Here is a 54192-nt window from a genome sequence, read left to right as displayed (position 1 = left end):
GCTCCACAGCAGCTTGTCCATCTCCTGCTGCAGCTCGATCTGCTTGTCGGCGTCGAACTCCACGTTCAGCTGGGCGACGATGTCGTCGACGTCAGCGTTCGAGTAGAAGTTCAGGTTGTTGATCGCACCGGTCTGGAAGGTCGGCAGCGAGTTGGTCACACCGAGGCTGGTCGACTGCCACCCGAAGAGCGACGCGTCGTAGGCACCCGGGGTGCCCAGGAGGCCGCCCCACTTCTCGGAACCGCAGTCGGTGACGTTGAAGCCGGCCTGCGCAGCGGACTGCTGGATCAGGGCGAACTCGTTGACACGACGGGGGTTGTTCGACGCGTAGAGGATGCAGACCGAGGTGTCGGTGATGCCCGACTCGGCCAGCAGCGCCTTGGCGCCCTCGATGTCGACCTCGGCGTACGCGTCGGAGCCGTTGTTGGCGACCGACTCGTCGTAGCCCTCGGCGCCCGGGACGAACAGCTGCGAGCTGCGCAGCAGTGCGTCGTCGCCGGCGATCGGCTTGATCAGCGTGTCCAGGATCTCCTGGCGCGGGATGGTCTTGAGGAATGCCTCACGAGCCTTCGCGTTCGAGAAGATGTTCTGGGTGTTCTTGCCCTGGTCGAACTGCAGGTCGACGTGCTCGTACGTGCCCTCGACACCGGTCTTGACCGTGATGCCGTCGAGCGCGTCGAGTGCCGTCTTGATGTCGGCCGTGGCCTGGGGCGAGATGACGTCGACTTCACCGTTCTGCAGCGCCTGGACCGCGGCGAGCGGGTCCGGGATGAAGCGGATGGTGATCTCCTCGATGTTGGGCGCGTTCTCGCCCTTGTACTCGGGGTTCGCCTTCAGCGTGACGTACTGGTCAGCGACGAAGTCGGTGATCATGTACGGGCCGCTCGCGGTGACGAGGTCGGTGTCGTCGGGCATCTCGGTGAAGTTGAAGCCCGAGTTCCAGAACGACGAGATCGGCGCGAGGGAGGCCGCGTCGTTGTCCTGGATGGCGGAGACGACCGCGTCCTTGGCCTTCTTCGCGTCGTCGAGGTTGAGCGCCTTCTCACCGATGATGTGGGCCGGCAGCGGGCTCGGGAACGAGAGCTCCCAGTCCACGAACGGAGCGTCGTACACGAGGGTGATCGACTTGCCGTCCTTGCTGACCTCGGGGGTCTGCGAGACGAGGCCGAGGCCCGCGTCCGGCGTCGCGCCCGAGTCGAAGTAGACGACGTCCGTCGGGAGGTCGCCCGTGAACTCGCCGGTCTCGGCGTCCTGGTACTGCGTGGGGTCGAAGTCCGGCGTGTCGAGCGCGCGCGACAGTGCGGCCCAGTTCAGCAGGAGGTCGGAGGCGTCGACATCCACACCGTCGGACCACTTGACACCGTCGGCGATCGTGTACTTGATCGTCAGCGGGTCGTCCGAGAGCTTCTCGTACGTGCCGAACGACTTGTTCTCGATGAGCTTCGGGGTGTTGTCGTAGTAGTTGAAGCCGTCGAGGACGAGGTAGTTGATGTTGTTGTTCGCCGTGGCGTTGCCGAACGACGTGTTTCCGTTCATCGAGTAGAACGCCTGGTTCCATGCCGCCGTGATCGACGAGCCTTCGACGAGACCGGAGTCGTCGCCCGAGTCGGTACCGCCACCGTTGGCGGCGCAACCCGAGATCGCCAGTGCGCCGACCGCGGTGAGCGCCACCGCGGCCGAGATGCGCTTCATTCTCACTGTTCCTCCTGTGCAGGGTTGTGCGCGCGCGTCTGGGGGGACCGGACGGGCGCGCGGATGGGAAAACGATAAGCATCGCTGGTGAGATGGTCAAAACGATCGGCCAAAACGTTACAGAGCCTTAACTCAATCGACGCGAAGTGTGACAATCTGACAAGGTGGCACCCCCTACCCCGCCCCTCGACAGTGTGGTATCGAGTACCCTGTCCCCCCGCACCGGGTACCAGCGACGCCGGCTGACGTGGGAGATCTGGATCGTCCTGGCCGTCACGGTAGGCCAGTCCGCGCTGTACTCGGTGCTCTCGCTCGTGCGCAAGCTGCTGGCGCCCGTCCCGCTGGGCTCGCAGCAGACGCAGGTCAATCCCTCGCGCGACGCGCAGGCCGTGTGGGACGTCGTGTACCAGCTGCTCGCGGTGTTCTTCGCCCTCGCGCTGGTCGCCCTCGTCGTGTACCTGCTGTGGGAGCCGGGCAGCAACGCGCTGCGGCGCATCGGGCTCGACTTCACGCGGTTCGGCGGCGACCTCGGGCGAGGCGTGGTCCTCGCCGCGGTGATCGGCCTGCCGGGCCTCGCCCTCTACGCCGCGGGCCGTGCGCTGGGCATCACGGTCGCGGTGGTGGCCTCGCCGCTGGATGCCGCGTGGTGGACGATCCCGCTGCTCGTGCTGTCGGCGCTGCGGGCGGGGCTCACCGAAGAGGTCATCTTCATCGGCTACCTGTTCGACCGGCTGCGCCGACTCGGCTGGAACGACTGGAGCATCATCCTGACGGCCGCCGCCCTCCGCGGCGCCTACCACGCGTACCAGGGCTTCGGCGCGATCATCGGCAATGTCGTGATGGGCGTCGTGTTCGGGTGGTGCTACCGGCGCTGGGGGCGCGTGATGCCGCTCGTCATCGCCCACACGCTCCTGGACGTCGTCGCGTTCGTCGGCTATCCGCTGGCAGCGGCGCTGTGGCCAGGCGTGTTCGCGCCGGTGCCCTCGCCCACCCCCACGCCGACCCCGACCCCCTGACGGAGACGGGATGCCGGGGGCACCGGCATCCCGTCTCTCACAGTGTCAGGCGAAGGCCTCGATCGGCGGGCAGGCGCACACGAGGTTGCGGTCGCCGTACGCCTGGTCGATGCGACGCACCGGCGGCCAGTACTTCGTGCGCACGAGGGCGTGGACCGGGTACACGGCGGTCTCGCGCGAGTACGGGTGGGTCCACTCGCCGGCGACGACGGACTCGGCCGTGTGCGGGGCGTTGACGAGCGGGTTGTCGTCGGCGGGCCACTCCCCGGCGGCGACCCGGTCGGCCTCGGCCCGGATCGCGATCATCGCCTCGATGAAGCGCTCGATCTCGCCGAGATCCTCGGACTCGGTCGGCTCGACCATGAGGGTGCCCGCGACCGGGAACGACATCGTCGGGGCGTGGAAGCCGTAGTCGATGAGGCGTTTGGCCACGTCGTCGACGCTCACCCCGGTCGCCTCCTTGAGAGGACGCAGGTCGAGGATGCACTCGTGCGCGACGAGACCCGCCTCGCCCGCGTACAGCACGGGGTAGTGGTCGCGCAGGCGGAACGCGATGTAGTTCGCGGCCAGCACCGCCGCCGCCGTGGCGGCCCGGAGGCCTTCGGCGCCCATCATGCGCACGTACGCCCACGAGATCGGCAGGATGCTCGCCGAGCCGTGGGGCGCCGCCGAGATCGGGCCGCCGTCGAAGACGCCGCCCGGGTGGTCCCGCCGCTGCGACAGCGGGTGGCTCGGCAGGTACGGCGCGAGGTGCGCCTTGGCCGCCACCGGGCCGACGCCCGGCCCGCCGCCGCCGTGCGGGATCGCGAACGTCTTGTGCAGGTTGAGGTGGGACACGTCGCCCCCCAGATCGCCGAAGCGCGCGTAGCCGAGGAGCGCGTTGAGGTTCGCGCCGTCGACGTACACCTGCCCGCCGGCGTCGTGCACGGCCTGCGTGATGTCGAGCACATCGTGCTCGTACACGCCGTGGGTGGACGGGTATGTGATCATGAGCGCCGCGAGCTCGCCCGCATGCGTTGCGATCTTGGCGCGCAGGTCGTCGAGGTCGACGTTGCCCGCGTCGTCGCAGGCGACCACGACCACGCGCATGCCCGCGAGCACGGCGGAGGCCGCGTTCGTGCCGTGGGCCGACGACGGGATGAGGCACACGGTGCGCTCCAGATCGCCGTTGGCGCGGTGGTAGCCGCGGATCGCCATGAGGCCCGCGAGCTCGCCCTGCGAGCCCGCGTTCGGCTGCAGCGACACCGCGTCGTACCCGGTGACCTCCGCGAGCCACACCTCGAGCTGCTCGATCATCGCGAGGTAGCCGTGCACGTCCTCCTCGGGCGCGAACGGGTGCACGCGTGAGAACTCCGGCCACGACACCGCGGCCATCTCTGTTGCGGCGTTGAGCTTCATCGTGCACGAGCCCAGCGGGATCATGCCGCGGTCGAGCGCGTAGTCGCGGTCCGACAGCTGCTTGAGGTAGCGCATCATCGCCGTCTCGGAGCGGTGCGAGTTGAACACTGGGTGCGTGAGGAACTCCTCGACGCGGTGCAGCTCGGCCGGCACCGCGGCAAGCGGTGCGGCATCCACGAAGGAGAGCGCGCGCTCCCCCTGCTCGCCCGCACCGGCGAACTCGCCCTCGGGCAGCCCGAAGGACCACGCCACGGCCGCGAGGTCGTCGGCGGTCGTGGTCTCGTCCACCGAGACGCCGACGGTCGCGTCGTCGACCCACGCAAGCTGGTAGCCGCGAGTGCGGGCGCGCTCGATCACGCGGCGCGACGGCCCCGGGGTCGCCACGCGGATCGTGTCGAAGAACGCGTCCGATCGCAGCGAGAGGCCGTACTCGCGCAGACGTCCGGCGAGCGCCTCGGCCTTCTTCGCGACGTCCGTGGCGATCGCGCGGAGCCCGTCCGGGCCGTGGTAGACGGCGTACATCGACGCCATGACGGCCAGCAGCACCTGCGACGTGCAGATGTTGGACGTGGCCTTCTCGCGGCGGATGTGCTGCTCGCGCGTCTGCAGCGCGAGGCGGTACGCCGGGTGCCCGGCGGCGTCCTGCGAGACGCCGACGAGACGGCCGGGCAGCTGGCGCTCCAGACCCTGGCGCACGGCCATGTAGCCCGCGTGCGGCCCGCCGAAGCCCAGCGGCACGCCGAAGCGCTGCGTGGTGCCCACGGCGACGTCGGCGCCGAGCGAGCCCGGCGATCGCAGGAGCGTGAGCGCCAGGATGTCGGCGGCCACGACGACCAGCGCGCCGGCGACGTGCGCGGCATCCACGACTCCCGACGGGTCCCACACGCGGCCCGAGGCGCCGGGGTACTGCACCAGCACGCCGAAGTGCTCGTCGGGCAGGGTCGCGCCGTTCGCGAGGTCGAGCACGACGAGCTCGATGCCGACGGCGGCGGCGCGGTGCGCGAGCAGCGCGCGCGTCTGGGGCAGCGCGTCCGCGTCGACCACGAACACGTTCGACGCGGACTTCGAGCCGCGGCGGGCGACCAGCATGCCCTCGACGACGGCCGTCGACTCGTCGAGCATCGAGGCGTTCGCCGTCGCGAGCCCGGTGAGGTCGGTCACCATCGTCTGGAAGTTGATGAGCGCCTCCAGGCGCCCCTGCGAGATCTCGGGCTGGTACGGCGTGTACGCGGTGTACCAGGACGGGTTCTCCAGCACGTTGCGCGCGATCACCGACGGCGTGAAGGTGTCGGCGTAGCCGAGGCCGATCATCGGGCGCGCGGTGCGGTTCTGCGACGCCAGCGCCCGCAGCTCCGCGAGAGCCTCGGCCTCGGTGGCCGCCGGCGGGATGTCGCTCGTCGTGCGGGGCTTCGCGTGGATGGATGCCGGCACCGCCGCCTCGACGAGGGCGTCGACGCTGTCGTAGCCGAGCGCGTCGAGCATGGTCCGCTGCGCTGCGGCATCCGTCCCGATGTGACGGTCGGCGAACAGACCCGTCATTCGGCGCCGCCCGTGAGCGAGATGTACGCGTCGCGGTCGAGCAGCTCGGCGACGGCGGCCGGGTCGACCGTGATCTTCACGAGCCAGCCGGCGCCGAACGGGTCGGCGTTCACCAGCGACGGGTCGTCGACGACGGCGTCGTTCACCGCGACGACCTCGCCCGTGAGCGGCGCGTAGAGCTCGCCGACCGACTTGGTGGACTCGATCTCGCCGACGACGGTCGCGGCCGTCACCGTGCTGCCCACGGCGGGCAGCTCCACGAAGACGACGTCGCCGAGCTTGTCGGCGGCGTACTCGGTGATGCCGACGGTCGCGGTGTCGCCGTCCAGGGCGACCCACTCGTGCTCGGCGGTGTACTTGAGGGCGGTGAGGTCGGTCATGGGTTCCTCCGTAGGCGGGTCGGTGGCTCAGCGGGCGCGCTGATAGAACGGGAGAGCGGTCACGGTCGCGGGGATGCGGGTCCCGCGCACGTCGATGGACAGGGGCGTGCCGACGGCGGCGGACGCGGGTGACACGAACGCCATGGCGATGGGATGCCCCAGCGTCGGGCTCAGCGCGCCGCTGGTGATCTCGCCGACGGTCTCGCCGGCGTCGTCCAGCACGGCGTACCCGGCACGGCCGGCGCGCTTGCCGTCGGCGACGAGGCCGACGAGCACGGGGGCGTCCGGGGCGACGACGGCCGCGAGCGCCGTCTTGCCGACGAAGCCGGGCTTGTCGGCGGCGACGACGCGGCCGAGGCCCGCCTGGGCGGGCACGATGTCGAGGGACAGCTCGTGGCCGTACAGCGGCATGCCTGCCTCGAGGCGCAGCGTGTCGCGTGCCGCCAGTCCCGCGGGCACGAGGCCGAGGGGTGCGCCGGCGGCGAGCAGGGCGTCCCACAGGGCGGGGGCGGACTCGTTGGGCACGAGCAGCTCGAAGCCGTCCTCGCCGGTGTAGCCGGTGCGGGCGACGAACAGCGGGGCGCCGTCGAAGGCTCCGTCCGACCACGCGTAGTAGCCGAGATCGGCGAACGCGGGCTGCACGCCGGCGATGCCGGCGGTCGCCTCGACGACCGAGCGCGCGATGGGGCCCTGCACGGCGATCAGCGCGTACGCGTCGGTGCTGTCGACGACCTCGGTCTCGAAACCGGCCACACGGTCGGTGAACGCCGAGGCGACGGCATCCCGGTTCCCCGCGTTCGCGATCACCAGGAAGCGGTCTTCGGCGAGCCGGTAGACGATGACGTCGTCGACGATGCCGCCGGACTCGGCGAGGACCAGGGAGTACTTCGCCTTGCCCGCGCGCATCGGCGAGATCGCGCCGGCGAGGGCGTAGTCGAGGAAGGCGCCGGAGCCGGGCCCGGTGACCTGGAACTCGGCCATGTGCGAGATGTCGAACAGGCCCGCGGCTGTGCGCACCGCATGGTGCTCGGCGAGGTCGGACGTGTAGCGCACCGGCATGAGCCAGCCGCCGAAGTCGGTGAACGAGGCACCGAGCGCCTCATGGCGGTCGTGCAGGGCTGTGGTGCGAAGGTCGGTCATCGAGTTCTCCCGGTCGTGGGCGGGCAGACGTCTGGCGACGTCTGTGAACTCCCCCTCTGTCATAGGCCTGAGAGCTTCGCCCGACCCCGTGGGGTGCGGACTTTCACCGTCGGCGGATCCTCGCGCAGCGGGGATCGCTTTCCAGAGTCGGCCTGCCCGAACGGTACGCGTACCTGAGAGATTGGCGGGGAGGCTTGCTCCTTCGGTGCTCGGCGATCGCGCTGCCGAGGCTCTCCCGCCCGGGTTGTGGGCCGTGTGTTGACTTGCGGAGCCAGCATACCGGGCGCGGCGCCGGATCGACGCAGCGGCCGCACCGACGTCAGTCGACGCAGTGACCCGACGACACGCGGTCGGTCAGCGACGGCGCCTGGGCCGCCACCGGGGTGAGCTCCGACATCGTCATGGCGTAGCCGAGCTCGGGATCGTTCTCGGCGCGCGCGAACACCACGCCCGCCACGGCGCCCTCCGCGGTGAGGAGCGGACCGCCCGAGTTGCCCGGGCGCACTTCCGCATCGAGTGCGTAGATCTCGCGCGGGGTCCACGACGAGTCGTACACGTCGGGCACGGTCGCCGTGCCCACCGAGCGCACGCCCGCGGACACCATCGTGAACGGGCCGCCGTACGGGTACCCCTGCACGACCGCCGCGGCGCCCGGCTGCAGCGTCGACGAGAACGGGAGCGGGCGCGCGCCGAGGTCGTCGACCGCGATCACCGCGAGGTCGTCGGTCGGGTCGAAGTACACGACCCGTCCCTCGCGCGCGGGGACGCCCGGCAGTTCGACGACCGGGGTGTCGACGCCCGCGACCACGTGCGCGTTCGTGACGACACGATCGGCCGCGATCACGAAGCCTGTGCCGCTGGAGCCCCGACCGCACGCGTATGCGTTGCCCGACACGCGGGCGACCGACGCCGCGGCTGTCTGCAGCGCGGGGTCGTCCAGCGCGACCGGTGGTGCGGGGTCCACCGTCCCCGGCCCGAGAAGCGTGCCGAGCCCCGGCAGTCCGTCGTCGAGGACGGCGCCGCGCAACTCCGCGAGGGCGGCGGCCACCGGGTCGGGCGTTGCCGCCTCGATGCCGCGCAGCACCACCGACGATGCGACGGCGGACGACACGACCGGGATGCCCGCGACCGCGATGGCCGGCGCCACCAGCGCGAGCGCGAGCGCCGCCGCCACCACCGAGGCGATGCCGCCCAGCGCGCGCTCGACACCGCCGAGCTTCAGGCGGTCGGCCCCTGAGCGCAGCACCGCGCCGAGCGCGGCGCCGACGGCGGCACCGAGCGCGACGAGGCCGATCGCCGTCACGAGCACGGCGGCTCCGCGCCACATCGGCTGGGGCACCCAGGTGCTCACCAGCGGCGTGAGCCAGAAGGCCGCGACCGCACCCGCCGCGAGGCCTGCCAGCGTGCCGATGCTGGCGAAGAAGCCGCGATGGATGCCGGCGGCCAGCGCCCCGATCAGGATCAGGATGACCAGCACGTCGACGACGATCATGCCCATCCTCTCCGCGCGCCCGAATCGTCCCGCCAGGCTACGCATCCAGCCTGGGAGACGACCGCGACGCGCGGCGGTGAGGCGGGCTCAGGGACGTCCGGCCGAGAGCTCCCTGCGCACCTCGTCGCGCAGCATCCCCTGGTTCTCGGGGTCGGGTGCGGCGCCGAGGAGGGTGCGGGTGTAGTCGTGCTGCGGGTCGAGGATGACGGTGTCCGCGGGCCCGCGTTCGACGATGTCGCCGCGGTACATCACGAGGATCTCGTCCGAGAAGTGGCGGGCGGTGGCCAGGTCGTGCGTGATGTACAGCACGCCCAGGTGGTCCTCGCGCTGCAGCTGCGCGAGCAGGTTCAGCACGCCGAGCCGGATCGACACGTCGAGCATCGACACCGGCTCGTCGGCGACGATGAACTGCGCCCCGGGCGCCAGTGCCCGGGCGATCGCGACGCGCTGCCGCTGCCCACCCGACAGCTCGTGGGGACGACGGTCGGCCATCCGGTCGCTGGGGCTGAGCCGCACCCGATCCAGCAACTCCAGGGTGCGCCTGCGCAGCTCGGCGCGGCCGATGCCGGGGTTGTGGATCTTCAGCGGCCGCTCCAGGTGGTGCGCGATGGAGTGGAACGGGTTCAGCGACGCGAACGGGTCCTGGAACACCATCTGCACATCGCCCCGGTACGCGGCCGCGTCCCGCCCGCCCCGGCTCGCGGGCTTGCCGTCCAGCAGGATCTGCCCGCTGGTGGGCGTCTCCAGACGCGCCAGCATCTTCGCGATCGTCGACTTGCCCGACCCGGACTCCCCCACCAGCGCGATCGTGCGCCCTGCCTCGAGGGTGAACGAGACATCCTTCACCGCATGCAGAGTCGAGAACTTCAGGCCGCTGCGCAACCGGAAGTCCTTCACCAGGTTGCGCGCCTCAAGCGTACGCGGCGTGGACGGGGCGGACGCGGCGGTCATGCCGCACCTCCTTCGACAGTGGCCGCCGGGCCGAGCGTCGCCGAGACCGACTGCGCGCCGGTGCGCACGAAGTCGCCCCGTTCGCCACGCAGACTCGGGAAGCTGGACAGCAGCCTCTTGGTGTACTCGTGCTGCGGACGCCGGTAGATCTCCGTCGCCGTCCCGAGCTCGACGATCTGCCCCTGCAGCATCACCGCGATCCGGTCACTGATCTCGATCAGCATCGGCAAGTCGTGCGTGATGAAGATCACCGCGAACCCCAGCTTCTCCCGCAGCCGCATGATCTCCCGGATGATGCCCCGCTGCACCACCACATCCAACGCGGTCGTCGGCTCGTCCATGATCATCACCTGCGGATCCAACGCCAGCGCCATCGCGATCATGACGCGCTGACGCATCCCGCCCGACAGCTCGTGCGGGAAGCTCGACAACCGCTTCGGATCGACACCCACCAGCTCCAGCAGCTCCTCGCTGCGCTGCTGCTTCTGCCGCTTGGACATGTCGGGCCGGTGCGTGGTGAACACGTCGAACAGCTGCGCCCGGATGTTGATCACCGGGTTCAGCGAGTTCATCGCACCCTGGAACACCATCGACACCTTGTCCCACCGGAACCGGCGCAACTCCTCATCGGCCAGCGCGACGACGTCGATGTCCTCCCCGGTGCGATCGTGGAACACGACCTCACCCGCGGTCATCAACGCCGGCGGCTTGAGCAGCCGATTCATGCCATATGCGAGCGTCGTCTTGCCGCATCCCGACTCCCCCGCCAGCCCAAGGATCTCGCCACGGTTCAGCGTCAGCGACACGTTGCGCACCGCCTTCACCGGCGGATCGACCTCGTACTCGATCGAGACATTGGTCGCCGTCAGCACCGCGTCGCCGGTCATGCCTCTGCTCCGTTCGTGGTGTGCGCGGCCTCGACGCCGCGCCCGGCGCGTTTGGCCTGACGTACGCGGCGGGCGTTCTGGGGGGCGAGCCGCAGCTTCGGGTTGATGATCTCGTCGATCGAGAAGTTGATGAGCGACAGGCCCGCGCCCAGCAGCGCGATCATGAGGCCCGGCGGCACGAACCACCACCACGCGCCCTGGCCGAGCGCCTGACCGCTCTGCGCCTCGTTGAGCATCGTGCCCCAGGTGATCGATCCGGTCGGACCGAGACCCAGATAGGAGAGGCCGGCCTCGCCGAGGATGGCGAAGATGATCGCGAAGAGGAACTGCGCCGTCAGCAGCGGGAGGAGGTTGGGCAGGATCTCGACGAAGATGATGCGGCCCGACTTCTCGCCCGCGACGCGGCTCGCCGCGACGTAGTCGCGAGCGCGTACCGATCTCGACAGCGCACGCAGCACGACCGCGGATCCCGCCCAGCCGGTGATGCCCAGCACGACCGCGACGAGCAGCCAGCTGCGCACCGGGATGTAGCTCGAGATGACCATCACGAGCGGGAGTCCGGGGATCACCAGCATGATGTTCGTGAAGAGCGACAGGATCTCGTCCCACCAGCCGCCCTTGTAGCCCGCGACGATGCCGAAGAACAGCGACAGCACGAGGGCGATGAGGCCCGCGATGATGCCGACCATGAGCGATCCGCGCGCGCCGGTGGCGAGCTGTGCGAACACGTCGTAGCCGAGCTTCGTCGTGCCGAGGAGGTGCTCGGGGCTCGGCGGCTGCAGCGCCGGGTTGTCCGAGTCGTACGGGTCCTGCGCGAAGATCGGCGCGATGATCGCGAACAGCACGATGCCGACCACGATGATGAGGCCGATCGCGAGCTTCAGCGACATGCGGGGCATGAGCTGGCGGAAGCCGCGGCGCGCATCGCGCGCCTCCTCACGGGCGGTCACGATGTCGACGGTCACCGGCGGCGTCATGATGGCCGCCGGCGCGATGATCGCCGGGTCGATGGTGCGGTCGGACAGCGTCTGCGGCTCGTCGACGGCGGGCGCGGAGCGCGGATCGGTCACTTCGGTTTCCTCAGACATTGTGGCGCGCCCTCGGGTCGATGAATCCGTACACGAGGTCCATGATGAAGTTCGCCGCGAGCACCGCGATCGTGATCACGAGGAACACGCCCTGCATGAGCGCGTAGTCGCTGTTCTGGACGGACTGGATCATGAGCTTGCCGACGCCCGGGTAGGTGAACACCTGCTCCATGACGATGGATCCCGCGACGACGAATCCGAGCGAGATGCTGAAGCCCGCGATCGAGGGGATGGCCGCATTGCGGGTGGCATACGTCCGCAGGATGCGCATCGGCTTCAGACCCTTGGCCTCGGCCGTGACGATGTAGTCCTCCGAGACGGTGGACACCATCATGTTGCGCATGCCGAGCAGCCAGCCGCCGACGGAGCTGAGCACGATCGTCAGCGCCGGCAGGAAGCCGTGGTAGATCGCGTTGGAGATGAACGCCCAGCTCCACTCGGGCCCGTCGGGGAACTCGAAGACGTCGTAGCCGCCGATGATCGGGAACCACCCGAGCGCCACCGAGAAGACGGCGATGAGCACGAGCGCGAGCCAGAAGTAGGGGATGGACTGGAGCACCGTCGTGAACGGCACCAGGTGGTCGACCCATGTCCCGCGTCGCCATCCGACCCACGCGCCGACGCCGACGCCGAGGATGAACGAGATCAGGGTGGCGAGGCCGACCAGGATCACCGTCCACGGCAGTGCCGCGGCGATGAGGTCGACCACCGGAGTCGGGTACTTCGTGATGGAGATGCCGAGATCCCCCTGAAGCAGCCGACTCCAGTAGTTGACGTACTGCTCCCACATCGACTGATCAGTGCCTCCGAGGAGGGCCTTGATGTTGCGGATCTGGGTCTCGCTGATCTCCCCGCCGGCACGCTGCATCTTGGCGATCATGATGTCGGCGGGGTCGCCGGGCAGAAGCCTCGGCAGGAGGAAGTTGAGGGAGATCGTCGCCCACAGTGTCACCACATAGAACGCGATCCGCCGCGCATAGAACTTCATTGCGGCCTGCTCCTCCTTGCCGCGGCTTCTGCCCGGTTCTGCATTACTTCACCGGCTCCAGGTGCTGGAGGATGTAGCCGGCCGCCACCGAACCCCATGCGGGCGGGAAGGCGTACAGGTCGTCCTCGGTCGGCCAGCCCGTGAAGTCCTTCGAGTTGTAGAACGTCTGGGTGGCGTTGATGACCAGCGGGATGTAGGGCAGGTCGCGCACGATCTCGGTCTGGACCTTGGCGTACGCCTCCTTCTTGACGGCCTCGTCGTTGGTGGCGGCGGCAGCGGCCACGGCCTCGTTCACGACGGGGTTGTCGTAGCGGCTGAAGTTCCAGCGGCCCGTCGGGACCTCCTGGCCGACCTGCGAGGTCGACTCACCGGTGAACCAGTCCTTGTAGATCTGGAACGGGTCGGCGACCGAGGTGCCGATCACGCCACCCATGATCAGCTGGTACTGGCCGGTCTGACGGGCGTCCGAGAACTCCTGCCACTGCACCGTCGACGCGGTGACCTTGATGCCGGCCTCAGCAGCCTCCTCGGCGATGAGCTTCGCGGCGTCGTTGTAGTCGGTCCAGCCGTCCACCGAGATGAGGCTCAGCTCGATCGGCGTGCCGTCCTTGCCGTAGAAGCCGTCCCCGCCCTTGGTGTAGCCGGCGGCCTCGAGGATCTCTCCCGCGGCGGCGGCGTCGGGCGACTGCGGGCTGGTCTCGTTGGCCGGGTCGGCGAGCCACTTGGCGTCGCGCGGCATCAGCGTGAAGGCGGGCGAGATGTCGCCGGTGAGGCCGACGAACGCCTTCTCCTTGATCGTGCCGCGGTCGATCGCGACGTTGAGCGCCTGGCGGACGGCGACGTCGGTCTGCGGACCGGTGCAGCCGAGGTCGGCGTTCGAGCACGTGTACAGGACCGTCGGGTCCTGCGGCGTGTTGATCATGCTGATGACGCCCTTGTCGGTGACCGAGTCGGGGTTGGGCACGAACATGCCGGTCCAGTCGAGCTTGCCGGCCGTCAGCAGGTCCTGCGCCGACTGGTTCGCGTCGATGCCGATGTACTGCACCTTCTTGATGGCGGGCACGCCCTCGTCGCGGAAGTTCTCGTTCGCGACGACGGTGTAGGACGCGTCCGTCACCTTGTCGACCACGTACGGGCCGGTGCCGACCGGGTCCTCGTCGGTGAACGTCGAGTAGTCGTCGACGTCCTTCCAGATGTGCTCCGGCAGGATCCACGTGGTGCCGAGGATCTGGAACTCGTTGGTGTACTGCGGGGTCGAGTACGTGAGGACGAGCGTGGTGTCGTCGGGCGCCTCGGCCGAGACGAGGCCGTCGCGGTGGTTGGGCTCGTAATTGAACGTGAACGCGGCGTCTGCGGCCGAGAAGTCCTCGCCGTCGCTCCACTTCACGCCGTCCTTGAGCTTGACGGTGATGACGGTGCCGTCCTCGTTGTACTCGAAGCTCTCGCCGAGCATCGGCGCGGGCGCGTCGTCGGCGGTCTTGTTGTAGAAGAAGAGCGGCTCGTAGATCGGGCCGAGCGCAGCGTGGAGCACGCTCGGCGAGAACGGGTTGAAGTTCGCCTCGATGGGGGTCTGGCTGCCCGCCCAGACCCGCAGGGTGCGTCCTTCCGAGGAGGAGGAGTCGTCGCCCCCGCCTCCACCGGCACAGCCCGACAGGCCGAGACCGAGGATCGCTGCCCCGGCGACGGCGAGAAGCGCGGCGCGGCGCTTCGCGTTTCGAATCATCATTGGTTCTTTCTCTCGTGCGGCATTGCAGGGAGGAGTGCAAGGGCACCCGGGACGTTCATTAGTTCTGTTCCCTAACAAACGTTTGAACGTAAACCTAACAAACATTCCCCCACGACGCATCCCGGAATCGTCACGTCTTCGCAACGGTTGACCTGCGGCGCCCTCGCCGGGGAATTGTGTCGACCCGGGTTTGGCTTCAGGTCACTCTGACACTATGATCGAGCCTAGTTAGAGTCATCATGACCAGAACAAACGCCGACATCACCCCCACGACCGTCGCACCGGCCTCCGCCGACGCGACGCGAGTCGCCGTGTCCACCGTGATCTTCGCGCTCCGCCGCATCGACGGCGGGGACGCCGCCCGGGTCGCACTCCCCCTCGTGCGTCGCACGCGCGATCCGCACGAAGGTCAGTGGGCGCTTCCCGGCGGCTGGCTCGACATCGCCGAGAGCCTCGACGCCGCGGCATCCCGCACCCTCGCCGAGACGACCGGGCTGGCACCGAGCTTTCTCGAGCAGCTGTACGCGTTCGGGGCCGTCGACAGGTCGCCGACGCGCGTGATCTCGATCGTCTACTGGGCGCTGATCCGCGCCGACGAGATCTCTGAGGATGCCGTCGAGCCGCTGTTCGCCACCGAGAACGTGCAGTGGTTCGATGCCACGGCGCTGCCTCGCCTGGCGTTCGACCACAACGAGATCGTCGACTACGCGCTGTGGCGCCTGCGCAACAAGGTGGGCTACAGCCGCATCGCTCATGGGCTGCTCGCCGACGAGTTCACGCTGGCCGACCTCCGCGAGGTGTACGAGGCCATCCTCGGCCGACGCCTCGACCCCGCGAACTTCCGACGTCAGGTCGAGAACTCCGGCACCCTCATCCCGACCGACCGCTTCCGCACGGGCAGCCATCGCCCCGCGCGGCTGTACCGCTACAACCAGGACGTCGAGCTCGCCGACCGCGGCCCGCTCGATCTCCGCCACTGACCCATCCCGAACGGAGCGCCCGACATGCCCGCCGTCAACATCACCCTCCAGCCCCGGCCCGAGCTCGACCCGTCGGTCGACCACGAGATCCAGGCCATCGTCGCGGGAGCGCTGCAGGGCGAGACCTGCAACACGGACCTCGCCGCCGGCCCGTGGGACTTCGACACGCGCCCCGGCTACGGACCGGGCTCCTCGATGGGCGACGTCATCCCGACCGGGTCGCCGCGCCAGGGCGAGCTGCCGCGGGAGTACCGCGAGGCGTCCGAGGCCGAGCTCGCCGAGCGCGTCCGCGCCGCGAAGGCGACCCTCGGCGAGCGCGTCGTCGTCCTCGGGCACTTCTACCAGCGCGAAGAGGTCGTGGTCCACGCCGACTACGTCGGCGACTCGTTCCAGCTCGCGAACGCAGCCCTCGAGCACCCCGACGCCGAGGCGATCGTCTTCTGCGGCGTCCATTTCATGGCCGAGACCGCCGATCTGCTCTCGCGTCCCGAGCAGGCCGTGATCCTCCCCAACCTCGCCGCCGGCTGCTCGATGGCCGACATGGCCGACATCGACCAGGTCGAAGAGGCGTGGGAGCAGCTCGCCGAGATCTACGGAGACATGGACGCGAAGGATGCCGACGGCCTCGTGCCCGTCGTGCCGGTGACGTACATGAACTCCAGCGCCGCCATCAAGGGCTTCGTCGGCCGCCACGGCGGCATCGTCTGCACGTCGTCCAACGCCCGGACGGTGCTCGAGTGGGCGTTCGAGCGCGGTCGCCGCGTGCTCTTCTTCCCCGACCAGCACCTCGGCCGCAACACCGCGAAGGCGATGGGCGTGCCGCTGGAGCAGATGCCGATGTGGAACCCGCGCAAGCCGTACGGCGGCTCGGACGCGCAGACCCTCGCCGACGCCCGCGTGATCCTGTGGCACGGCTTCTGCTCGGTCCACCGCCGCTTCTCGGTCGACCAGATCGAGAAGGCCCGCGCCGAGCACCCGGGCGTGCGGGTCATCGTGCACCCGGAGTGCCCGATGGAGGTCGTCGACGCGGCCGACGAGTCCGGCTCCACCGACTACATCCGCAAGGCGATCGAGGCCGCGACCGAGCCGACGACGTTCGCCATCGGCACTGAGGTGAACCTCGTGCAGCGCCTCGCCGCCGAGCACCCGCAGCACACGATCTTCTGCCTCGACCCGGTGGTGTGCCCCTGCTCGACGATGTACCGCATCCACCCCGGCTACCTCGCCTGGGTGCTCGAGGGGCTCGTCGACGGCGAGGTGCGCAACCGCATCACTGTCCCTCAGGACGTCGCCGAGCCGGCGCGCCTCGCGCTGGAGCGGATGCTGGCGGCCAAGCCGCCGGCGGCCCCCGCAGCCGACTGGGAGAACGCCTCATGACCGAGACCGCAGCGCCGCGCGCGATCGTCGTCGGCTCCGGCATCGCCGGCCTGCTGACGGCGCTGCACGCGGCCGAGCACGGCTGCCGCGTGACGCTCGCCACGAAGGACGTGCTCGAACACGCCAACACGCGCTTCGCGCAGGGCGGCATCGCCGGGGTCATGTTCGACGACGACCGCGCCGAGGACCACGTGCACGACACGCTCGTCGCCGGCGCCGGACTCAGCGACGAGGCCGCCGTGCGCGTGCTCGTCGACGAGGGGCCGGACCGCATCCGGGAGCTCATCGCGCTGGGCGTCGCGTTCGACCGCGACGATCGCGGCGGCTTCGTGAAGGGCCTGGAGGCCGCGCACTCCTACCCCCGCATCCTCCACGCCGGCGGCGACGCCACCGGCACGGCGATCGAGAAGGCGCTCGTCGCCCGCCTCCGCGCGAGCGAGGTCGCCGTCGTCGAGCACGCGTTCCTCGTCGACCTCGTCGTCACGGACGGCCGGGTCGCGGGGGTCGAGCTCATCGTCGGCGAGTCCGACGCGGTCCCCGGGCGGCGCGAGACGCTCACCGCGGACGCCGTCGTGCTCGCGACGGGCGGCGCCGGCGAGCTGTACGCCCACTCGACCAACCCCGAGGTGGCCACGGCCGACGGGATCGCCGCGGCGATCCGCGCCGGAGCCGAGGTGCGCGACCTGGAGTTCGTCCAGTTCCACCCCACGGTCCTCGCGGTCGGCGACTCGTTCCTCGTGTCGGAGGCCGTGCGCGGCGAGGGCGCGACCCTCGTCGACGAGCACGGCCGCCGCTTCGCGTTCGACGCGCACCCCGACGGCGAACTGGCGCCGCGCGACGTCGTCGCACGCGCCATCGCCCATCAGATGGAGGTGCAGGACGGGCGTCCGGTGTTCCTCGACGCCACCCGGCTGCATGCGGACGACCCCGCCGAGCGCGCCGAGTTCCTCGCGCGCCGATTCCCCACGATCGACGCCGCCGTGCACGAGCGCGGTCTCGACTGGGCGCGCGAGCCGATCCCGGTCACGCCGGCGGCGCACTACCTCATGGGCGGCGTCGCGACCGATCTGTTCGGCCGCACCAGCCTGCCCGGTCTCTATGCCGTCGGCGAGGCCGCCCGCACCGGCGTGCACGGCGCCAACCGCCTCGCGTCGAACTCGCTGCTGGAGGGTGCCGTGTTCGGCGCCCGCGCGGGCGACGCGATCGCGGCGGACACGGCATCCGGCGTCTGGCCGGCCGCCGGCGTTGCCGACCTCGCGCGAACCTCGGCCGCACCGCCGGCGACGGACGTCCCGGCCTTCTCGCGTGCCGCCCTGCAGGAGTTGATGTGGGAGGACGCGGGACTCGTGCGCGACGAGGCGGGTCTCGGGCACGCGGCATCCCTCATCGCGTCCTGGCGCGCGCAGTCGCGCGCGCCGCGCACCGAGCACGACTTCGAGGACGAGAACCTGCTCCTGGTCGCCGAGCGGGCCGTCGCCGCCGCACGCGCCCGCCGCGGCTCGGTCGGCGCCCACTACCGTTCCGACGACTCCGCCGAGGTCGTCCGCGAGTCCGAGAAGGAGGCCGTCGCATGCTGACGCGAGCCGTGATCGACCGTGCGGTGGGCGCCGCGCTCGAAGAGGACGCGCCGTGGGGCGATCTCACGAGCGAGGCGCTCATCCCCGAGACCGCCGTCGCCCGTGCCGATCTCGTCGCACGGGAGCGCGGCGTGTTCTCGGGCGGCGAGGTGTTCGAGGCGGCGTTCCGGCTGACGGATCCGCGCATCGACGTGCAGCTGATCGTCGAGGACGGCGAGTGGTTCGAGCCCGGCGCGGTGCTCGCCGTCGTCACGGGGCCCGCGCGAGGCGTGCTGACCGCCGAGCGCATCGGCCTCAACTTCGTGCAGCGCATGTCGGGAATCGCGACGCTCACCGGCGCGTACGTCGCCGAGGTCGCCCACGCCGGCACGCGCATCGCCGACACCCGCAAGACCACGCCCGGGCTGCGCGCGTTCGAGCGCAAGGCCGTGCGAGACGGCGGCGGGCGCAACCACCGCCATTCGCTGTCGGATGCCGTCATGGCCAAGGACAACCATCTCGCCGTGCTGGCGCAGAAGGGGGTCTCGGCCACCGACGCGCTCCTTGCGGCGAAGGACTTCCTCCCCCACACGACCCATATCGAGGTCGAGGTGGACCAGCTGGACCAGATCGAGCCGGTGCTCGCGGCCGGCATCGGCACGATCATGCTCGACAACTTCTCGCTCGACGACCTGCGCACGGGCGTCGCCCAGGTCGCGGGGCGCGCGACCGTGGAGGCGTCGGGCGGTGTCTCGCTCGAGACGGTGCGGGCGATCGCCGAGACGGGCGTCGACGTCATCTCGGTGGGCGCGCTCACGCACTCGGCGCGCGCCCTCGACCTCGGCCTCGACGTCCGGATCGACGCGGCCTGAAGCGCCGGTCAGCCTTGGGAACCCGATGAGCCTGCTCTACCTCGACAACGCCGCGACCACACCGGTGCGCCCCGAGGTGCTCGAGGCGATGATGCCGTACCTCACCCGCTGGTACGGCAACCCGTCGAGCCACCACACCGTGGGCGAGGCGGCGGCCGATGCGCTGGCCGACGCGCGCTCGCGCGTCGCACGGGTGCTGGGCCTCCGCGCCGGCGACATCGTCTTCACGAGCGGCGGCACCGAGGCCAACAACCTCGGGATCAAGGGCATCGCGATCGCCGCGGCATTGCGCCGCGACGATCGTCGCGCCCACATCGTGACGACGCCCATCGAGCACGAGTCCGTACTCGAGTCGATCGACTATCTCGAGCGCGTCCACGGCTTCGCGGCGACGCGGGTGCCGGTCGACGCGGACGGCCGGGTGCCGGTGGATGCCGTCGCCGCGGCGCTCCGCGATGACACCGCGCTCGTCGTCGTCGGCTACGCGAACAACGAGATCGGAACGATCCAGGACGCCGCGGCCCTCGCCGAGGCCGTGCACGCGCACGGCGCGCCGCTGCACCTGGACGCCGTGCAGGCCGCCGGGTGGCTTCCGCTGTCGGCGACCGGGCTGGGGTACGACGCGATCTCACTGGCCGGTCACAAGCTCGGGGCGCCCAAGGGCACCGGGGTCCTCGGCGTGCGCGGCCGCATCCCGCTGGAGCCGCTGCTGCACGGCGGCGGGCAGGAGCGCGGCCGCCGCAGTGGCACCGAGGACGTCGCGGGCGCCGTCGGGTTCGCGACCGCCCTGGAGCTGGCCGAGCAGGAACGGGTCGAGGCATCCCTCCGCGTCACCGCCATCCGCGACCGGTTCATCGCCCGCGTGCTCGAGCGGGTCCCGTCGGCGCGGCTCACCGGCGACCCCGAGCACCGTCTCCCCGGCACCGCGAGCTTCACGTTCGCGGGGACGAGCGGCGAGGCCGTGCTGCTGGAGCTGGAGCGCCGCGGCGTCGTCTCGTCGAGCGGATCGGCGTGCGCCGCCGGGAGCGACGAGCCCTCGCATGTGCTCGTTGCGATGGGGGTCGCGCCCGAGGTGGCGCAGACAGCGGTGCGCTTCACGTTCCCGCGCTGGCTGAACGCGCCGCTGGACGCCGTCGCCGACGCAGTCGAGGCATCGGTCGCGGCCGTCGCGGGATGACGCGATCGGGCCGGCGCCCCCGCCGCGCACCATAGGATCGGGGACGTGCAGAGCCCCGTCGTGACCGTCATCGTCCCCGGCTACGACGTCGGACTCTACGCGGCCGAAGCGCTCGACTCGCTGCGTACGCAGACCCGCGGCGACTGGGTCGCGGTCCTCGTCGACGACGCGTCGAACGACGAGACCGGGGCGCTCTTCGACGCCGCCGCGGCCGCCGACGACCGGTTCCAGGTGGTGCACCACCGCGAGCGCAGCGGCCTGAGCGCCGCACGCAATACCGGGCTCGACCTGGTGCGCACACCGTTCGTCGGCTTCCTCGACGCCGACGACCGCTACACGCCACGAGCGCTCGAGCGCCTGGTCGGCACCGTCGTCGGCAGCGGCAGCGACATCGCCCTGGGCGCCTACGTGCGGCTGCGCCCCGAGGGGGACGGTCACTACGTGCCCGGCTCCGTCCAGCCGTGGGTGGCCGCCGCCACCGACCCGGCGCGCACCGGCACGACCCTCGACGCCCACCCCGAGGCATCCGGCAACATCGTCGCCTGGTCCAAGGTGAGCCGCACCGAGCTGTGGCAGCGCACCGGCCTGCGCTTCCCCGTCGGCAAGGCGTACGAGGACCAGATCGTCGCGCAGCAGCTGTACACCCGCGCCCGCGCGTTCGACGTCATCCCCGACGTCGTCGTCGAGTGGCGGGAGCGCGCCGACGGCTCCTCGATCACGCAGCACAAGGGCGAGCTGCCCGTGATGCGCGACTACCTCGAGGCACTCGCCGGCGGGATCGAGGTGCTGGATGCCGCCGGCCAGACCCGCGCGGCGGCCGCCCGGGTCCGGCTCATCCTCGCGATGGACCTGCCGCCGCTCGTCGACCTCGCCCGCGACCACACCGATCCGGCGTATCGCCGGGAGCTCGGCGCGTTCACGCGCACGCTCTGGGCGCGCGCCGGCGGCGTCGAGCCGGCCGAGCCCGCGGCCACCGCGATCGCCGCCGCCCGGCTCTGGTGACCAGCGCGCAGCGGCGGGTGATCGCGCCGCGTCAGTCCTCGGCCTCGAGCGCCTGCTCGGCCTCGAGGATGCGCGACGACGCGAGCTGCTGCGCGGCGAGCTCGGCGTAGAGGCCTCCCGCGGCGATCAGCTCCGCATGGGTGCCGGACTCCACGATGCGGCCGCCCTCGACGACGTGGATGACGTCTGCACCGATGACCGTCGACAGGCGGTGCGCGATCGTGAGCGTGGTGCGGCCGCGGGATGCGGCATCCAAGGCCTCCTGCACGACCCGCTCCGACACGGTGTCGAGGGCCGACGTCGCCTCGTCGAGCAGGAGCACCGGCGGGTCCTTGAGCAGCACGCGCGCGATCGCGATGCGCTGCTTCTCGCCACCCGAGAGGCGGTAGCCGCGTTCGCCGACGATCGTGTCGTATCCGCGCTCGAACCCGGCGATCACGTGGTGGATGTTCGCCGACCGGCACGCGGCCTCCAGCTCGGCGTCCGTCGCGTCGGGCTTGGCGTACCGCAGGTTCTCGCGGATCGTCGCGTGGAAGAGATACGTCTCCTGCGACACGATGCCGACGCTGTCGACGATGGACTCCTGCCGGAGGTGGCGCACCTCCTCGCCCGCGAAGAGCACGGAGCCCTCGGAGGCCTCGTACAGCCGCGGCGTGAGGTAGAGCACGGTCGTCTTGCCGGCGCCGGACGGTCCGACGAACGCGACGTGCTGGCCGGGCTCGGCCACGAACGACACGCCGCGCAGCGTCGGGTGCGCGTCGGGCGCGGCATCCGGATACCGGAACACGACGTCCCGGAACTCGATCCGGCCGAGCGGGCCCGGCGCGTCGGCGACGTCGATCGCGGCGGGGGCGTCGCTGATCGCCGGCACGAGGTCGAGGTACTCGAAGATGCGGGCGAACAGCGCCGACGAGGTCTGCAGATCGAGCGAGACGCGCATCAGGCCCATGAGCGGCATGAGCAGGCGCGCCTGCACCGTCGTGAAGGCGACGATCGTGCCGGCCGTGATCGCGTCGGCGCCGTCCGAGATGAAGTACCCCGAGACCAGGTAGATGACGGCGGGGACGCTCGCCATGAGCACCTGGACGACCGCGAAGAAGCCCTGGCCGCTCATCGCGCGGCGCACCTGCAGACGCACCTGGTTGGTGTTCTCGTCGGCGTACCGGGCGGACTCGGTGCGCTGGCGGTTGAACGACTTCGACAGCAGGATCCCCGAGACGCTCAGGGTCTCCTGCGTGATCGAGGTCAGCTCCGACAGCGACTCCTGCGTCTCGCCGGCGATGCGCGCGCGCACCTGGCCGACGCGACGCTGCACGATGACGAGGAACGGCATGAGCACGACCGCGATGATCGTGAGGCGCCAGTCGATGATGATCATCGCGACGAGGGACGCCACCACCGTCACCGCGTTGCCGAGGATGCTGGTGACGGTGTTGGTGAGCACGCCGGACACCCCGCCGACGTCGTTCTGCAGCCGGGACTGGATGACGCCGGTCTTCGTGCGCGTGAAGAACGCGAGCTCCATAGCCTGCAGGTGATCGAACAGCTTGGTGCGCAGGTCGCCGGTGACGCGGTTGCCGACCGTCGAGGTGAGCCACGTCTGCAGCACGCCGACCCCGGCGCCGAGCAGGAACAGCGCGATCATCGCGAGCACGAGCTGCCACAGCAGCGTGAGGTCGGGCGCCGAGCCGTCGACCGGGAACAGCGCGTCGTCGAACACGCGCTGCACCAGCAGGGGCGGGATGACGGCGAGGCCCGCGCCGACGACGACCAGTACGCCGGTGAAGACGATCGACCACAGATACGGCCGGAAGAGTCCTACGACACGCGCGCCCAGGTTCGGGATGCGGGGCGCCGACGCATTCGCGCGGCGCTGCGCCTCGGTGTCGACGGGCCGGAACCCGGGATGCCCTCCCCCGCCACCGCCACGCATGCTCACCCCGCCAAGCCTAGTGAGCGTGTCGACATCGGAGGCCGGCGCTAGGCTCGCGGTATGACCTCGACTCCCGACGCCCCCGAACACGACGGCAGCGACCTCGCGGAGCTCCGCGCAGAGATCGACGAGCTCCAGGCGATCCCGCACGAGGAGGTCGTGAACCCGCTGCCCCACAGCCTCGAGGAGCGCGAGCCCGAGGCCGGGCCGACCGACGCGATCGGCTCGGAGGACTGGGACGCCCCCGAAGAGGGACCCGCCGACAGCTGACCCGCGGCAGCCATTCGCCGAGATCGCGTTCCCGGATCGGGAATGCGATGTCGGACCCCGCGGTTACCTTGGAGGCTTGCCATCCTCGGGTGGCACATTGCTGTCCGTCCGAGCCGCGAGGAGACCACCCATGGCCGCCATCGAAACGACCCCCGGAACCGGCAGCATCCCCGCTGCCACGGGGCCCGGCGCCGCTCCGGCGCTGCGTCCCGAAGAGAGCCGCGTCGTGTGGCTGCTGCTCGCAGCGGCCTTCGTCGCCATCCTCAACGAGACCACGATGGGTGTGGCGATCCCGCACCTCATCACCGACCTCGGCATCACCGCGCTGGCCGCGCAGTGGCTGACGACCGCGTTCATGCTGACGATGGCGGTGGTCATCCCGATCACCGGCTTCCTGCTGCGCCGCTTCACCACCCGCACGATGTACGTCGCGGCGATGGGACTGTTCTCGCTCGGCACGCTGATCGCCTTCCTGTCGCCCGGCTTCACGATGCTGCTCGTCGCACGCGTCGTGCAGGCGTCCGGCACGGCGATCATGATGCCGCTGCTCATGACCACGCTCATGACGGTCGTGCCGCCCGCGATCCGCGGCCGCATGATGGGCCGCGTCAGCATCGTGATGTCGCTCGCCCCCGCGATCGGCCCGACCCTGGCCGGCGCGCTGCTGAACAACTTCGAGTGGCGCTGGATCTTCGGCGTCGTGCTGCCGATCGCCGTCGTGGCGCTCGTGGTCGGCGCGCGGTGGATCCACAACCTCGGCGAGACCACGCATGCGCCCATCGACGTGCTGTCCGTCATCCTGTCGGCCCTCGGCTTCGGTGGCCTGGTGTTCGGGCTCAGCCAGCTCGGCGCGGGCGGACACGGCAGCGGGGCGGATGCCGCGGCCGCGAGCGCCGCGTCGACCACGACCCTCGTCGTGGCCCTCACCGTCGGCATCGTGTCGCTCGGACTGTTCGGGTGGCGCCAGGTCGTGCTGCAGCGCAAGGACGACGCGCTGCTCGACCTGCGGGTGTTCCGCAGCGCGAACTTCTCGCTGTCGATCGCGCAGATGGCGATCATGTCGATGGCGTTCTTCGGCGCGATCACGGTGGTGCCCCTGTACGTGCAGGACGTCCTGGGCGTCGACCCGCTCACGACGGGCCTCGTCGTGCTGCCGGGCGCGCTCGCGATGGGCCTCGCCGGCCCGCTGATCGGCCGTGTCTACGACCGCTGGGGCACGCGCATCCTGCTCGTGCCGGGCGCCGTGATCACCAGCGCGATGCTGTGGTACTACACGACCTTCACCGAGACCACTCCGGTGTGGGTGCTGGCCATCGCGCAGACCGTGCTGTCGATCGGCCTCGCGCTGTCGTTCACGCCGCTGTTCACCGCGTCGCTCGGCTCGCTGCAGCCGAAGTTCTACTCGTACGGGTCCGCCGTCGTCGGCACGGTCCAGCAGGTGGCCGGTGCCGCGGGCATCGCGCTCATGTTCGGCGTGATGGCCGCCGCCAGCTCCACCGCGACCGAGGCGGGTGCGGATGCTGTGACCGCGGGAGCCGCGGGCACACACGCCGCCTTCCTCACCGCCGCGATCCTGTCGCTGCCGCTGCTGGTCGGGGCCTTCCTCATCCGCAAGCCGGCCGATCAGCCGGAGGGGATGCCCGCCGGGCACTGATCCCGCCGCGTCGCGTATCTCACCGATGCCCCGCTCCCTCGACAGGGGGCGGGGCATCGGTGATTCTTGATGCACCCGAGATACCTGCTGGGAGGCATCCATGATCGTCACCACACCCGAGCTGGACTCCGCGACCGGTCACGTCGCCGACATGTACGCCGGCGATCTGCGCGAGGACGGGATCGTCTACGCTCACACGCGGGCGATGGCGGTGAACCCCGAAGCGCATCAGGCGTTCGAGGCGCTCGTCCGGGCGATCGTCCCCTCGATCGGCCTGCGCAACTACGAACTGGCGACGCTCGGCGCGGCGCGCGCCGTCGGGTCGCAGCACTGCCTGCTGGCGCACGGGCGAAGGAGCCTGCGCGCGGGGCTGTTCGACGAGGATCAGCTCGCGGCGCTGGTACGGGACGCCCCCGGCAGCGGGCTCGATGACGCCGATCGGGCGGTCCTCGAGTATGCCGAGAAGGTGTCGACGGATGCCGCGGCCATGACCGACGCCGACACCCGGCGCCTGCGCGATGTCGGGTTCACGGACCGGCAGATCGTCGATCTGACGCTCGCGGCAGCGGTGCGCAACTTCTTCAGTCGTGCCTTGCTGGCCCTGGCCGTGCCCGTGGATGAGGTGCCCGGCCTCAGCCCGGCGCTTTCGGGGGCGCTGCGTGACGCGCGGCCGCGCGACGCGTCGACGCACGACGTCAGTGGTGGATGAGCGCCTTCAACGCGATCAGCACGACACCGAAGCCGGCCGTGATCAGAGCGCTCAGCAGCCGCGGCCAGAACTTCGGCGTCCAGCGGGCGACCGCGATCCAGCCCAGTACGCCGAGCAGCACGGCATTCACGACGAGGGCGGTCCAGATGGCCAGCTTGTCGTCGATGAGGTCCGTCGTGCCCAGGAGGAGGATCACCAGCGGCGCGACCGACGCCATGATCATCCCGAGGGAGTGACGGGCGGCTTCGCGGATGCTCGTGCCCAGCGCCGCGCCGCCGTCCGTCGCCGCGAGGCGGCCGAGGGTCCCCGCGTACACGTGGGCGAGGTAGAACACGAACACCGTGATCGCCACGGTCGCCAGGGCATTGCCGGACGTTCCCACCAGTGTCCCGCTGACCACGATCATTCCCGAGACGAGGATCAGGCCGTACACGGCCTCCTCCGACATCAGGATGCGGGCGACGCGGGGAGAGATATGCAGTTGCTCGTCGGTCATCGTGATTCCGACCGGCGATTCGCCGGGGCGATCAGCCGATGCTGCAGCTGCCGCCACCGCAGCACGAGTCGCCGGCGTCGACGACCGCGAGGAGGTTCTTGTCATCCGGCACGGGTGCGAGGGTGATGGTGGCCGGCTGCTGCGGGGTGCTCATACTCCCATGCTACCCATGGGCCGCACGATGGAGCCGATCAGAGCAGGGCTCCCCCGGTCTGACACGTCGGGCAGTATTGCGCCGTGGTGCTCGCGAACGCGAAATCGCGGACGGTGTCGCCGCACACCGGGCAGGACTCGCCGGCGCGGCCGTGCACCCGCATGGACGCCACCTTGGCTGCCTTCAGCCGATCGATCGGGATGCCCCGCTGTGCCTCGATCGCTCCGTTCACCGTCGACACCGTGGCGTCGAACAGCCGCTCCGTCGCGTCGTCGTCGAGCGCCGCGGCGTGCACGACCGGCGACACCCGCGCAACGTGGAGGATCTCGTCGGAGTACGCGTTGCCGATGCCCGCGAGCGACTCCTGCTCCTGCAAGATCGCCTTCACCTGCTTGCGACGGCCGCCGAGGGCGGTGTCGAAGTCGCCGCGGGTGAAGGCGGGGTCGGCCGGATCGGGCCCCAGCTTGGCGATCGCCGGCACGTCGCGCGGGTCGGCGACGACGTACAGCCCGAGCGACACCCAGGTGCCGGCATCCGTCGCCTGCAGGGTCGCGCCACCCGACAGCTCGAACGCGGCGAGCGCGGGCGGCTGGTCGGCGTCGGGTTCTGGAGCACCGTCGTCGAGCCACCTCATCCAGCCGTGACGGCCGAGCGACACGACGAGTCTCGTGTCGTCGAGCAGGAGCTCCACATGCTTGCCGTGGCGGGCGGCGCCGGTGATCGTCCGCCCGACGAGGCTCGCCGGCGGCGCGGCGCGCGTCTTCACCGTGCGGAACTCGAGCACGTCGGCGCCGAGGATGTCGCGCCCCGACCCCGCGTCCGCAAGGAACCGCGTGAGGGCCTCGACCTCCGGTGACTCAGGCATGGGCCCATCCTGCCACCCGGTGCCGACATCCTTCAGGCGTGCGCGGGCGGGCGGTGCGGGATCGGAGAGGGTGCGAAGGGTCCGAGGCTGACCGACTGCTCCAGCAGCCGCAGCGTTGCGCGCAACAGCGACTCCAGCGTCGTGAACCGGGCCGAGCCGATGCCGGCCGACACCCACACCGCCTCGTAGACGCCGTCGTCGAGCAGCTCCACGTAAGCGACGACGCTCGCCGCGTCCCTCCGCGAGACGCTGCGATCGCACAGCCGCCAGGCGCGATCGGCGAGCGGCGTGAGCTCGAGCCGCTGGATGTCGTCTTGTCGCATGGCGCGACCCTGCGCCGACGCAGCCGCCGCAGGGAGGGGCTTGACTCCGAGCGCTGCGCGTGCGTGCCGCCCGTGGCGCCCGCGTCGCACGCCACCGGCATCGCGCTCGTCGCTCCGCTCAGCGCTCGGTGATCGAGGAGTCCGCCCACAGCAGGCGCGCGTTGGGCGCGAAGCCGTGCCGCGCGTACATGCGGACGGAGTCCGCGGATGTGTGGACCGTCACGTGCTCCGCACCACGCGCCCGCGCGGTAGCGAGCACCGCCTCGACGAGCCGTCCGCCGATCCCGGCATCCCGGCGCCCCGGAAGCACATAACAGGACTGCAGGTCGCCCGACCAGCGATCGAGGCTGTGTGTACTGGCGACACGCGGAGTGAGTGCGAGCCATGCCATGCCGACGATGCTGCCATCGGGGTCGACGGCCACATGGGGGACGTGTGTCTCCCGGTGCGCCCGCGCCCACGCCGCGGCACCCTCGACGAAGCTCCGCTCGTCGGCTCCGGCGGCGCCGCCGCGCTCGGTCGTCCACAGCCAGCGGAGCCGCACGACGCGCTCCAGCTCGTCGTCCCTCGCGATCCGGATCTCGACGTCTTCGGGCATGCCGGTTCCTCCTGCCGTCTGCGCGGTCACCCGAGGCGGTCTGCGACCGCACGCGGCTCGGGTGCGGGCGCAGCCCGCCGCAACTCCCAGCGCACCCCCGCGATCGCCACCGCACCCACGACGGCCGCCGTACCCGCGATCGAGAGGGCGATCGTCCAACCCCACAGCACCGTCACCTCGACGCGGTCGTACAAGAGGTCGTCGGTGACCTGGACGATCACCACCCACAGCATGAACGCGAGCACGAACACGAAGCCGGCCGCTGCGAGCAGCGAGATCAGGAACGGGTTGCGCATCGGCGATTCCTCTCGGTCACGGGCGATGGGCGGCGCGCTCGTTGCCGCGCTTGTACTGTCCCGTCACGCGCGCCATCACCTGCTGGGGGTCGGCGCGCTCGACGTCGATGAGAAACCCGTGCGCGGCAGCCCCGCGCAGGGTCGCGGCCCGGCGCCCACGATGACGCACCTCCACGTGCTCGCCGTGTACGACGAATTCGAACCCGCTCGGCACACCGGGCATCTCAGCCCGCCATTCCGGGCATCGGCTCGGTCGACACGTCGATCGTCCCGAACGGGAAGGGGCTGAACACCGTCCACGAACCCGACATCAGGTCGTCGAGGGGCACGAGCTGGAACCACACGTGCGACACGATGATCGCGACCGCGGCCAGGACTCCGATTCCTGCGACCGCCCGGTCGAGCGTGCGCAGTGCTGCGCGCTCGTCGACGGCCTTGAGCACGCGTCCGATCGCGAACAGCACGATCAGCCCGATCGCGATGACCACGAGCGGGGTAGGGCGCAGCGTGAGCTGCACGCAGGTGGGCGGCAGGTCGGTGGATCGACCGGCCGAGTCGACGAAGCCGCCACTCCCGTCGGAGCCGCCTGCGCAGCCGCCTGCGCTGGCGACGGTGACGGCGGTGTATGCGAAGCCGGCGACGAGCGCCACGACCAGCACGCGCCGGATCCGGGCGATCACGGCGCGGCCCGGGAGCGATCCGGCCTCAGTGGCGGTGTGGGGTGCAACGGGGAGTGTCACGCATCCTCTTCCTCGATCGGCGTGATTGAAGGATGCCGCACCGGGTGCTGCCTCCGCCACCTCGCTGTGCCGCTCAGTGTCGGGTCGCGTCGTCGTGCTCGCGCCGCAGATACTGCGGCGCCTGCACTCGCCAGGCCTCGGTCACCAGCTCGGCGAAGTGGTCGGGCGCGATGCCCGCCATGCGGAACGCGATCTTCGGCTCACCCCAGCGCGTGGTCGCGGGCAGGAAGACCGTCGGCTCCATCTCTCGCAGCGCGAGCGCATCCTCCGCGTCGGCGATCTTCACGCCGACGACGAGCTCGGTCGCCACGATGGCCCGCACGTCCTCGGGGATGCTCGGCCACGGGTGGCACTCCCACGCGTACAGCTTGCCGCGCACGAACCACGCCGCCCCTCCCGTGGTCTCGCGTTCCTCGCTGCCGGGGAGTCCCGCGGCGACAGCACGCAGATCGTCGAGGGTGGCCATGGCCATGAGCGTACGCGGCACTCCCGACACCAGGGTCGGCGTCACACGCGACCGTCCGGACTGCGGCATCCCATTGACCCGCGCACCGACCACTGCTCTGATGAGCGCATGGAGACGATGGTCGACGTCGACTATGTCGTCGTCGGGGCGGGGGCCATGGGCATGGCGTTCGTCGACGCGCTCATCGAGAGCAGCTCCGACCTCTCGGTGGCGCTCGTCGACCGTCGCGTCGGAGCCGGCGGGCACTGGCTCGACGCGTACGGGTTCGTCCGGCTGCACCAGGCCTCCGCGTTCTACGGCGTGGCTTCGACGCTGCTCGGCGGCGGCCGCGTGCAGACGACCGGACCGGAGCGCGGGCTGCACGAGCGGGCCGGCGTGTCCGAAGTGTGCGCCTACTACGCCCACGTGCTCGAGCGCCTGATCGCGACAGGCCGCGTCGTGTTCCACGGACGCAGCGAGTACCTGCGCGATCGCCGCTTCCGATCCCTGCTCAGCGGCGCGCGCTTCCACGCTCCCCGGGCGCGCGTCGTCGACGCGAGATACCTCTCGCCCGACATCCCGTTCACGACGCCTCCCCCGTTCGCGGTCGAAGAGGGCGCCCGCGTCATCCCCGTGAACGGGCTTGCCGCCATCGACGCACCTCCCGAGCGGTACGTCGTCGTCGGCGCAGGCAAGACCGCGATCGACACGTGCGTGTGGCTGCTCCAGGGCGGGGTCGCGCCCGATGCGATCACCTGGGTGCGCCCGAGGGATCCGTGGCTGCTCAACCGTGCCGTCGTCCAGCCGGATCCGGCGATCTTCCTGGGCATGGGCGCCGACACGATGGCGGCCGCCGCAGGCGCCCTCGACCCGGACGACGTCTTCTTCCGGATGGAGGATGCCGGGATCATGCTCCGCATCGACCCCGGCGTCACCCCGACGATGGCCAAGACGCCCACGCTGGCACAGTGGGAGCTCGCTCTGGTGCGCACGATCGACGACGTCGTCCGCCGCGGGCATCTCCTGGGGGTCTCGCCGGGTCGCCTCCGATTCGCGGGCGGGGACGTGCGCATCCCCGCCGATGCGCTGATCGTGCACTGCGCGGCGGAGGGGCTGAAGTATCCCGGCCTGCGGCCGATCTGGACGCCCGAGACGATCACTCCGCAGCCGGTGCGCGTCGGATTCCCCTGCTTCGGCGCCGCGCTCGTCGGCTACGTGGAGGCCACCCGCGGCGACGACGCCGAGAAGAACCGGATCTGCCGCCCCTCTCCGTACTCCGACACGACGGCGGGCTGGGCGGCCATGCAGGTCATCGGCGGCGACGCCTCACTGGCGATGTCGAAGGAGACCGACCTGCGATCGTGGGCGAACCGCACGACCCTCAATCCGGCCCGCATCGCCGACGATCGCGCCGACGACCCGGCGGTGGTCGACGCCCTGGCCCGCATCCGACAGCACATCGGCGCCGGTCGCGCGAGACTCGCCGAGTTCGCCGCACGGTGATCGCACAAGCGCCTCCCGCCGCGAGTCCGGCGACCTCGTCCCCTCACGAAGCGGCGATGGACACCCTGCGCGTCGCCCGCCGCTCTCCCCACGCGAGCAGCGGCGCGGCGACGAGCATGCCGATGGCCGCCATCACCACGCTGACGCCGACGAAAGGCGCGTAGTACGCCCATCCGCCGGGCATGACGAGAGTCCGCCCGAAGAAGAGAAGCGCGGGGAGCGCCGCGCCCAGCGCCGCCCCGAGCGTGCCCATCGCGATGCGGAGGCTCTGCGAGCGCCGACCCCGGAGGTCGGCGAGGAGGAACGCGGCGCACAGCGCCGCGGGCACGAGGCCGTACAGCGCGCCGAAGACGATGCCCATGAGCGCCATCATCAGCACCATCGCGGGCCCGCCTTCGCCCCGATCCGACAGGAAGACGGACATCAGCGCCAGCAGCGCCGCGCCGATCACGGCGCCGGCGACGATCAATCCGAAGACCGCCGGGCCGCTCCTCGTCCAGAACATGGCTCGAAGCTACCGCTCCGGCCGTTCGGCGGCGCGGACTCGGAGGTCAATCCCAGTCGAGGTAGTCCTCGATCGGCCACGACGTCGCCCCGACGTGCGTGACGGGGAACAGGTGCCCGCCGCCCTCGACGGCGACGACGCTCACGCGGTCAGGCGCGGACGCCTGCAGGCGCTCGCCATTGGCGACCGGCGTGAGGGTGTCCTCGCTCCCCTGGATCACGAGCACGGGGACGGCGGGGGCCAGTGACGACCATTCGAGGTCGGGTGTGGCATCCTGAGCCGCGCGCTGCATCGCGTCGACCTCGACGTCGCGCGCCCCCTCGGGGATCCCGGACCCGCCGGCGTTCAGCTCGTCGGTCTGCTCGGCGCCCTCGACGCCGAGCAGCAGCACGCCGCCGACGCGGTCCAGGTGGTCGAGGGACACGGCGCGGGCGACCGAGCCGCCGAACGCGTGGCCGCCGATCCAGGCGTACCCGAGGCCGATGTGGTCCATGACGTCGACGACGTCCTGCGCGAGGTCGTGCATCGAGACGACGGCGTCCGCCGCGGACGAGGGATGCCGCGGCCCGACGCGCACGATGCGGAAGTCCTCCTCGATCAGCGCGTGGGCGAGCGGGCCCAGGTAGCTGATGTTCAGGCCACGACCCGGGATCAGCACCACGGCGGGACCGCTGTTGGCTCCCTCGTCGACGAAGGGGATCGCGCGGCCGTCGGGTTCGAAGATCTGGGTGTCGGCCAAGATGGTTCCTCTCACGTGGCGTGTGTTCGCGGGCAGGATCGTCCGGGTGGACGCCGGCCCCGAGGTTCTACGTTACGCGGAACTGCTCCGCACCCGCTCGATCGGGGCGCCCGGACCGCCGTCGCCTCAGCCGCGCGCGGCGAGGAACGTCAGCGTGCGCTCGCGGACCAGTCCCGCCGCCGCCGGGTCGTACGACGCCAGCGATGCGTCGGCGAACAGGTGCGCCGTGCCCGCGTACAGGTACAGCTCGGCCTGCGGCGTCGAGTCCGCGAGGGCGCGGGCGGCGTCGAGGTCCTCGGCGAACCACTCGTCGTCGAGGCCGCCGTGGATCTGGGCGGGCAGCCCTTCGGGCCAGGCGCCGAACTCCTCGACGGGCATGCAGGCATCGAAGAACAGCGCGCCCGCCGCGCCCGCTCGGGTCTGCGCCAGCTTCTGCGCGGGCATCACGCCCATCGAGAACCCGGCATAGACGACGTTCGTGGGCAGGGTCTCCGCGACTGCGACCCCGCGCTCGAGGAGCGTTCCGAAGCCGATCGCGCGCGCGTAGGCGATGCCGGCCTCCAGGTCGCCGAACGTGTGCCCGTCGAAGAGGTCGGGCAGGTGCACGGTGTGACCAGCGGCGGTCAGCTCGCCGGCGAAGGCGCGCATCCCCTCGGTGAGGCCCTGGGCGTGGTGGAAGAGGACGATCTCGGACATGCTTCCCTCTCGCGAATGATCCATGAAACTCGTACGTTCGAGAACGCTAGTATGTTCGTCCATGGAAGGCAATGCGCCCGACTACGAGCTCGACGACCGGCGGGTGCTCACGACGCCGGCGCAGGTGCGCGCACTCGGCAACCCGCTGCGCAACACGCTCCTGGGGCTGCTGCACGAGCGCGCGGCGAGCGTCACCGAGCTGAGCGCGGCCGTCCGGCGCCCGAAGAGCACGGTCGCGCACCACGTCAAGGTGCTCGTCGAGGAGGGGCTCGTCCGCGTCGTCCGCACGCGTCGGATCCGGGCGGTCGACGAGGCGTTCTACGGTCGGACAGCACGCATGTTCACCGTCGCGCTCGACGGGCCGGAGAACTCCGCCGACCCCCGACCGTACGACTTCAACGACTTCGAGGTCGCGGCGAGCGAGTCCGGACCCGCCTATGCCGGCGGGGAGCTGTGGGGCTTCATCCGCCACGCACGCATCGACGCGCAGCAGAAGCAGGAGTTCTGGCAGCGCATGAAGGCGCTCGTCGACGAGTTCGACACGCTCCCCCGCCGCGGCGACGTCGTGCACGGCTTCGCGGTCGGGATCTATCCCGTGCCCGACCACCCCGCCCTGCCGGACGCTGCCGAGTGATCCCGGATCACCCGTCGATCAGACGTTGAAGCGGAACTCCACGACGTCGCCGTCCTGCATGACGTAGTCCTTGCCCTCGAGGCGCGCCTTGCCCTTGGCGCGCGCCTCGACGACCGAGCCGGTCTCGACGAGGTCGTCGAACGAGATGACCTCCGCCTTGATGAAGCCCTTCTCGAAGTCGGTGTGGATGACACCCGCGGCCTGCGGAGCCTTCCAGCCCTTGCCGATCGTCCAGGCGCGGGCCTCCTTGGGGCCTGCGGTGAGGTACGTCTGCAGACCCAGCGTGTCGAAGCCGATGCGGGCGAGCTGGTCGAGGCCGGACTCGTCCTGCCCCGTCGACGCGAGCAGCTCGGCGGCGTCCTCGGGGTCGAGGTCGATGAGCTCGGACTCGATCTTCGCGTCGAGGAACACGGCCTTGGCTGGCGCGACGAGGGCCTCCAGCTCTGCCTTGCGGCCGGCATCCGTCAGCACGCCCTCGTCCACGTTGAAGACGAAGATGAAGGGCTTCGCCGTGAGCAGACCGAGCTCCCGGATGGGCGCGAGGTCGATCTTCGACGCCGACAGCAGTTCGCCGCGCTGCAGCGCGTCGCGCGCGTCGATCGCCGCCTGCAGCACCGAGGGGTCGAGCTTGCGCCCCTTGACCTCCTTCTCGTACCGCGTGATCGCCTTCTCGAGCGTCTCAAGATCGGCGAGCTGCAGCTCGGCGTTGATGGTCTCCATGTCGTTCTGCGGGTTCACCGCGCCCTCGACGTGCACGACGTCGTCGTCGGCGAAGCCGCGCACCACCTGGGCGATCGCGTCGGCCTCGCGGATGTTCGCGAGGAACTTGTTGCCGAGGCCTTCGCCCTCGCTCGCACCGCGCACGATGCCGGCGATGTCGACGAACGACACCGCCGCCGGCAGGATGCGCTCCGAGCCGAAGATCCCGGCGAGCGTCTCGAGCCGAGGATCGGGCAGGTTGACCACGCCGATGTTGGGCTCGATCGTCGCGAACGGGTAGTTCGCCGCGAGCACCTGGTTCTTGGTCAGGGCGTTGAAGAGGGTCGACTTGCCGACGTTCGGGAGTCCGACGATTCCGATGGTGAGAGCCACGGGCACCCAGTCTAGTTGGGGCGGGATGCCGCACCCCGCGCGGTGCCGTCGATCCGGCGCTCCGGCGCGGGCCGAGATCCGTCGCTCCCGCGCGGGCGACGCCGGCACCCGTTGCCGGCCCGATGCCTCACGGCGATACTGGCGACATGGACGACTGCTGCGCCCCGCAGCCGCCGAACGGCTACGACCGCGAGTTCGACGAGCGCTTCGCGCGCCGACTGGCCCGGCGGTATCGCGCCGAGGGGCTGACGCCCAGCGCGCAGCTGATCCTGTCGTACGCGGCATCCCTCGGTCTCGACGGCGCATCCGTGCTGGAGATCGGCGGGGGCATCGGCGACATCCAGCTCGAGGCGCTCAAGCGCGGCGCGGCGCACACCACGAACGTCGAGCTGTCGTCGGCGTACGAGGCCGAAGCCGTCCGGCTGCTCGACGAGGCCGGCCTGCGCGACCGGGCCACGCGCGTGCTCGGGGTCGATCTCGCCGGCACGCCGGAGGCGGTGGATCACGCCGACATCGTCGTGCTGCACCGCGTCGTGTGCTGCTATCCGGACTATCGCGCGCTGCTCGGCGCCGCGGCGGGGCGCGGAACGCGTGCTGTCGTGTTCAGCCACCCGACGCACAATCTCGGCACGCGCGTCACGGCGCGGCTGATCAACGCCTGGTACTCGCTCACGGGCAATCCCTACCGCGCGTTCGCGCACGCGCCCGATGCGATGGTGGCTGTGCTGCAAGACCGCGGCTTCGAGCCGCGCTACCGCGAGCGCAGCGGTCCCTGGCACATCGTCGGCGCGGTCCGCGCGTGAGACCGCCCCGCCCCGTCAGCCGCGGATGCCGCGATAGGCGCGCGTCAGGTACGGCAGGCTGATCGTCGCGGCGCCGTCCGCCGCCGTCCCGCCTTCGGTGCGGCGGCGCTCGTCGAACAGGTCACCGACGCTCGCGAGGATCTCGGCGCGCTCGGCCTCGGTCGCGGTGATGATGTAGCTGCGGGAGGCGACCATGTCCAGGAGCGCCGTCCGCGTGAGCGTCCGCGTCCAGGTCCAGCGCCGCTCCACCAGTCCCTCGAACGGGGCGGCGACCTGCGGGCCGTCGCCCGCGAGCAGCTCCTCGGCGTGGCTGCCGTGCATCGCCGCGGTGAGCCGGGCCACCCACGGGTCGGACTCGTCCCGGATGTTCCACACGAGCCCCAGCACGCCGCCCGCTCGCAGCACGCGTCCGACCTCGGCCGACGCCGCCGCCACGTCGACCCAGTGCCACGCCTGGCCGAGCAGCACCGCGTCGACGGACGCCTCCGGCAGCGGCATCCGCTCCGCCGTCCCCACGAAGGTGGGCACGCCGTGGACGTGCTCGCGCAGGGAGGCGAGCATGTCGGCATCCGGGTCGATAGCCACGACCTCCGCCCCGGCCTCGACGATCGTGCGGGTGAGCTTGCCGGTGCCGGCGCCCACGTCGGCGACCCGCGGGGACCGGCCGTGCTCGCGCACCGGCTCCAGCATCCAGTCCACCGCCTCGCGCGGATAGTCGGGGCGTCCCGACTGGTACGCGCTCGCGGCGGCTCCGAACGACACGGACATCTCTTCGCGGCTGGCCATGCTCCGACCCTATGACCACGCGCCGCGCACGGCGCGCCTGCTGCCGGATGCGACGGTGCCGGGTGAGTCTGGAGGCGTGGCACTGGACTTCACCGCGATCGACTTCGAGACGGCGAACTCCAGCAACGCGTCCGCGTGCGCGGTGGGTCTGGTGCGGGTCCGCGGCGGCGAGATCGTCGACCAGACCGGCTGGCTCATCCGCCCGCCCGCCGGCCACGACGTGTTCTTCGAGCTGAACGTGCGCATCCACGGGATCCAGCCCGAGGACGTCGCCGACGCTGCCGGCTGGAGCGATCAGCTCGCAGACCTGGTCGCCTTCACCGGCGACGATGTGCTCGTCGCCCACAACGCGGGGTTCGACATGGCGGTCATCAAGCGCGCGTGCGACGCCACGGGCGACGACTTCCCCGCCTACCGATACGCGTGCAGCCTGCAGGTCGCGCGCAAGGTGTACCGGCTCGACTCGTACCGGCTGCCGTTCGTCGCGGCCGAGGCGGGCTTCGGCGACTTCCCGCATCACAATGCGACCGCCGACGCGCTCGCGTGCGCGCACGTCATGATCGACGCCGCCCGCCGCGTCGGGGCCGACTCCGTCGAGGCGCTCGCCGAGGCCGTCGGGGTGCGGGTGTCGCAACTGGCGGCCGCGGAGGCTCCCGCGGTGTCGTTCGCCGTCGCGTAGCGGGATGCCGCAGCCCAGCGCCGCGGCGATGTCGGAGCCTTCGGGCACGATGTGGGCATGGACGCAGTCGTGATCAGTGTCGTGGTGATCGTCGCCCTCGTGCTGGGCGCCGTCGCCGGATGGGCGATGGGGCTCGCGCGCGGTGCCGCGCGCGGCGCACGCGACCACGCCGAGCTCGCGGCGCGCCTCGCCGGCTCGGAGGCGGCCCGACAGGGCGTGCAGGCACAGCTCGACCACCAGCAGCTGCTGTACCGGGAGCTGGCCGGCCAAGCGCGGCACGATCAGGCTGCGCGGGAGGAGCGCGAGCGGCGCGAGCAGTCGGTGCTGCGCGCCTTGGCGCCCGTGCAGGAGACCCTCGCCGCGATGCACGCCAAGGTCGACGACCTCGAACGCGACCGGCACACCCAGTTCGGCACGCTCGCCGAGCAGCTGCGGCGCGCGCACCAGTCCGACGAGGCGCTGCGGGCGACCACCGAGTCGCTCGCGAGCGCGCTGCGCTCGGGCAGCACGCGCGGCGTGTGGGGCGAGACCCAGCTCCGCCGTGTCGTCGAGGCGGCGGGGCTCACGCGTCACGTCGACTTCGACCTGCAGACCTCGATCACCACCGACGCCGGTGCCGGCAGACCCGACATGGTCATCCGCCTGCCCGGCGACAAGGCCATCGCGGTCGACGCGAAGGTGCCGCTGGACGCCTACCTCGAGGCGAGCGCGATCCCCCTGACCGCCCAGGGCGCCGAGGGCGCCCGCCGGCAGAGCCTGCTCGAGAAGCACGTCAAGGCGGTCCGGGCGCATGTCGACGCGCTGGCGCGCAAGACCTACTGGGCCGGCCTGTCGTCGAGCCCCGAGTTCGTGGTGTGCTTCGTGCCGAGCGAATCGCTGCTCGCGGCCGCGCTCGAAGAGGACCCGGCGCTGCTCGACTACGCGTTCGGCAAGCGTGTCGCGCTCGCCTCCCCCGTCAACCTGTGGGCGGTACTCAAGACCGTCGCGTACACGTGGACGCAGCAGGACGTGTCGCAGGAGGCGCGGGCGCTGTTCGACCTCGGCAACCAGCTCTACGAACGGCTCGGCTCGCTCGCATCGCACGCCGACGACCTGCGGCGCGCGATCGAACGGACGGTCGACAGCTACAACCGGTTCGCCGGGTCCCTGGAGACCCGGGTACTCGTGAGCGCCCGCAAGTTCCCCGGCATCGACGCGACCAAACTCGACGCGGTGAACGAACCGGCGACGATCGAGAAGGCCCCGAGGCGGCTCACCGCTCCCGAACTGCTCGAACAGACGCTTCCCGGGCTCGAGACTCCGGCTCCGGCGGACTCACGACCGACGACCGCGACGGCGGAACTGGGTGATGTGCGCACGCGCATCTCGGTGACCCCGGAGGACCACTGACGCCGCGCAGGCAGCGATCGGGGCGGCTCAGGCGCCGCCGGGGACGAAGCTCAGCAGCAGGATGACGGCCGCCGAGACGCCGACGAACGCGCCGATCATCCACCAGGCGCTGACCTCGTGCCCCTCGTCGCGCCGAACGCGCAACAGGACGTCGGGTCGACGCGCCGGGTCGATCGCGTTCGCCACCACCGCGTGCGCGCCCGTCTGGGGCTGCGACGAGTCACCGGACTGCGCAGACATCGTCAACTCCTTGCGTCAGGAACACCTGCGTGTCCCCATCGACACCAGCTCGATTCTGCCAGAGTTCCCGGGATCGCGGATCACGAAACCGTCACAGCGGCATCACGAGACACTCCCGTCACGCCGGCCACGCACCGTGAGTCGTCAGAGCCACTTCGAGACGAGGTGCTCCGACGAGATGCGGCGCAGCGTCCCCGAGGCGCCGCGGAGCACGACGCTCTCGGTGTACACGTAGCCGCCTTCGCGCCGGACACCGGCGACGAGCGCGCCGTCGGTCACGCCGGTGGCGACGAAGATCGTGTTGTTGCCGGTGACGAGCTCGTCGGCCTCGTACACGTACCCGTCGAGCTTGAGCCCGGCGTCGAGCCCGCGCTGCCGCTCGTCGTCGTCGCGCGCCCACAGCCGCCCCTGGATGTGCCCGCCGAGCGCCTTGATCGCGCAGGCCGTGACGATGCCCTCGGGGCTGCCGCCGATGCCGACGCACATGTCGGTGCGCGCGTTGTGCCGCGCGGCGTTGATGCCGCCGGCGACGTCGCCGTCGCTCATCAGTCGCGTGCCGGCGCCCGCGGCGCGGATCTCGTCGATGAGCTGCTCGTGGCGCGGACGGTGCAGCACCGAGACGACGAGTTCGTCGACGGGCTTGCCGAGCGCCTTCGCCAGCAGCCGGATGTTCTCGCCGATGGGCAGCCGGATGTCGACGACGCCCACTCCGGCGGGACCGGTGACGAGCTTGTCCATATAGAAGACGCTCGAGGCGTCGAGCATCGTGCCGTGATCCGAGACCGCGATCACCGACAGGGCGTTGTTGCGCCCGGCCGCCGTCAGGGACGTGCCGTCGATCGGGTCGACCGCGACGTCGGCCTGGGGACCGCGGCCGTTGCCGACGCGCTCCCCGTTGTACAGCATCGGCGCCTCGTCCTTCTCGCCCTCGCCGATGACGATCGTGCCGTCGAAGTTGACCGTCGTGAAGAACGCCCGCATGGCGTCGACGGCAGCGCCGTCGGCGGCCTCCTTGGCGCCGCGTCCGATGAACGGCACCGCGCGGATCGCCGCAGCTTCGGTCGCACGCACCAGTTCCAGCGCGAGGTTGCGGTCGGGTTGCAGCGGGCTCATGTCCGCGGTCAGGCTCACCATGCGGTCAGCCTAGCCACGCAGCCGACTGTTCCGTCGGACTTTCGTGCGCCTTCGCGCGAAGGAATCACGATTCTTTCCCAGACGTCAGGGACGTGGTTTTCCCGGTGCCGCCGACCGCCGGCATCCGACTCACGAAATCGAGCTTCGGTAGGATCTGCTCTGACGCCCACATCTACAAAGGGAGCACTCATGCCCGTCGCCACCCCAGAGCAGTACGCCGACATGCTGGACCGCGCGAAGGCCGGTGGCTTCGCGTATCCCGCCATCAACGCCGCCAGCTCGCAGTCGGTCAACGCGGTCCTGCAGGGCCTCACCGAGGCCGGCTCGGACGGCATCATCCAGGTCACGACAGGCGGCGCGGACTACTTCGCCGGCCACACCGTGAAGGCCCGCGCCACCGGCGCGCTCGCGTTCGCCGCGTACGTCCACGAGGTCGCCAAGAGCTACCCGATCACCGTCGCGCTGCACACCGACCACTGCCCCAAGCCGGCGCTCGAGGACTTCGTGCTGCCGCTCATCAAGGCGTCCGAGCAGGTCGTCGCCGACGGCGGCAACCCCATCTTCCAGTCGCACATGTGGGACGGCTCGGCCGTGCCGCTGGCCGAGAACATCGAGATCGCGAAGGAGCTGCTCCCCCGCCTCAAGGCGATCAACGCGATCCTCGAGGTCGAGATCGGCGTCGTCGGCGGCGAGGAGGACGGTGTCAAGCACGAGGGCACCAACGACGCGCTCTACACGACCACGGGCGATGTCGCGCAGGTCGTCGACGCGCTCGGCCTCGGCGACCAGGGCCGCTGGATCGCCGCGCTGACGTTCGGCAACGTTCACGGCGTCTACAAGCCGGGCAACGTCAAGCTCAAGCCCGAGCTCCTGGGCGAGATCCAGGCCGGCATCGCCGCACAGTTCGGCACCGGCGCGAAGCCGCTCGACCTCGTCTTCCACGGCGGCAGCGGTTCGACCGACGCCGAGATCGCCGAGGCCGTCGCGAACGGCGTCGTCAAGATGAACATCGACACCGACACGCAGTACGCGTTCACGCGCTCGGTCGCCGGCTTCATGTTCCAGAACTACGACGGCGTCCTCAAGGTCGACGGCGAAGTGGGCAACAAGAAGGCCTACGACCCGCGCGCGTGGGGCAAGATCGCCGAGTCGGCCATGGCGGCCCGCGTCGTCGAGGCGACGCAGCAGCTCGGCTCGGCCGGCAAGAGCCTCGGCGCGTAAACGCCGGAACAGATCGGATGCCCCGGCTCCGACCCCCGCGTGGGGTCGGAGCCGGGGCATTCCCCGTCTGCAGGACGCGGGAACCGAGCCCGCACGTCACTCCGGATCGATGTAGCGATCCAGCAGCCCCGGTGCGCCCTCGGGCCGGTGGACGATCACGATCTCATCACCGGCCTGCACACGTCCGCCCTGCACCACGCGGAGATAGGGGCCGAGGCGGCGCTCGTTCGAGAACCTCTTGACCCAGCCGCGGGCGTCGTCGCCGCCGACCCACCGCGCGAACGTCTGGCACGGGGTCCGTGGCATCGTCACCTCGACCTCGACGCGATCGCCGATGCGCCACCGTTCTCCGATGCGCGCGGCGTTGACGTCGAGCCCCTCGACGCGGAGGTTCTCGCCGAACCAGCCCGGCGGGAGCTCACGGCCGAGCTCGGACTCCCAGAACGCGGCATCCTCGGCGGCATACGCGTACAGCGCCTTGTCGAGCCCGCCGTGGTGGTTGCGGTCGGCCTGCACGTCGGCGTAGACGCCGTACGGCCCGACACGGACGGGGCCGTCGACGGCACCCTTGTCGATCGCCGTGACGCCGACCGAGCCGGCATCGGGACGAAGCTGTCGGACCACGCAGACGGCGACGAGACGAGGCATCCGCTCATCCTAACGACCGCTTCGCGACGGCCGGCCGGCCCCTCGGCGGCAACTCAGGGCTCGCCGCGCAGCAGCACCTTCCCATCCGACATCGCCCGGACCTCGATCGACGCGATCTCATCCGCGTCGAGGGCGGTCCCCGCCTGCAGGCGCGCGGTCGAGCCCGGGCCCGCCCGCCAGGACGACAGCTCGCTGGTGGTGCCGTCGGTCGACGTGACCACGAGGACGTACGGCCACTCCTGCTCGGGCGCGTACGGATCGTCGCTGGGACCGTACGTGCAGGTCATGTCGATGCGCGTGCCCCACGCGACGTCGGTGAGCTGCACGCTGGCGCTCAGCGGCACCTCCGCCACCGGCTGCAGCGCGACGGTCTCGGCGGGACGCACCACGGGGGCGACCATGGTCGACACCGCGAACGCCACCACGATCGCCACCGCTGCCGCCGCGGCGAGCACACTCCCCCACACCACGGTCCGACGGCGGCGGGTCATGCGCGTTCCGACGGCCACGAGCCGCGCCCGGGCGTTTAGATCGGGACCGGCGGTCGCCGCCCCGGCCGTTCCCGCGTCCGCCTCGAGCAGCGCTTCGGCGCGATCGGGCGACACGCGGGCGAGCAGACCGAGGGTGGGTGCCAGGTCGGCGAGCGCGGCACGGCACAGCGGGCAGTCGTCGAGGTGCTCCTCGTACAGCCGCCGGTCGGCCGTGCTCAGCGCGCCGACGACGTAGGCGGCGTCCCAGTCCGCGAACCGCGGGTGGTCCGGGTTCATCGTGTCACCCCCTTCTCCTGCAGGGCGAGCCGCAGCGCGCGCAGGCCGTAGTGCAGCCTCGACTTGACGGTTCCGGGCGGGATCTCCAGCTCTCCGGCCATCTCGGCGACCGAGAGCCCGCGGTAGTACGCGCGCACGACGACCGCGCGATGCTCTGCCGACAGTGCGGCGAGCGCCTCCTCGACGATGATCGCCTCGAACAGCGCATCGGTGCCGTCGCCCGCGACCCGCTCCGGCACCTCGGCGACATCGACCTCGCGCCGACGGTGCGCGCTGCGGGCCTCGTCGATCACGAGGTGGCGCGCCACCGTGAACATCCACGAGCGCGTCGCAGAGGGGTCCTCCTCGAGGATCCTCGGCGTGCGCCAGGCACGAAGCAGCGTCTCCTGCACGATGTCGTCCGCTCCGGCCCTGTCCCCGGTCAGGTGTACGACGTAGCGCCACAGCGGCGCCGCGTGGGCGTCGTACAGCGCCTCCAGCTGCAGGGCGTCACGTCGCGTCGCTCTGCCGCCGGCGCCTGACCCGTCGTCGAGCCTGGTTCGCGGCATCCGTCACCTCCGCAGGGGACACGAGACGCGTGCCCCGGAGGTTCAACCGAGGTGCGCGCCGTCGCCTTCCGAGTATGGCGCGCAGCCGGCCGTCGCGGTATCAGCCGCCGGTGGTGCCCAGGAGCGCCTCGAGGACGGCGGGGTCGCTCATCAGCGGGACTGCCATCAGCACACCGGTCACGAACGTGAAGAAGATGCCCGCGGCCAGCGGGATCCACCACGTGAGGCGCCCGCGTCGCAGACTCCACAGCGACACCAGGGCGGTCGCGATCCAGCCGATCGCCACCACCACGGCCGCGGTGATGCCCCACGGCCGGCCGGCGGCCGGGTCCGACAGCGTCACGTCGAGGCCCATCACGGCGAACATCGTCTCGGCGTAGGCGCCGTAGTCCAGGAACGACGGGAACGAGGTCACCACGTTGAACAGCCCGTACACGAGGAGTGCGATGGTGACGACGCGGTCGACCATGCGCGTACGCACGGGCGCGCCCGCCGGCTGCGACTCCGGCGCCGGCTGCGGCGAGGGGATGCCGCCCTCCACGGTGTCGGCCACCACCGCGGCCGCAGGAGTCACGGGCTGCTGCCACTCCGGCGCGGGCTGCTGGATGCGGGCGCGCTGCTCCTCGGGGCTGGCGTACTCGCCGTACTGCGGCCGGGGACGGGGCTCGCCGTCGCTCATGCGCGGCTCCGTCCACCCAGGGCGCGGTCGTCGCGCTTGCCGGCGGCATCCTGGCGCAGCTCCTTCGGGAGCGAGAACATGAGGTCCTCCTCCGCCGTGCGCACCTGCTCGACATCGCGGTAGCCGGCGGCCGCGAGGTCGTCGAGCACCTCCTGCACGAGCACCTCGGGCACCGACGCGCCGCTGGTGACGCCGACGGTCTCGACGCCTTCCAGCCACGCCTGCTCGACCTCGTCGGCGTAGTCGACCCGGTACGCGGCCTTCGCGCCGTGCTCGAGGGCCACCTCGACCAGGCGCACGCTGTTCGACGAGTTCGCCGAGCCCACGACGATCACGAGATCGGCGTCCTTGGCGACCTTCTTGATGGCGACCTGACGGTTCTGGGTGGCGTAGCAAATGTCGTCCGACGGCGGATCCTGCAGCTCCGGGAAGCGCACACGCAGGCGGCGGACGGTCTCCATGGTCTCGTCGACCGAGAGCGTCGTCTGCGACAGCCACACGACCTTCGACGGGTCGCGCACCTCGATGGTGTCGGCCTCTTCGGGCGAGTTCACGACGGTGACGTGGTCGGGCGCCTCTCCCGCCGTGCCCTCGACCTCTTCGTGCCCCTCGTGGCCGATCAGCAGGATCTCGAAGTCGTCGCGCGCGAAGCGCACCGCCTCGCGGTGCACCTTCGTCACGAGCGGGCACGTCGCGTCGATCGCACGGAGTCCGCGATCGGATGCCGCGTTCACGACCGCCGGCGAGACCCCGTGGGCGCTGAACACGACGTGGGCACCCTCGGGCACCTCGTCGACCTCCTCGACGAAGATCGCGCCCTGCTTCTCCAGTTCGGTGACGACGTGGATGTTGTGCACGATCTGCTTGCGGACGTACACCGGCGCGCCGAAGCGCTCCAGCGCCTTCTCGACGGCGATGACGGCCCGGTCGACGCCGGCGCAGTATCCGCGCGGCGAGGCCAGGAGGACCCGCTTGCGTCCGGGGCCGGCGATGTCCTGGAGCGGCTCGCGCCGCCGCGGGACGCGCGGGACGGGCATGCTCACGGTGCTGCTGCTCACCCCTCGATTCTAGGGGCGGCCCCTGGGCGCCGGCCCGGCGCACGGCCTGCGTCGACGTCCGCCGCGTGCGCTACCGTGACCGGGTGGCATCCCCCACCCCTCCCGCACCTGTCGCGCGCGCGACGCGCACCGCCCGCATCGCCGCGCGCGTCTCGACGATCGAGCTGCTGTTCGACCTGGTGTTCGTCTTCACGATGACCCGCGTCGCCGAGATCATCGTGCACCACCCCGACCCGACGGGGATCGCCCAGGCGGCGCTCGTGCTGGCGCTCGTGTGGTGGATGTACGACGCCTTCGCGTGGCTGACGAACCAGGCGGCACCCGACAGCACGGGGTTCCGCATCGCGCTCATCGCCGCGATGGCTGCGTTCCTGATCATGTCGCTCGCGATCCCCGACGCGTTCGGCGAGACCGGCGTGCTGTTCGGCGTGACCTACATCGTGGTCGCGGTGATCCATGCGGCGCTGTTCATCGTGGTGGGCGGCGCCGCAGCGGCACGTCGCATGTTCGTCGTCGGCACCTCGAACGTGCTTGTCGGCGTGCTGCTGGTGATCTCGGGCTTCGTCGAGGGTCCCGCCGACTGGGTGCTGTTCGGCCTGCCGCTGCTGGCGTTCCTCGGCTCGGCGATGCTGAGCGCGCGAGGAGGGTTCGATCCTGGCGCGTCGCACATGGTCGAGCGCCACGGACTGCTGATGATCATCGCGTTCGGCGAATCCATCGTGTCGGTCGGCGTGGGCGCGACGGGTCACGCGATCGAGGTGCCGCTGGTGGTCGGCACCGTGCTCGCGGTCGGACTGGTCGCCGCGCTCTGGTGGTGCTACTTCGACGGCGACGACTCGCGGGCCGAGGCGCGCATGGCCTCCGTCGCCCCGGAGCGGCGCACCGGGCTCGCGCTGGTCGCCTTCTACGTCGAGCACCTTGTGATGATCTTCGGCCTGCTGATGCTCGCGGCCGGGCTCCACGGCCTGTTCGTGGCACCGTTCAGCGCGCTCGAGGCCCCGGAGGCGTGGCTGATCGGCTGTGGTGTCGCGGTCTACCTCGCGGGCGACGCGGCCTACCGCGGCACGCTCGACCTCGGTCCGGTGGGCGCGAGGCTCCTCGCCGCGGTGCCGGCGACCGCCACCGCGTGGGTCGGGTTCACGGTGTCCGGCACGCTGCAGCTGGCGGGCCTCCTGGCGATCGTGGCCGGCGTGCTCGTGTTCGAGAACGCCCGCCGTCCGCGCCGCGCCACGCCGCTCGCCGCCGCGAAGGAGGCCTCATGACGACGTTCCAGCCCGCCGCGGTGCCCGGCGAGCCGCCCCCCGCGGACTCGGTCCGCCCCCGCGACTCCACCTCCGATGCGCCGACCTCGGTCGCCCGCCTGAACGACACGATCCGGGGATTCGTGCAGACGTGGGGCTCCGTGTGGGTCGAGGGCGAGATCACCGCGTTCAACCTCCGCGGCGGCAACGTCTTCGGACGGCTCAAAGACCTCGTCACGGATGCCACCATCTCGTTCCGGATCTGGTCGTCCACGCGCGACCGGCTGCCCGGCGACCTCAAGGTCGGCGACCACGTCATCGCGTGCGTCAAAGCCGACTACTACGTGAAGAGCGGCGACTTCGGCTTCTCGGTGTCGGCCATGCGCCACGTGGGACTCGGCGATCAACTCGAACGTCTCGAGCGCCTGCGCGCGCAGCTGCGCGCCGAGGGGCTGTTCGACGCGTCTCGCAAGAAGCCCCTCCCCTTCCTCCCGCACCTCATCGGCCTCATCACCGGAGAGAACTCGGATGCCGAGAAGGACGTGCACCGCAACGCCGAGCTGCGCTGGCCGCAGGTGCGGTTCCGCACCAAGTACGCGGCGGTGCAGGGCGATCGCTGCGTGCCCGAGACGATCGCGGCGCTCAAGGCGCTCGACGCCGACCCCGAGATCGATGTCATCGTCATCGCGCGCGGCGGCGGCGACCCGCAGACCCTGCTCGGCTTCAGCGATGAGCGGATGCTGCGCGCCGTGGCGGCGGCATCCACTCCCGTCGTGAGCGCCATCGGCCATGAGAACGACCATCCCCTGCTCGACGACGTCGCCGACCTCCGCGCGTCGACGCCCACCGATGCCGCCAAGCGCGTGGTCCCGGACGTCGCCGAGCAGCGGGCACTGGTCGGTCAGCTGCGCGCACGCATGACGATGCGCCTGACCCAGCGGGTGGGGCACGACGTCGCGCAGCTCGAGCAGCTGCGCTCGCGCCCCGTCCTGCGCACGCCCGAGGCGATGCTCACGGCGCGCGCCCACGAGGTGGAGCTGCTCGCCGCTCGCGGCCGCGACCGCGTCGATCGCGCGCTGCAGCAGCACGAGCGCCGCACCGCCGAGCTGCGCGCCACGCTCCGTGCGCTCTCGCCCGCGTCGACCCTCGCCCGTGGTTACGCCATCGCGCACCTGGGCGACGGGGTCATCGTGCGCGACGCGACACAGGCGCCGGCATCCACCCCCCTCGTCGTGACCGTGGGGCGCGGATCGTTCGCCGCCCACTCCGACGGCGAGATCCCCGAGACCACCCACCCCCGCCCCACGGAGGACGACGCATGACCTCACAGCCCCCCGGCCCGCAGTACCCCGCGCAGCCGACCTACCCCGCGCAGCCGCAGTACTCCGCGCAGCCGCAGTACGCCACGCTTCCGCCCGCGCAGCCGCCGTACCCGGCGCCCGTGCAGAAGACGACGAGCGGGCTGTCGATCACGGCTTTCGTTCTCGCGTTCCTGGTCGCACCCGTCGGGCTGGTGCTCGGCATCGTCGCACTGATCGTCGACGCTCGGCGCCCCGATCGCACGAAGGGCCTCTCGATCGCCGCCATCGGCGTCGCGATCGTCCTGGTCGCGATCGCAGTCGTGCTGCTCGTGATCTGGATCCTGGGCTCGCTCATCGCCGACGTCGCGTGCGGCGAGCTGGCGGGCGGGTGCCCGAACCGCGGCCCGTTCTTCTGAACCCGCTCGGACGCGGGCCGATCGCACCGGACCGCGTCCGGGCGTGGGGTCGTGCCACTCGCAATTAGACTGGGGGCATGACCGCGTCGACCGAGGCACTTCCCGACGTGGCGTCACTCTCTTTCGAGCAGGCGCGCGACGAGCTCGTCCGCGTCGTCGCCGAGCTGGAGCAGGGTGCGCCGACGCTGGAGCACTCGCTGGCCCTGTGGGAGCGCGGCGAGGCCCTCGCGGCACGCTGCGAGGAGTGGCTGCTCGGCGCGAAGCGCCGGCTCGACGCCGCACGCGCATCCGTGGACGGCGCGGCCCGCGGCGACGAGAACGGAGCCCGCTGATGGCCCACGGACCCCGCGTCGTCGCCGAGCTCGGCCGCCCCGAGACGCCCGATGAGACGGCTGCCCGCAAGGCGGAGTCCTCGCGGGTGTACCGGTCGAGCCAGAACGTCCGGAACCTCGTCGCCGCTCTGCTCGTGACCCTCGCCGTGGTCGTGGTGATCATGTTCGCCGTGCCCCGCGGATCCGCCCCCGAGCGCGAGCCGATCGACGTCGCCGCTGCCGCCGAGCGCATCGCGACGGCAGAGGACCGCACCGTCATCGTCCCGGACATGTCGGACGACTGGGTCGTGAACCTCGCGGCAGTCGACGGCGAAGGCCGCGTCAAGGCGTTCAACGTCGTGTACGCGCCCGCCGACGAGAACGCGCGCGGCTTCGTCAACGTGTCGCAGGGCTTCGACGCCGACGCGTCGTGGGTCACCCGCGTCCTGTCGGGCTCCGCACCCGACGGCACCGTGACGATCGACGGCATCACCTGGGATCGCTACGAGCTCGATCCCGAACGCACCGGCAACATCTCCGTCGCCCTGTCGACCACCGCCGGCACCGACACCGTGCTCATCTACGGCACGACGACCCAGGACGCGTTGGAAGAGACGGCGCGCTCCGTGACCGACCAGATCACCGCACTGCGCCAGGAGGCCCCGTGAGCGACGCCCCGACACCCGCCGATGTCTGGAGCGAGATGCTGCGCGGCAACGCGCGCTTCGTCGCCGGCGAGCCGCAGCACCCGCACCAGGACGTGGACCGACGTCATGAGCTCACGGAGGGGCAGCGCCCCCAGGCCGTCCTGTTCGGCTGCTCCGACTCGCGACTGGCCGCCGAGATCATCTTCGACAACGGGCTCGGCGACCTGTTCGTCGTGCGCAACGCCGGGCAGGTGGTCTCGGAGTCCGTCATCGGCAGCCTGGAGTACGCGGTCGCGGTGCTGAAGGTGCCGCTCATCGTCGTCCTCGCACACGACGCCTGCGGTGCGGTGCGGGCCGCGATCGACAGCACCGACCCCGAGACCCCGGCGCTGCCGCCGCACATCTGGCGGCTCATCGCGCCCATCGTGCCCGCGGTCCGCCGTGTGCAGCGTACGGGCGGCGGCACGGCCGCCACGTCCGAGATCGACGCCGAAGCCGTCGGCCGCGAGCACCTCAGCACCACCGTCGCCGACATCCTCCAGTCGTCCGAGCTCATCAGCGACGCCGTCGCCTCGGGCGCGCTCGGCATCGTCGGCGCCAACTATCGACTGGCGCAGGGCACGGCCGTGCCCGTGGTGTCGGTCGGCATCGACGCCTGAAACACACTTCCGAACCCATCCCGACACACGTGAGGAACAACGACGTGACCGACACCGAGTACCGCATCGAGCACGACACCATGGGCGAGGTGCGCGTGCCCAAGAACGCTCTCTACGCCGCGCAGACCCAGCGCGCCGTGGAGAACTTCCCGATCTCGGGCGACCGGCTGGAGCCTGCCCAGGTCGTGGCGCTGGCCCGGATCAAGAAGGCGGCCGCGCTCGCGAACAAGGAGCTCGGCACCCTCGACGGCGCCATCGCTGACGCCATCTCCGGCGCCGCCGACCTCATCATCGCCGGCGAGCACGCCGACCAGTTCCCGATCGACGTCTACCAGACCGGCAGCGGCACGTCGTCGAACATGAACATGAACGAGGTGCTGGCGACGCTCGCGACGCGTGCCCTCGGTGCGACGGTCCACCCCAACGACCACGTCAACGCGTCGCAGTCCTCCAACGACGTCTTCCCCACCTCCGTGCACATCGCGGTCACGCAGGAGATCATCGACGACCTCATCCCGGCGCTCGACCACCTCGCGGTCGCGCTCGAGGCGAAGGCCGAGGCGTGGAGGGAGGTCGTCAAGTCCGGTCGCACGCACCTGATGGACGCGACCCCCGTCACCCTCGGGCAGGAGTTCGGCGGCTACGCGCGCCAGATCCGCCTCGGCATCGAGCGCGTGCAGGCCGTCATCCCCCGCGTCGCGGAGGTCCCGCTCGGAGGCACGGCGGTCGGCACCGGCATCAACACCCCCCTGGGGTTCCCGCAGCGCGTCATCGAGCTCATCGTCGCCGACACGGAACTGCCCATCACCGAGGCGAAGGACCACTTCGAGGCGCAGGCCAACCGCGACGGCCTGGTCGAGGCATCCGGAGCGCTCCGCACCATCGCGGTCTCGCTCACGAAGATCAACAACGACCTGCGCTGGATGGGCTCCGGCCCCAACACCGGCCTCGGCGAGCTGCACATCCCCGACCTCCAGCCGGGGTCGTCGATCATGCCGGGCAAGGTCAACCCGGTCGTCCCCGAGGCGACGCTCATGGTGTGCGCCCGCGTCATCGGCAACGATGCGACGGTCGCGTGGGCCGGCGCGTCGGGCTCGTTCGAGCTGAACGTCGCCATCCCGATCATGGGCAGCGCCGTGCTCGAATCGATCGAGCTCCTCGCGAACGTGTCGCGCGTGCTCGCCGACAAGACCATCACGGGGCTGGAGGCGAACGTCGAGCGCGCGGCCGCGTACGCGGGCATGTCGCCCTCGATCGTGACGCCCCTCAACAAGCTCATCGGGTACGAGGCGGCCGCCAAGATCGCCAAGCACTCCGTCGCCAAGGCCATCACGGTGCGCGAGGCCGTCATCGACCTGGGCTACGTGGAGCGGGGCGAACTGACGCTCGAGCAGCTCGACGAGAAGCTCGACCTGCTCTCGATGACGCACCCGGGCTGAATTCCCTGTGCCGCACGTCCTGCGTCGGCGGGATAATCAGGACATGACCCGCTCGGCCCGCCCGATCCCCGCGCGCGTCAGGATCCTCTCGGCGATCCTGGCGGTGGCGTGCGTGGGGCTGGCGATCGTGGGCAGCGTGACCTTCCTGGTGCAGCGCGAACAGGCGATCGCCGGCGTCAACGAGCGCCTGAAGACGCAGGTGGAGTCGCTGCAGGCGGTGGCAGAGGATCCGACCACGGCCGGCGGCAGCGCTGCCGAAGCGACCAACGAGCTCGACATCAACACGTACACGTCGATCGACGACTACCTCAAGGCGGTCGTCGCTCGACTGGTGCCCGCGGGCAACGAGGCGTCGGTCGCGCTCGTCGACGGCGTGCCGCGGTGGGTGCCGTCGACGCTGTCGGGGTTCAGCATCGCCGAGAACAAGCAGCTGATCGACCGCGCCCTCGCCGACACGAAGAGCGGTGCGACGAAGATGGGCACGGTGGCCACCGACGAGGGGTCGCTGCGATACATCGCCATCCCTGTGTCGATGCCGGGAGATCCCCGACAGGGGCTGTACATCCGCGCGATCGACCTGGGTGCCGAGCTGCAGCCGGTGACGTTCGCGATGACGACGTACGTCATCGCGGCGCTCGTCGTGCTCGCCGCGGTCGGCGTGGTCGGCTGGTTCGTCACCGGGCGCCTGCTGTCGCCGATCCGGCATCTGCGTGAGACGGCCGATGCCATCTCGATCAGCGACCTCTCCGCACGTCTGGAGCCGCACGGCAACGACGACATCGCCGACCTGTCACGCACCGTCAACTCGATGCTCGACAGGCTCGAAGGGTCCGTCGACGTGCAGCGTCAGCTCCTGGACGACGTGCGTCATGAGCTCAAGACCCCGATCACGATCGTGCGCGGCCACCTCGAGCTCATGAATCCGCGGGATGCCGCCGATGTCGCCTCCGCCCGCGACATCGGCATCTCCGAGCTCGACCGGCTTGCACGTCTCGTCGAGGACATCGACCTGCTGGCGGCGGCCGAGGCGGACTCCTACACGGTGTCGCCCGTCGACCTCGCCGCGCTCACGGCGCGCGTGGGCGAGCTCGTCGCGGTGATCCCCGACCACACGTGGACCGTCGAAGCGAACGCCGAGGGCAGCGTCGCCGGCGACAACGACAGGCTGCTGCAGGCGTGGCTGCAGCTCGCCGACAACGCAGCCAAGTACACCCCGGCGGGCAGCCCCATCGAGATCGGAAGCTCGAGCGGCCCGGACGGAGCGCGGCTCTGGGTGCGCGACCACGGCGCCGGCATCCCGCCGGCGGCGCGGGTGCGCATCTTCCGGCGCTTCGACCGCGCCCACGTGCACCGCACCGTCGGCGGCTCCGGTCTCGGCCTCGCCATCGTCGACGCGATCGCGAAGGGCCACGGCGGGCACTGCGCCGTCACCGACACCCCCGGCGGTGGCGCGACGTTCACGATCCATCTGCCTCTGTCCGAGGCTGAACTGCCGGCTCCCGTGCGCGCGGGCGATGTCGTGCTGCAACGGGAGGCGTCAGGATGACGAGGATCCTCATCGTCGAGGACGAACCGCGGATCGCCGCGTTCGTCAGCCGCGGGCTCGAGTCCGCCGGCTACGACACGATCGTGGTCGACGACGGCCCCGAGGCGCTCGAGGCGGCGCTGCGCGGCGATGCCGACCTCGTGCTGCTCGACGTCGGCCTGCCGACGATGGACGGCTTCGAAGTGCTGCGTGAGCTGCGCGCCCGGGGCTCCGCAGTGCCGGTGATCATGCTGACGGCCCGTTCCAGCACGCGCGACACCGTCGCCGGATTGGATGCCGGAGCCAACGACTACGTGCCCAAGCCGTTCACCTTCGAAGAGCTTCTCGCGCGCGTCCGCTCACGGCTGCGCGAGAGCCTGCCGCAGCGCGGCGTATCGGTCTCGCACGACGATGTCGTTCTCGACATCCTCGCCCGTCGCGCGACCGTCGACGGTCGCGAAGTCGATCTCTCGGCGCGCGAGTTCGCGCTGGCGGAGCAGTTCCTGCGCAATCCCGGCCGCGTGCTCAGCCGCGAACTGCTGCTGAGCCGCGTGTGGGGACTCGACTTCGATCCGGGGTCGAACGTCGTCGACGTGTACGTCCGCTATCTGCGCGGCAAGCTCGGATCGGACCACATCGTCACGGTTCGGGGCGCCGGATACCGCTGGGAGTGACGCGCCCCGTCCCCCGCGCACGAAGAAGCCCCCGGCGCTGGGGGACGCCGGGGGCTGTGAAAGGGCCGGACTGGGGGATCCGACCGCGGTCAGTCGCGCCTATCTGGGGAATTGCGCGACTGGTCTTTCTTCGTGTCGGGCACGGCGCCGTTGCCGTTCCCGTTGGAACCCGCGTTCGCGGGGTGCTGTGGATGGCTGTTCTTCTGCGAGTCGCCCTGGCCCGACGGAGCGAACTGGGTCTGCATCGTGCTGCTGCGGTCGGCGGTGCCGGACTCCTTCTGCGGGGGCGCGGTCGTCCCGTTGCCCTGCTGGTCTGAGCCGGAGGTCAGACGGTCCGTCACGGCGCGCTCGAGTCGTTCGATGAGGGCGTCGATGCGTCCCGTCGGCCAACCGCGTCCTTCGGCCCATGCGCGCAGAGAATCCCACGTCCCGGCGGCGCGCGCCGCATCGATCGCAGCATCCACGTCGGCCGGAGCAGCAGGCGCCGCAGCAGCAGGCGCCGCCGCAGCCGGCGCGGGCTCCTCGGGCGCGACCTGAGGCTCAGGCGCAAGGGGCGGGGTGTACGTGTTCGACGCGGGCGGCTCGACCTCGGTCGGATCGGGCGCGTCGACGACCTCCGCCTCGTTGGGCGTCACGGGTGGTGCGGTCACAGTCGGTGTGGGCGTCGGGGTCGTCGTGGGCGACGACGCGGCCGGCACCAGGATCCGCGAGGTCGCGACCGTCGTCGCCGGGGAGTCCTTGAGAGCAGCCGTGTTGGTCATCGCGACGGCGCAGACGACGGCGACGCTCGCCGCGACAGCGGTCATGCCGCCGATCACGAGCCCCGTTCGTGCGTCCACAGTCTGTTCCCCATCCCCTGCTGTGTGCAGTTCCTCCTTTCCATGGTGACAGACACTGCAGGCTCGAAGCGCCGGATCGCCATGAGACTCTTCTCATGCACCGGCGCGAGGAAGCGGGGCGGGGGTTGGGATGACCGGCCCCAAACAGTGGGGAGCGCCCCCCCCCCCCCCGGGGGGGCCCCCCCGCCCCCCCCCGGGGGCCCCCCCGGGCCCCCCCCCCCGGCGGGGGCGGTACCCCCCCCCCCCGCCCACCGCGGCCGGGTGCCCCCGGTCGC

Annotated in this window: 58 protein-coding genes and 2 riboswitches (1 of these 60 only partly in view); of the genes, 25 read left to right on the top strand and 33 right to left on the bottom strand. The window is 71.0% G+C overall.

Annotated elements, in window-relative coordinates; genetic code table 11:
- A protein-coding gene (locus ACFWJ8_RS08470) for an ABC transporter family substrate-binding protein (RefSeq protein ID WP_378810568.1) crosses the window boundary here: on the bottom strand, positions 1 to 1692 show its 5' portion. The gene continues 141 nt to the left of window position 1, outside the view; only the first 1692 of its 1833 coding nucleotides appear in the window; the start codon lies at positions 1690 to 1692; its stop codon lies beyond the left edge, outside the window.
- A gap of 194 nt (positions 1693 to 1886) precedes the next feature.
- Between ACFWJ8_RS08470 and ACFWJ8_RS08465 the strand changes: the two genes are divergently transcribed.
- The gene (locus tag ACFWJ8_RS08465; RefSeq protein ID WP_378810567.1) at positions 1887 to 2708 is read left to right on the top strand and encodes a CPBP family intramembrane glutamic endopeptidase; all 822 of its coding nucleotides are present in this window, start codon (positions 1887 to 1889) and stop codon (positions 2706 to 2708) included.
- 45 nt (positions 2709 to 2753) lie between these two features.
- Here ACFWJ8_RS08465 and gcvP read toward each other — a convergent pair whose 3' ends face one another.
- From gcvP to ACFWJ8_RS08420, 9 genes are all read right to left on the bottom strand, one after another.
- Positions 2754 to 5645, bottom strand: coding sequence for an aminomethyl-transferring glycine dehydrogenase (gene gcvP / locus ACFWJ8_RS08460; protein ID WP_378810565.1), 2892 nt, complete (start codon positions 5643 to 5645; stop codon positions 2754 to 2756).
- Positions 5642 to 6025, bottom strand: coding sequence for a glycine cleavage system protein GcvH (gene gcvH, locus ACFWJ8_RS08455; RefSeq protein ID WP_378810563.1), 384 nt, complete (start codon positions 6023 to 6025; stop codon positions 5642 to 5644). Before gcvH ends, gcvP begins: the two co-directional genes overlap by 4 nt.
- 27 nt (positions 6026 to 6052) lie before the next feature.
- Positions 6053 to 7165, bottom strand: coding sequence for a glycine cleavage system aminomethyltransferase GcvT (gene gcvT / locus ACFWJ8_RS08450; protein WP_378810561.1), 1113 nt, complete (start codon positions 7163 to 7165; stop codon positions 6053 to 6055).
- A gap of 46 nt (positions 7166 to 7211) precedes the next feature.
- A riboswitch (glycine riboswitch) is annotated at positions 7212 to 7316 on the bottom strand.
- Positions 7317 to 7413, bottom strand: a riboswitch (glycine riboswitch).
- 71 nt (positions 7414 to 7484) lie between these two features.
- Positions 7485 to 8657, bottom strand: a complete 1173-nt coding sequence (locus tag ACFWJ8_RS08445; RefSeq protein ID WP_378810559.1) for a MarP family serine protease — start codon at positions 8655 to 8657, stop codon at positions 7485 to 7487.
- An 87-nt stretch (positions 8658 to 8744) separates the two neighbouring features.
- Positions 8745 to 9608 carry an ABC transporter ATP-binding protein gene (locus ACFWJ8_RS08440; protein WP_378810557.1) on the bottom strand — a complete coding sequence of 288 codons (864 nt, stop codon included), beginning with the start codon at positions 9606 to 9608 and terminating at the stop codon, positions 8745 to 8747.
- Complete coding sequence (locus tag ACFWJ8_RS08435) at positions 9605 to 10495, bottom strand: ABC transporter ATP-binding protein (protein ID WP_378810555.1); 891 nt, start codon at positions 10493 to 10495, stop codon at positions 9605 to 9607. The genes ACFWJ8_RS08440 and ACFWJ8_RS08435 overlap by 4 nt, the downstream gene beginning before the upstream one ends.
- A complete protein-coding gene (locus ACFWJ8_RS08430; RefSeq protein WP_378810554.1) occupies positions 10492 to 11565 on the bottom strand; it encodes an ABC transporter permease in 1074 nt (357 codons plus the stop codon). The genes ACFWJ8_RS08435 and ACFWJ8_RS08430 overlap by 4 nt, the downstream gene beginning before the upstream one ends.
- 10 nt (positions 11566 to 11575) lie before the next feature.
- The gene (locus ACFWJ8_RS08425) at positions 11576 to 12571 is read right to left on the bottom strand and encodes an ABC transporter permease (RefSeq protein ID WP_378810553.1); all 996 of its coding nucleotides are present in this window, start codon (positions 12569 to 12571) and stop codon (positions 11576 to 11578) included.
- 43 nt (positions 12572 to 12614) lie between these two features.
- The gene (locus ACFWJ8_RS08420; RefSeq protein ID WP_378810551.1) at positions 12615 to 14297 is read right to left on the bottom strand and encodes an ABC transporter substrate-binding protein; all 1683 of its coding nucleotides are present in this window, start codon (positions 14295 to 14297) and stop codon (positions 12615 to 12617) included.
- Positions 14298 to 14536: 239 nt separating this feature from the next.
- Between ACFWJ8_RS08420 and ACFWJ8_RS08415 the strand changes: the two genes are divergently transcribed.
- Genes ACFWJ8_RS08415 through ACFWJ8_RS08390 form a run of 6 tightly spaced genes read left to right on the top strand, consistent with a single transcriptional unit; the run spans position 14537 to position 21261 of the window.
- On the top strand, positions 14537 to 15277 hold the full coding sequence (locus ACFWJ8_RS08415; RefSeq protein ID WP_378810550.1) for an NUDIX domain-containing protein: 741 nt from the start codon (positions 14537 to 14539) through the stop codon (positions 15275 to 15277).
- A 24-nt stretch (positions 15278 to 15301) separates the two neighbouring features.
- The gene (nadA, locus tag ACFWJ8_RS08410) at positions 15302 to 16654 is read left to right on the top strand and encodes a quinolinate synthase NadA (protein ID WP_378810549.1); all 1353 of its coding nucleotides are present in this window, start codon (positions 15302 to 15304) and stop codon (positions 16652 to 16654) included.
- Positions 16651 to 18231: an L-aspartate oxidase gene (nadB, locus tag ACFWJ8_RS08405; RefSeq protein ID WP_378810548.1), complete on the top strand. Its 1581-nt coding sequence runs from the start codon at positions 16651 to 16653 to the stop codon at positions 18229 to 18231. Before nadA ends, nadB begins: the two co-directional genes overlap by 4 nt.
- A complete protein-coding gene (gene nadC, locus ACFWJ8_RS08400) occupies positions 18225 to 19082 on the top strand; it encodes a carboxylating nicotinate-nucleotide diphosphorylase (RefSeq protein ID WP_378810547.1) in 858 nt (285 codons plus the stop codon). Before nadB ends, nadC begins: the two co-directional genes overlap by 7 nt.
- Positions 19083 to 19113: 31 nt before the next feature.
- The gene (locus tag ACFWJ8_RS08395) at positions 19114 to 20259 is read left to right on the top strand and encodes a cysteine desulfurase family protein (protein WP_378810608.1); all 1146 of its coding nucleotides are present in this window, start codon (positions 19114 to 19116) and stop codon (positions 20257 to 20259) included.
- 45 nt (positions 20260 to 20304) lie between these two features.
- A complete protein-coding gene (locus ACFWJ8_RS08390) occupies positions 20305 to 21261 on the top strand; it encodes a glycosyltransferase family 2 protein (RefSeq protein WP_378810545.1) in 957 nt (318 codons plus the stop codon).
- Between the two features lie 31 nt (positions 21262 to 21292).
- Here ACFWJ8_RS08390 and ACFWJ8_RS08385 read toward each other — a convergent pair whose 3' ends face one another.
- Entirely contained in the window at positions 21293 to 23194 is a 1902-nt protein-coding gene (locus ACFWJ8_RS08385) for an ABC transporter ATP-binding protein (protein WP_378810607.1), read from the bottom strand.
- Between the two features lie 60 nt (positions 23195 to 23254).
- Between ACFWJ8_RS08385 and ACFWJ8_RS08380 the strand changes: the two genes are divergently transcribed.
- From ACFWJ8_RS08380 to ACFWJ8_RS08370, 3 genes are all read left to right on the top strand, one after another.
- Positions 23255 to 23464: a hypothetical protein gene (locus ACFWJ8_RS08380; RefSeq protein ID WP_378810543.1), complete on the top strand. Its 210-nt coding sequence runs from the start codon at positions 23255 to 23257 to the stop codon at positions 23462 to 23464.
- 130 nt (positions 23465 to 23594) lie between these two features.
- Positions 23595 to 25118 carry an MDR family MFS transporter gene (locus ACFWJ8_RS08375; protein ID WP_378810542.1) on the top strand — a complete coding sequence of 508 codons (1524 nt, stop codon included), beginning with the start codon at positions 23595 to 23597 and terminating at the stop codon, positions 25116 to 25118.
- 100 nt (positions 25119 to 25218) lie between these two features.
- A complete protein-coding gene (locus tag ACFWJ8_RS08370) occupies positions 25219 to 25827 on the top strand; it encodes a carboxymuconolactone decarboxylase family protein (RefSeq protein WP_378810541.1) in 609 nt (202 codons plus the stop codon).
- On the opposite strand, the gene ACFWJ8_RS08365 is transcribed toward ACFWJ8_RS08370, so the two are convergent.
- The 9 genes from ACFWJ8_RS08365 to ACFWJ8_RS08325 all read right to left on the bottom strand — a co-directional run bounded on the left by ACFWJ8_RS08365 (position 25814) and on the right by ACFWJ8_RS08325 (position 29765).
- A complete protein-coding gene (locus tag ACFWJ8_RS08365) occupies positions 25814 to 26323 on the bottom strand; it encodes a hypothetical protein (protein ID WP_378810540.1) in 510 nt (169 codons plus the stop codon). The two genes, ACFWJ8_RS08370 and ACFWJ8_RS08365, sit on opposite strands and share 14 nt — an antisense overlap.
- 31 nt (positions 26324 to 26354) lie before the next feature.
- On the bottom strand, positions 26355 to 26477 hold the full coding sequence (locus tag ACFWJ8_RS08360) for a hypothetical protein (RefSeq protein ID WP_378810538.1): 123 nt from the start codon (positions 26475 to 26477) through the stop codon (positions 26355 to 26357).
- Between the two features lie 37 nt (positions 26478 to 26514).
- Entirely contained in the window at positions 26515 to 27342 is an 828-nt protein-coding gene (locus ACFWJ8_RS08355; RefSeq protein ID WP_378810537.1) for a DNA-formamidopyrimidine glycosylase family protein, read from the bottom strand.
- Positions 27343 to 27374: 32 nt separating this feature from the next.
- Positions 27375 to 27665, bottom strand: coding sequence for a hypothetical protein (locus tag ACFWJ8_RS08350; protein WP_378810535.1), 291 nt, complete (start codon positions 27663 to 27665; stop codon positions 27375 to 27377).
- A gap of 118 nt (positions 27666 to 27783) precedes the next feature.
- On the bottom strand, positions 27784 to 28263 hold the full coding sequence (locus ACFWJ8_RS08345) for a GNAT family N-acetyltransferase (protein WP_378810533.1): 480 nt from the start codon (positions 28261 to 28263) through the stop codon (positions 27784 to 27786).
- A gap of 26 nt (positions 28264 to 28289) precedes the next feature.
- Entirely contained in the window at positions 28290 to 28559 is a 270-nt protein-coding gene (locus ACFWJ8_RS08340) for a hypothetical protein (RefSeq protein WP_378810531.1), read from the bottom strand.
- Positions 28560 to 28575: 16 nt separating this feature from the next.
- Positions 28576 to 28782, bottom strand: a complete 207-nt coding sequence (locus ACFWJ8_RS08335; RefSeq protein WP_378810529.1) for a hypothetical protein — start codon at positions 28780 to 28782, stop codon at positions 28576 to 28578.
- A gap of 1 nt (position 28783) precedes the next feature.
- Complete coding sequence (locus ACFWJ8_RS08330; protein WP_378810527.1) at positions 28784 to 29299, bottom strand: hypothetical protein; 516 nt, start codon at positions 29297 to 29299, stop codon at positions 28784 to 28786.
- Between the two features lie 73 nt (positions 29300 to 29372).
- Positions 29373 to 29765: an MmcQ/YjbR family DNA-binding protein gene (locus ACFWJ8_RS08325; RefSeq protein ID WP_378810526.1), complete on the bottom strand. Its 393-nt coding sequence runs from the start codon at positions 29763 to 29765 to the stop codon at positions 29373 to 29375.
- 108 nt (positions 29766 to 29873) lie between these two features.
- Here ACFWJ8_RS08325 and ACFWJ8_RS08320 point away from each other — a divergent pair, with 108 nt between their 5' ends.
- Positions 29874 to 31247, top strand: a complete 1374-nt coding sequence (locus ACFWJ8_RS08320; protein WP_378810525.1) for a pyridine nucleotide-disulfide oxidoreductase — start codon at positions 29874 to 29876, stop codon at positions 31245 to 31247.
- 43 nt (positions 31248 to 31290) lie between these two features.
- Here ACFWJ8_RS08320 and ACFWJ8_RS08315 read toward each other — a convergent pair whose 3' ends face one another.
- The 3 genes from ACFWJ8_RS08315 to ACFWJ8_RS08305 all read right to left on the bottom strand — a co-directional run bounded on the left by ACFWJ8_RS08315 (position 31291) and on the right by ACFWJ8_RS08305 (position 33187).
- A complete protein-coding gene (locus ACFWJ8_RS08315) occupies positions 31291 to 31752 on the bottom strand; it encodes a hypothetical protein (protein ID WP_378810524.1) in 462 nt (153 codons plus the stop codon).
- Positions 31753 to 31798: 46 nt separating this feature from the next.
- Entirely contained in the window at positions 31799 to 32491 is a 693-nt protein-coding gene (locus ACFWJ8_RS08310) for an alpha/beta fold hydrolase (RefSeq protein WP_378810523.1), read from the bottom strand.
- 126 nt (positions 32492 to 32617) lie between these two features.
- Positions 32618 to 33187 carry a dienelactone hydrolase family protein gene (locus ACFWJ8_RS08305; protein ID WP_378810521.1) on the bottom strand — a complete coding sequence of 190 codons (570 nt, stop codon included), beginning with the start codon at positions 33185 to 33187 and terminating at the stop codon, positions 32618 to 32620.
- Positions 33188 to 33248: 61 nt separating this feature from the next.
- Between ACFWJ8_RS08305 and ACFWJ8_RS08300 the strand changes: the two genes are divergently transcribed.
- The gene (locus ACFWJ8_RS08300; RefSeq protein ID WP_378810519.1) at positions 33249 to 33821 is read left to right on the top strand and encodes an ArsR/SmtB family transcription factor; all 573 of its coding nucleotides are present in this window, start codon (positions 33249 to 33251) and stop codon (positions 33819 to 33821) included.
- Between the two features lie 18 nt (positions 33822 to 33839).
- Here ACFWJ8_RS08300 and ychF read toward each other — a convergent pair whose 3' ends face one another.
- Complete coding sequence (ychF, locus tag ACFWJ8_RS08295) at positions 33840 to 34913, bottom strand: redox-regulated ATPase YchF (protein ID WP_378810518.1); 1074 nt, start codon at positions 34911 to 34913, stop codon at positions 33840 to 33842.
- A 146-nt stretch (positions 34914 to 35059) separates the two neighbouring features.
- Between ychF and ACFWJ8_RS08290 the strand changes: the two genes are divergently transcribed.
- Positions 35060 to 35716, top strand: a complete 657-nt coding sequence (locus ACFWJ8_RS08290; RefSeq protein ID WP_378810517.1) for an SAM-dependent methyltransferase — start codon at positions 35060 to 35062, stop codon at positions 35714 to 35716.
- Positions 35717 to 35731: 15 nt separating this feature from the next.
- On the opposite strand, the gene ACFWJ8_RS08285 is transcribed toward ACFWJ8_RS08290, so the two are convergent.
- Positions 35732 to 36502, bottom strand: a complete 771-nt coding sequence (locus ACFWJ8_RS08285; protein WP_378810515.1) for a class I SAM-dependent methyltransferase — start codon at positions 36500 to 36502, stop codon at positions 35732 to 35734.
- A 76-nt stretch (positions 36503 to 36578) separates the two neighbouring features.
- Here ACFWJ8_RS08285 and ACFWJ8_RS08280 point away from each other — a divergent pair, with 76 nt between their 5' ends.
- Both ACFWJ8_RS08280 and ACFWJ8_RS08275 read left to right on the top strand, forming a co-directional pair.
- Entirely contained in the window at positions 36579 to 37181 is a 603-nt protein-coding gene (locus tag ACFWJ8_RS08280) for a 3'-5' exonuclease (RefSeq protein WP_378810605.1), read from the top strand.
- Positions 37182 to 37238: 57 nt separating this feature from the next.
- Positions 37239 to 38570 (top strand): DNA recombination protein RmuC, encoded by a 1332-nt coding sequence (locus ACFWJ8_RS08275; protein WP_378810513.1) that lies wholly within the window; start codon positions 37239 to 37241, stop codon positions 38568 to 38570.
- 27 nt (positions 38571 to 38597) lie between these two features.
- On the opposite strand, the gene ACFWJ8_RS08270 is transcribed toward ACFWJ8_RS08275, so the two are convergent.
- Positions 38598 to 38810, bottom strand: coding sequence for a hypothetical protein (locus ACFWJ8_RS08270; protein WP_026305661.1), 213 nt, complete (start codon positions 38808 to 38810; stop codon positions 38598 to 38600).
- Positions 38811 to 38954: 144 nt separating this feature from the next.
- Positions 38955 to 39944 carry a class II fructose-bisphosphatase gene (gene glpX, locus ACFWJ8_RS08265; RefSeq protein ID WP_378810511.1) on the bottom strand — a complete coding sequence of 330 codons (990 nt, stop codon included), beginning with the start codon at positions 39942 to 39944 and terminating at the stop codon, positions 38955 to 38957.
- Between the two features lie 189 nt (positions 39945 to 40133).
- Between glpX and fbaA the strand changes: the two genes are divergently transcribed.
- Positions 40134 to 41165: a class II fructose-bisphosphate aldolase gene (gene fbaA / locus ACFWJ8_RS08260; RefSeq protein WP_378810509.1), complete on the top strand. Its 1032-nt coding sequence runs from the start codon at positions 40134 to 40136 to the stop codon at positions 41163 to 41165.
- Positions 41166 to 41261: 96 nt separating this feature from the next.
- On the opposite strand, the gene ACFWJ8_RS08255 is transcribed toward fbaA, so the two are convergent.
- The 5 genes from ACFWJ8_RS08255 to ACFWJ8_RS08235 all read right to left on the bottom strand — a co-directional run bounded on the left by ACFWJ8_RS08255 (position 41262) and on the right by ACFWJ8_RS08235 (position 44844).
- Positions 41262 to 41813: an MOSC domain-containing protein gene (locus ACFWJ8_RS08255; protein ID WP_378810507.1), complete on the bottom strand. Its 552-nt coding sequence runs from the start codon at positions 41811 to 41813 to the stop codon at positions 41262 to 41264.
- Between the two features lie 53 nt (positions 41814 to 41866).
- Positions 41867 to 42580 (bottom strand): anti-sigma factor family protein, encoded by a 714-nt coding sequence (locus ACFWJ8_RS08250; protein ID WP_378810506.1) that lies wholly within the window; start codon positions 42578 to 42580, stop codon positions 41867 to 41869.
- On the bottom strand, positions 42577 to 43128 hold the full coding sequence (locus ACFWJ8_RS08245; protein WP_378810505.1) for a sigma-70 family RNA polymerase sigma factor: 552 nt from the start codon (positions 43126 to 43128) through the stop codon (positions 42577 to 42579). Before ACFWJ8_RS08245 ends, ACFWJ8_RS08250 begins: the two co-directional genes overlap by 4 nt.
- A 100-nt stretch (positions 43129 to 43228) precedes the next feature.
- Positions 43229 to 43807: a DUF6264 family protein gene (locus ACFWJ8_RS08240; RefSeq protein WP_378810504.1), complete on the bottom strand. Its 579-nt coding sequence runs from the start codon at positions 43805 to 43807 to the stop codon at positions 43229 to 43231.
- Complete coding sequence (locus tag ACFWJ8_RS08235) at positions 43804 to 44844, bottom strand: 4-hydroxy-3-methylbut-2-enyl diphosphate reductase (RefSeq protein ID WP_378810604.1); 1041 nt, start codon at positions 44842 to 44844, stop codon at positions 43804 to 43806. The genes ACFWJ8_RS08240 and ACFWJ8_RS08235 overlap by 4 nt, the downstream gene beginning before the upstream one ends.
- Before the next feature lie 104 nt (positions 44845 to 44948).
- Here ACFWJ8_RS08235 and ACFWJ8_RS08230 point away from each other — a divergent pair, with 104 nt between their 5' ends.
- The 9 genes from ACFWJ8_RS08230 (at position 44949) to ACFWJ8_RS08190 (ending at position 53078) form a co-directional block, all read left to right on the top strand.
- Positions 44949 to 46127, top strand: coding sequence for a low temperature requirement protein A (locus ACFWJ8_RS08230; protein ID WP_378810503.1), 1179 nt, complete (start codon positions 44949 to 44951; stop codon positions 46125 to 46127).
- The gene (xseA, locus tag ACFWJ8_RS08225; RefSeq protein WP_378810500.1) at positions 46124 to 47428 is read left to right on the top strand and encodes an exodeoxyribonuclease VII large subunit; all 1305 of its coding nucleotides are present in this window, start codon (positions 46124 to 46126) and stop codon (positions 47426 to 47428) included. The genes ACFWJ8_RS08230 and xseA overlap by 4 nt, the downstream gene beginning before the upstream one ends.
- Positions 47425 to 47823: a DUF4190 domain-containing protein gene (locus tag ACFWJ8_RS08220; RefSeq protein ID WP_378810498.1), complete on the top strand. Its 399-nt coding sequence runs from the start codon at positions 47425 to 47427 to the stop codon at positions 47821 to 47823. The genes xseA and ACFWJ8_RS08220 overlap by 4 nt, the downstream gene beginning before the upstream one ends.
- A 77-nt stretch (positions 47824 to 47900) precedes the next feature.
- Positions 47901 to 48155 (top strand): exodeoxyribonuclease VII small subunit, encoded by a 255-nt coding sequence (locus ACFWJ8_RS08215; RefSeq protein ID WP_378810496.1) that lies wholly within the window; start codon positions 47901 to 47903, stop codon positions 48153 to 48155.
- Complete coding sequence (locus tag ACFWJ8_RS08210) at positions 48155 to 48802, top strand: DUF4245 family protein (RefSeq protein WP_378810494.1); 648 nt, start codon at positions 48155 to 48157, stop codon at positions 48800 to 48802. The genes ACFWJ8_RS08215 and ACFWJ8_RS08210 overlap by 1 nt, the downstream gene beginning before the upstream one ends.
- 35 nt (positions 48803 to 48837) lie before the next feature.
- Positions 48838 to 49440: a carbonic anhydrase gene (locus tag ACFWJ8_RS08205; RefSeq protein WP_378810602.1), complete on the top strand. Its 603-nt coding sequence runs from the start codon at positions 48838 to 48840 to the stop codon at positions 49438 to 49440.
- Between the two features lie 44 nt (positions 49441 to 49484).
- Positions 49485 to 50879, top strand: a complete 1395-nt coding sequence (locus ACFWJ8_RS08200; RefSeq protein WP_378810492.1) for a class II fumarate hydratase — start codon at positions 49485 to 49487, stop codon at positions 50877 to 50879.
- A gap of 43 nt (positions 50880 to 50922) precedes the next feature.
- Positions 50923 to 52425: an ATP-binding protein gene (locus ACFWJ8_RS08195; protein ID WP_378810490.1), complete on the top strand. Its 1503-nt coding sequence runs from the start codon at positions 50923 to 50925 to the stop codon at positions 52423 to 52425.
- Entirely contained in the window at positions 52422 to 53078 is a 657-nt protein-coding gene (locus tag ACFWJ8_RS08190) for a response regulator transcription factor (RefSeq protein ID WP_378810488.1), read from the top strand. The genes ACFWJ8_RS08195 and ACFWJ8_RS08190 overlap by 4 nt, the downstream gene beginning before the upstream one ends.
- Positions 53079 to 53167: 89 nt before the next feature.
- On the opposite strand, the gene ACFWJ8_RS08185 is transcribed toward ACFWJ8_RS08190, so the two are convergent.
- On the bottom strand, positions 53168 to 53917 hold the full coding sequence (locus ACFWJ8_RS08185) for a hypothetical protein (protein ID WP_378810486.1): 750 nt from the start codon (positions 53915 to 53917) through the stop codon (positions 53168 to 53170).
- Positions 53918 to 54192 lie beyond the last annotated feature (275 nt).

The organism is Microbacterium sp. NPDC058389, assembly GCF_042722305.1.
In the GTDB taxonomy this organism is placed as follows: Bacteria; Actinomycetota; Actinomycetes; order Actinomycetales; family Microbacteriaceae; genus Microbacterium.
This window is presented reverse-complemented; position numbering and strand designations above follow the sequence as displayed.

Excerpts from the sequence above, each read along its gene's own strand:
- glpX (WP_378810511.1), bottom strand. The coding sequence starts at position 39,944 with ATGGTGAGCCTGACCGCGGACATGAGCCCGCTGCAACCCGACCGCAAC.
- ACFWJ8_RS08300 (WP_378810519.1), top strand. The coding sequence starts at position 33,249 with ATGGAAGGCAATGCGCCCGACTACGAGCTCGACGACCGGCGGGTGCTC.
- ACFWJ8_RS08435 (WP_378810555.1), bottom strand. The coding sequence starts at position 10,495 with ATGACCGGCGACGCGGTGCTGACGGCGACCAATGTCTCGATCGAGTAC.
- nadC (WP_378810547.1), top strand. The coding sequence starts at position 18,225 with ATGCTGACGCGAGCCGTGATCGACCGTGCGGTGGGCGCCGCGCTCGAA.
- ACFWJ8_RS08255 (WP_378810507.1), bottom strand. The coding sequence starts at position 41,813 with ATGCCTCGTCTCGTCGCCGTCTGCGTGGTCCGACAGCTTCGTCCCGAT.
- ACFWJ8_RS08445 (WP_378810559.1), bottom strand. The coding sequence starts at position 8,657 with ATGATCGTCGTCGACGTGCTGGTCATCCTGATCCTGATCGGGGCGCTG.
- ACFWJ8_RS08415 (WP_378810550.1), top strand. The coding sequence starts at position 14,537 with ATGACCAGAACAAACGCCGACATCACCCCCACGACCGTCGCACCGGCC.
- ACFWJ8_RS08315 (WP_378810524.1), bottom strand. The coding sequence starts at position 31,752 with ATGTTCTGGACGAGGAGCGGCCCGGCGGTCTTCGGATTGATCGTCGCC.
- xseA (WP_378810500.1), top strand. The coding sequence starts at position 46,124 with ATGACGACGTTCCAGCCCGCCGCGGTGCCCGGCGAGCCGCCCCCCGCG.
- ACFWJ8_RS08345 (WP_378810533.1), bottom strand. The coding sequence starts at position 28,263 with ATGCCCGAAGACGTCGAGATCCGGATCGCGAGGGACGACGAGCTGGAG.
- ACFWJ8_RS08355 (WP_378810537.1), bottom strand. The coding sequence starts at position 27,342 with ATGCCTGAGTCACCGGAGGTCGAGGCCCTCACGCGGTTCCTTGCGGAC.
- ACFWJ8_RS08425 (WP_378810553.1), bottom strand. The coding sequence starts at position 12,571 with ATGAAGTTCTATGCGCGGCGGATCGCGTTCTATGTGGTGACACTGTGG.
- ACFWJ8_RS08320 (WP_378810525.1), top strand. The coding sequence starts at position 29,874 with ATGGAGACGATGGTCGACGTCGACTATGTCGTCGTCGGGGCGGGGGCC.
- ACFWJ8_RS08240 (WP_378810504.1), bottom strand. The coding sequence starts at position 43,807 with ATGAGCGACGGCGAGCCCCGTCCCCGGCCGCAGTACGGCGAGTACGCC.
- ACFWJ8_RS08250 (WP_378810506.1), bottom strand. The coding sequence starts at position 42,580 with ATGAACCCGGACCACCCGCGGTTCGCGGACTGGGACGCCGCCTACGTC.
- ACFWJ8_RS08190 (WP_378810488.1), top strand. The coding sequence starts at position 52,422 with ATGACGAGGATCCTCATCGTCGAGGACGAACCGCGGATCGCCGCGTTC.
- ACFWJ8_RS08305 (WP_378810521.1), bottom strand. The coding sequence starts at position 33,187 with ATGTCCGAGATCGTCCTCTTCCACCACGCCCAGGGCCTCACCGAGGGG.
- nadB (WP_378810548.1), top strand. The coding sequence starts at position 16,651 with ATGACCGAGACCGCAGCGCCGCGCGCGATCGTCGTCGGCTCCGGCATC.
- gcvP (WP_378810565.1), bottom strand. The coding sequence starts at position 5,645 with ATGACGGGTCTGTTCGCCGACCGTCACATCGGGACGGATGCCGCAGCG.
- ACFWJ8_RS08290 (WP_378810517.1), top strand. The coding sequence starts at position 35,060 with ATGGACGACTGCTGCGCCCCGCAGCCGCCGAACGGCTACGACCGCGAG.
- ACFWJ8_RS08335 (WP_378810529.1), bottom strand. The coding sequence starts at position 28,782 with ATGCCCGGTGTGCCGAGCGGGTTCGAATTCGTCGTACACGGCGAGCAC.
- ACFWJ8_RS08195 (WP_378810490.1), top strand. The coding sequence starts at position 50,923 with ATGACCCGCTCGGCCCGCCCGATCCCCGCGCGCGTCAGGATCCTCTCG.
- ACFWJ8_RS08370 (WP_378810541.1), top strand. The coding sequence starts at position 25,219 with ATGATCGTCACCACACCCGAGCTGGACTCCGCGACCGGTCACGTCGCC.
- ACFWJ8_RS08350 (WP_378810535.1), bottom strand. The coding sequence starts at position 27,665 with ATGCGACAAGACGACATCCAGCGGCTCGAGCTCACGCCGCTCGCCGAT.
- ACFWJ8_RS08375 (WP_378810542.1), top strand. The coding sequence starts at position 23,595 with ATGGCCGCCATCGAAACGACCCCCGGAACCGGCAGCATCCCCGCTGCC.
- ACFWJ8_RS08380 (WP_378810543.1), top strand. The coding sequence starts at position 23,255 with ATGACCTCGACTCCCGACGCCCCCGAACACGACGGCAGCGACCTCGCG.
- gcvT (WP_378810561.1), bottom strand. The coding sequence starts at position 7,165 with ATGACCGACCTTCGCACCACAGCCCTGCACGACCGCCATGAGGCGCTC.
- nadA (WP_378810549.1), top strand. The coding sequence starts at position 15,302 with ATGCCCGCCGTCAACATCACCCTCCAGCCCCGGCCCGAGCTCGACCCG.
- ACFWJ8_RS08205 (WP_378810602.1), top strand. The coding sequence starts at position 48,838 with ATGCTGCGCGGCAACGCGCGCTTCGTCGCCGGCGAGCCGCAGCACCCG.
- ACFWJ8_RS08420 (WP_378810551.1), bottom strand. The coding sequence starts at position 14,297 with ATGATGATTCGAAACGCGAAGCGCCGCGCCGCGCTTCTCGCCGTCGCC.
- ACFWJ8_RS08245 (WP_378810505.1), bottom strand. The coding sequence starts at position 43,128 with ATGCCGCGAACCAGGCTCGACGACGGGTCAGGCGCCGGCGGCAGAGCG.
- ACFWJ8_RS08365 (WP_378810540.1), bottom strand. The coding sequence starts at position 26,323 with ATGACCGACGAGCAACTGCATATCTCTCCCCGCGTCGCCCGCATCCTG.
- gcvH (WP_378810563.1), bottom strand. The coding sequence starts at position 6,025 with ATGACCGACCTCACCGCCCTCAAGTACACCGCCGAGCACGAGTGGGTC.
- ACFWJ8_RS08360 (WP_378810538.1), bottom strand. The coding sequence starts at position 26,477 with ATGAGCACCCCGCAGCAGCCGGCCACCATCACCCTCGCACCCGTGCCG.
- ACFWJ8_RS08440 (WP_378810557.1), bottom strand. The coding sequence starts at position 9,608 with ATGACCGCCGCGTCCGCCCCGTCCACGCCGCGTACGCTTGAGGCGCGC.
- ACFWJ8_RS08285 (WP_378810515.1), bottom strand. The coding sequence starts at position 36,502 with ATGGCCAGCCGCGAAGAGATGTCCGTGTCGTTCGGAGCCGCCGCGAGC.
- ACFWJ8_RS08275 (WP_378810513.1), top strand. The coding sequence starts at position 37,239 with ATGGACGCAGTCGTGATCAGTGTCGTGGTGATCGTCGCCCTCGTGCTG.
- fbaA (WP_378810509.1), top strand. The coding sequence starts at position 40,134 with ATGCCCGTCGCCACCCCAGAGCAGTACGCCGACATGCTGGACCGCGCG.
- ACFWJ8_RS08385 (WP_378810607.1), bottom strand. The coding sequence starts at position 23,194 with ATGCGTGGCGGTGGCGGGGGAGGGCATCCCGGGTTCCGGCCCGTCGAC.
- ACFWJ8_RS08215 (WP_378810496.1), top strand. The coding sequence starts at position 47,901 with ATGACCGCGTCGACCGAGGCACTTCCCGACGTGGCGTCACTCTCTTTC.
- ACFWJ8_RS08270 (WP_026305661.1), bottom strand. The coding sequence starts at position 38,810 with ATGTCTGCGCAGTCCGGTGACTCGTCGCAGCCCCAGACGGGCGCGCAC.
- ACFWJ8_RS08210 (WP_378810494.1), top strand. The coding sequence starts at position 48,155 with ATGGCCCACGGACCCCGCGTCGTCGCCGAGCTCGGCCGCCCCGAGACG.
- ACFWJ8_RS08325 (WP_378810526.1), bottom strand. The coding sequence starts at position 29,765 with ATGGCCACCCTCGACGATCTGCGTGCTGTCGCCGCGGGACTCCCCGGC.
- ACFWJ8_RS08235 (WP_378810604.1), bottom strand. The coding sequence starts at position 44,844 with ATGCCCGTCCCGCGCGTCCCGCGGCGGCGCGAGCCGCTCCAGGACATC.
- ACFWJ8_RS08220 (WP_378810498.1), top strand. The coding sequence starts at position 47,425 with ATGACCTCACAGCCCCCCGGCCCGCAGTACCCCGCGCAGCCGACCTAC.
- ACFWJ8_RS08340 (WP_378810531.1), bottom strand. The coding sequence starts at position 28,559 with ATGCGCAACCCGTTCCTGATCTCGCTGCTCGCAGCGGCCGGCTTCGTG.